The organism is Streptomyces sp. NPDC002870, assembly GCF_042888505.1.
Taxonomy (GTDB): domain Bacteria; phylum Actinomycetota; class Actinomycetes; order Streptomycetales; family Streptomycetaceae; genus Streptomyces.
Genome location: NZ_JBIAPW010000020.1, coordinates 1 through 56,004, shown reverse-complemented (window position 1 = coordinate 56,004; position 56,004 = coordinate 1). Strand labels below are relative to the sequence as shown.

Annotated in this window: 53 protein-coding genes and 3 pseudogenes (1 of these 56 only partly in view); 32 read left to right on the top strand and 24 right to left on the bottom strand. The window is 70.0% G+C overall.

The window, feature by feature from the left end; genetic code table 11:
- The 3 genes from ACFYWY_RS23505 to ACFYWY_RS23495 all read left to right on the top strand — a co-directional run.
- Positions 1-1,080: the 3' portion of an ABC-F family ATP-binding cassette domain-containing protein gene (locus tag ACFYWY_RS23505; protein ID WP_389189940.1), read on the top strand. It extends 564 nt beyond the left edge of the window; the window shows 1,080 of its 1,644 coding nt (coding positions 565-1,644); its start codon lies beyond the left edge, outside the window; the stop codon is at positions 1,078-1,080.
- 106 nt (positions 1,081-1,186) lie between these two features.
- Positions 1,187-1,963 (top strand): dimethylargininase, encoded by a 777-nt coding sequence (gene ddaH / locus ACFYWY_RS23500; protein WP_389189938.1) that lies wholly within the window; start codon positions 1,187-1,189, stop codon positions 1,961-1,963.
- Positions 1,964-2,081: 118 nt separating this feature from the next.
- A complete protein-coding gene (locus ACFYWY_RS23495; protein ID WP_389189936.1) occupies positions 2,082-3,056 on the top strand; it encodes an acyl-ACP desaturase in 975 nt (324 codons plus the stop codon).
- 53 nt (positions 3,057-3,109) lie between these two features.
- Here ACFYWY_RS23495 and ACFYWY_RS23490 read toward each other — a convergent pair whose 3' ends face one another.
- From ACFYWY_RS23490 to ACFYWY_RS23475, 4 genes are all read right to left on the bottom strand, one after another.
- The gene (locus tag ACFYWY_RS23490) at positions 3,110-3,277 is read right to left on the bottom strand and encodes a hypothetical protein (RefSeq protein WP_389189934.1); all 168 of its coding nucleotides are present in this window, start codon (positions 3,275-3,277) and stop codon (positions 3,110-3,112) included.
- Between the two features lie 143 nt (positions 3,278-3,420).
- The gene (locus tag ACFYWY_RS23485) at positions 3,421-3,666 is read right to left on the bottom strand and encodes a WhiB family transcriptional regulator (protein ID WP_389189932.1); all 246 of its coding nucleotides are present in this window, start codon (positions 3,664-3,666) and stop codon (positions 3,421-3,423) included.
- 88 nt (positions 3,667-3,754) lie between these two features.
- Entirely contained in the window at positions 3,755-4,549 is a 795-nt protein-coding gene (locus ACFYWY_RS23480; RefSeq protein ID WP_389189930.1) for a VOC family protein, read from the bottom strand.
- A 132-nt stretch (positions 4,550-4,681) separates the two neighbouring features.
- A complete protein-coding gene (locus tag ACFYWY_RS23475) occupies positions 4,682-5,677 on the bottom strand; it encodes a multicopper oxidase domain-containing protein (protein WP_389189928.1) in 996 nt (331 codons plus the stop codon).
- Positions 5,678-5,874: 197 nt separating this feature from the next.
- Here ACFYWY_RS23475 and ACFYWY_RS23470 point away from each other — a divergent pair, with 197 nt between their 5' ends.
- Both ACFYWY_RS23470 and ACFYWY_RS23465 read left to right on the top strand, forming a co-directional pair.
- Entirely contained in the window at positions 5,875-8,358 is a 2,484-nt protein-coding gene (locus tag ACFYWY_RS23470; RefSeq protein ID WP_389189926.1) for a ThuA domain-containing protein, read from the top strand.
- A gap of 56 nt (positions 8,359-8,414) precedes the next feature.
- Positions 8,415-10,559, top strand: coding sequence for an OmpL47-type beta-barrel domain-containing protein (locus ACFYWY_RS23465; RefSeq protein ID WP_389190030.1), 2,145 nt, complete (start codon positions 8,415-8,417; stop codon positions 10,557-10,559).
- 47 nt (positions 10,560-10,606) lie between these two features.
- Here ACFYWY_RS23465 and ligD read toward each other — a convergent pair whose 3' ends face one another.
- The gene (gene ligD / locus ACFYWY_RS23460) at positions 10,607-11,620 is read right to left on the bottom strand and encodes a non-homologous end-joining DNA ligase (protein WP_389189924.1); all 1,014 of its coding nucleotides are present in this window, start codon (positions 11,618-11,620) and stop codon (positions 10,607-10,609) included.
- A 55-nt stretch (positions 11,621-11,675) separates the two neighbouring features.
- Between ligD and ACFYWY_RS23455 the strand changes: the two genes are divergently transcribed.
- Positions 11,676-12,737, top strand: coding sequence for an ATP-dependent DNA ligase (locus ACFYWY_RS23455; RefSeq protein WP_389189922.1), 1,062 nt, complete (start codon positions 11,676-11,678; stop codon positions 12,735-12,737).
- Between the two features lie 469 nt (positions 12,738-13,206).
- Complete coding sequence (locus tag ACFYWY_RS23450) at positions 13,207-13,464, top strand: hypothetical protein (RefSeq protein WP_389189920.1); 258 nt, start codon at positions 13,207-13,209, stop codon at positions 13,462-13,464.
- A gap of 52 nt (positions 13,465-13,516) precedes the next feature.
- Here the strand turns inward: ACFYWY_RS23450 and ACFYWY_RS23445 are convergent, their stop codons facing one another.
- The gene (locus tag ACFYWY_RS23445) at positions 13,517-13,951 is read right to left on the bottom strand and encodes a YchJ family protein (RefSeq protein ID WP_389189918.1); all 435 of its coding nucleotides are present in this window, start codon (positions 13,949-13,951) and stop codon (positions 13,517-13,519) included.
- Between the two features lie 114 nt (positions 13,952-14,065).
- On the opposite strand from ACFYWY_RS23445, the gene ACFYWY_RS23440 reads away from it, so the two are divergent.
- Positions 14,066-15,865 (top strand): FAD-dependent oxidoreductase, encoded by a 1,800-nt coding sequence (locus tag ACFYWY_RS23440; RefSeq protein WP_389189916.1) that lies wholly within the window; start codon positions 14,066-14,068, stop codon positions 15,863-15,865.
- Between the two features lie 4 nt (positions 15,866-15,869).
- Here the strand turns inward: ACFYWY_RS23440 and ACFYWY_RS23435 are convergent, their stop codons facing one another.
- A complete protein-coding gene (locus tag ACFYWY_RS23435) occupies positions 15,870-19,187 on the bottom strand; it encodes an NACHT domain-containing protein (RefSeq protein ID WP_389189914.1) in 3,318 nt (1,105 codons plus the stop codon).
- A gap of 301 nt (positions 19,188-19,488) precedes the next feature.
- Here ACFYWY_RS23435 and ACFYWY_RS23430 point away from each other — a divergent pair, with 301 nt between their 5' ends.
- The 6 genes and pseudogenes from ACFYWY_RS23430 to ACFYWY_RS23405 form a co-directional block, all read left to right on the top strand.
- Positions 19,489-20,544, top strand: a complete 1,056-nt coding sequence (locus ACFYWY_RS23430) for an NAD-dependent epimerase/dehydratase family protein (protein WP_389189912.1) — start codon at positions 19,489-19,491, stop codon at positions 20,542-20,544.
- Entirely contained in the window at positions 20,541-21,230 is a 690-nt protein-coding gene (locus tag ACFYWY_RS23425) for a glycosyltransferase family 2 protein (protein WP_389189910.1), read from the top strand. The genes ACFYWY_RS23430 and ACFYWY_RS23425 overlap by 4 nt, the downstream gene beginning before the upstream one ends.
- Entirely contained in the window at positions 21,227-21,988 is a 762-nt protein-coding gene (locus ACFYWY_RS23420) for a DUF2064 domain-containing protein (protein WP_389189908.1), read from the top strand. The genes ACFYWY_RS23425 and ACFYWY_RS23420 overlap by 4 nt, the downstream gene beginning before the upstream one ends.
- Positions 21,985-22,632, top strand: coding sequence for a methyltransferase domain-containing protein (locus tag ACFYWY_RS23415; protein WP_389189906.1), 648 nt, complete (start codon positions 21,985-21,987; stop codon positions 22,630-22,632). Before ACFYWY_RS23420 ends, ACFYWY_RS23415 begins: the two co-directional genes overlap by 4 nt.
- Positions 22,633-23,264: 632 nt before the next feature.
- The gene (locus tag ACFYWY_RS23410) at positions 23,265-23,570 is read left to right on the top strand and encodes a hypothetical protein (RefSeq protein ID WP_389189904.1); all 306 of its coding nucleotides are present in this window, start codon (positions 23,265-23,267) and stop codon (positions 23,568-23,570) included.
- Positions 23,571-23,764: 194 nt separating this feature from the next.
- Positions 23,765-24,144, top strand: a pseudogene (locus ACFYWY_RS23405) (IS5/IS1182 family transposase); the annotation flags it as partial.
- A 28-nt stretch (positions 24,145-24,172) separates the two neighbouring features.
- On the opposite strand, the gene ACFYWY_RS23400 reads toward ACFYWY_RS23405, so the two are convergent.
- Complete coding sequence (locus tag ACFYWY_RS23400) at positions 24,173-24,946, bottom strand: class I SAM-dependent methyltransferase (protein WP_389189902.1); 774 nt, start codon at positions 24,944-24,946, stop codon at positions 24,173-24,175.
- A gap of 93 nt (positions 24,947-25,039) precedes the next feature.
- On the opposite strand from ACFYWY_RS23400, the pseudogene ACFYWY_RS23395 reads away from it, so the two are divergent.
- Positions 25,040-25,216, top strand: a pseudogene (locus ACFYWY_RS23395) (enoyl-[acyl-carrier-protein] reductase FabV); the annotation flags it as partial.
- 106 nt (positions 25,217-25,322) lie between these two features.
- Positions 25,323-25,511, top strand: a pseudogene (locus ACFYWY_RS23390) (GNAT family N-acetyltransferase); the annotation flags it as partial.
- Here the strand turns inward: ACFYWY_RS23390 and ACFYWY_RS23385 are convergent.
- The 3 genes from ACFYWY_RS23385 to ACFYWY_RS23375 all read right to left on the bottom strand — a co-directional run bounded on the left by ACFYWY_RS23385 (position 25,508) and on the right by ACFYWY_RS23375 (position 27,694).
- Positions 25,508-26,029: a hypothetical protein gene (locus tag ACFYWY_RS23385; RefSeq protein ID WP_389189900.1), complete on the bottom strand. Its 522-nt coding sequence runs from the start codon at positions 26,027-26,029 to the stop codon at positions 25,508-25,510. The pseudogene ACFYWY_RS23390 and the gene ACFYWY_RS23385 sit on opposite strands and share 4 nt — an antisense overlap.
- A gap of 112 nt (positions 26,030-26,141) precedes the next feature.
- Positions 26,142-26,531 carry a hypothetical protein gene (locus tag ACFYWY_RS23380; RefSeq protein WP_389189898.1) on the bottom strand — a complete coding sequence of 130 codons (390 nt, stop codon included), beginning with the start codon at positions 26,529-26,531 and terminating at the stop codon, positions 26,142-26,144.
- Positions 26,531-27,694: a molybdopterin-dependent oxidoreductase gene (locus ACFYWY_RS23375; RefSeq protein ID WP_389189896.1), complete on the bottom strand. Its 1,164-nt coding sequence runs from the start codon at positions 27,692-27,694 to the stop codon at positions 26,531-26,533. The genes ACFYWY_RS23380 and ACFYWY_RS23375 overlap by 1 nt, the downstream gene beginning before the upstream one ends.
- Before the next feature lie 162 nt (positions 27,695-27,856).
- Between ACFYWY_RS23375 and ACFYWY_RS23370 the strand changes: the two genes are divergently transcribed.
- Together ACFYWY_RS23370 and ACFYWY_RS23365 are read left to right on the top strand one after the other, a co-directional pair.
- Positions 27,857-29,278, top strand: a complete 1,422-nt coding sequence (locus tag ACFYWY_RS23370; protein ID WP_389189894.1) for a glycosyltransferase family 87 protein — start codon at positions 27,857-27,859, stop codon at positions 29,276-29,278.
- A 147-nt stretch (positions 29,279-29,425) separates the two neighbouring features.
- Complete coding sequence (locus tag ACFYWY_RS23365) at positions 29,426-31,339, top strand: M64 family metallopeptidase (protein ID WP_389189892.1); 1,914 nt, start codon at positions 29,426-29,428, stop codon at positions 31,337-31,339.
- A 62-nt stretch (positions 31,340-31,401) separates the two neighbouring features.
- Here the strand turns inward: ACFYWY_RS23365 and ACFYWY_RS23360 are convergent, their stop codons facing one another.
- Positions 31,402-32,394 (bottom strand): GlxA family transcriptional regulator, encoded by a 993-nt coding sequence (locus tag ACFYWY_RS23360; RefSeq protein ID WP_389189890.1) that lies wholly within the window; start codon positions 32,392-32,394, stop codon positions 31,402-31,404.
- Positions 32,395-32,447: 53 nt separating this feature from the next.
- Here ACFYWY_RS23360 and ACFYWY_RS23355 point away from each other — a divergent pair, with 53 nt between their 5' ends.
- From ACFYWY_RS23355 to ACFYWY_RS23345, 3 genes are all read left to right on the top strand, one after another.
- Entirely contained in the window at positions 32,448-32,843 is a 396-nt protein-coding gene (locus ACFYWY_RS23355; RefSeq protein ID WP_389189888.1) for a cupin domain-containing protein, read from the top strand.
- 214 nt (positions 32,844-33,057) lie between these two features.
- On the top strand, positions 33,058-33,747 hold the full coding sequence (locus ACFYWY_RS23350; protein WP_389189886.1) for a class I SAM-dependent methyltransferase: 690 nt from the start codon (positions 33,058-33,060) through the stop codon (positions 33,745-33,747).
- Between the two features lie 599 nt (positions 33,748-34,346).
- Positions 34,347-35,375, top strand: a complete 1,029-nt coding sequence (locus tag ACFYWY_RS23345) for a polyprenyl synthetase family protein (RefSeq protein ID WP_389189884.1) — start codon at positions 34,347-34,349, stop codon at positions 35,373-35,375.
- 68 nt (positions 35,376-35,443) lie between these two features.
- On the opposite strand, the gene ACFYWY_RS23340 is transcribed toward ACFYWY_RS23345, so the two are convergent.
- The 3 genes from ACFYWY_RS23340 to ACFYWY_RS23330 form a co-directional block, all read right to left on the bottom strand.
- Positions 35,444-36,052 carry a hypothetical protein gene (locus ACFYWY_RS23340; protein WP_389189882.1) on the bottom strand — a complete coding sequence of 203 codons (609 nt, stop codon included), beginning with the start codon at positions 36,050-36,052 and terminating at the stop codon, positions 35,444-35,446.
- 158 nt (positions 36,053-36,210) lie between these two features.
- A complete protein-coding gene (locus ACFYWY_RS23335) occupies positions 36,211-36,447 on the bottom strand; it encodes a DUF397 domain-containing protein (RefSeq protein ID WP_389189880.1) in 237 nt (78 codons plus the stop codon).
- Complete coding sequence (locus ACFYWY_RS23330) at positions 36,448-37,308, bottom strand: helix-turn-helix domain-containing protein (RefSeq protein WP_389189878.1); 861 nt, start codon at positions 37,306-37,308, stop codon at positions 36,448-36,450.
- A 124-nt stretch (positions 37,309-37,432) separates the two neighbouring features.
- On the opposite strand from ACFYWY_RS23330, the gene ACFYWY_RS23325 reads away from it, so the two are divergent.
- From ACFYWY_RS23325 to ACFYWY_RS23315, 3 genes are all read left to right on the top strand, one after another.
- Positions 37,433-38,074 carry an ATP-binding protein gene (locus ACFYWY_RS23325; RefSeq protein ID WP_389189876.1) on the top strand — a complete coding sequence of 214 codons (642 nt, stop codon included), beginning with the start codon at positions 37,433-37,435 and terminating at the stop codon, positions 38,072-38,074.
- Positions 38,071-38,496, top strand: coding sequence for a hypothetical protein (locus ACFYWY_RS23320; protein WP_389190029.1), 426 nt, complete (start codon positions 38,071-38,073; stop codon positions 38,494-38,496). The genes ACFYWY_RS23325 and ACFYWY_RS23320 overlap by 4 nt, the downstream gene beginning before the upstream one ends.
- Before the next feature lie 76 nt (positions 38,497-38,572).
- Positions 38,573-38,866: a hypothetical protein gene (locus ACFYWY_RS23315; protein ID WP_389189874.1), complete on the top strand. Its 294-nt coding sequence runs from the start codon at positions 38,573-38,575 to the stop codon at positions 38,864-38,866.
- Positions 38,867-38,902: 36 nt separating this feature from the next.
- Here ACFYWY_RS23315 and ACFYWY_RS23310 read toward each other — a convergent pair whose 3' ends face one another.
- The 4 genes from ACFYWY_RS23310 to ACFYWY_RS23295 form a co-directional block, all read right to left on the bottom strand.
- Entirely contained in the window at positions 38,903-39,628 is a 726-nt protein-coding gene (locus ACFYWY_RS23310; RefSeq protein ID WP_389189872.1) for a uridine kinase, read from the bottom strand.
- Positions 39,629-39,768: 140 nt separating this feature from the next.
- A complete protein-coding gene (locus ACFYWY_RS23305; RefSeq protein WP_389189870.1) occupies positions 39,769-40,746 on the bottom strand; it encodes a substrate-binding domain-containing protein in 978 nt (325 codons plus the stop codon).
- A 254-nt stretch (positions 40,747-41,000) separates the two neighbouring features.
- Complete coding sequence (locus tag ACFYWY_RS23300) at positions 41,001-41,441, bottom strand: hypothetical protein (protein WP_389189868.1); 441 nt, start codon at positions 41,439-41,441, stop codon at positions 41,001-41,003.
- A 199-nt stretch (positions 41,442-41,640) separates the two neighbouring features.
- A complete protein-coding gene (locus tag ACFYWY_RS23295) occupies positions 41,641-42,597 on the bottom strand; it encodes a transcriptional regulator (protein WP_389189866.1) in 957 nt (318 codons plus the stop codon).
- Between the two features lie 371 nt (positions 42,598-42,968).
- Here ACFYWY_RS23295 and ACFYWY_RS23290 point away from each other — a divergent pair, with 371 nt between their 5' ends.
- The 5 genes from ACFYWY_RS23290 (at position 42,969) to ACFYWY_RS23270 (ending at position 48,105) form a co-directional block, all read left to right on the top strand.
- Positions 42,969-43,601: a helix-turn-helix domain-containing protein gene (locus ACFYWY_RS23290; RefSeq protein ID WP_389189864.1), complete on the top strand. Its 633-nt coding sequence runs from the start codon at positions 42,969-42,971 to the stop codon at positions 43,599-43,601.
- A 93-nt stretch (positions 43,602-43,694) separates the two neighbouring features.
- Positions 43,695-44,225: a toxin-antitoxin system, toxin component gene (locus tag ACFYWY_RS23285; protein WP_389190028.1), complete on the top strand. Its 531-nt coding sequence runs from the start codon at positions 43,695-43,697 to the stop codon at positions 44,223-44,225.
- Positions 44,226-44,228: 3 nt separating this feature from the next.
- Entirely contained in the window at positions 44,229-45,416 is a 1,188-nt protein-coding gene (locus ACFYWY_RS23280; RefSeq protein ID WP_389189862.1) for an MAB_1171c family putative transporter, read from the top strand.
- On the top strand, positions 45,413-46,858 hold the full coding sequence (locus ACFYWY_RS23275; protein WP_389189860.1) for an FAD-dependent monooxygenase: 1,446 nt from the start codon (positions 45,413-45,415) through the stop codon (positions 46,856-46,858). The genes ACFYWY_RS23280 and ACFYWY_RS23275 overlap by 4 nt, the downstream gene beginning before the upstream one ends.
- Complete coding sequence (locus ACFYWY_RS23270; RefSeq protein ID WP_389189858.1) at positions 46,855-48,105, top strand: ROK family protein; 1,251 nt, start codon at positions 46,855-46,857, stop codon at positions 48,103-48,105. The genes ACFYWY_RS23275 and ACFYWY_RS23270 overlap by 4 nt, the downstream gene beginning before the upstream one ends.
- Positions 48,106-48,236: 131 nt before the next feature.
- Here ACFYWY_RS23270 and xylA read toward each other — a convergent pair whose 3' ends face one another.
- The gene (gene xylA / locus ACFYWY_RS23265) at positions 48,237-49,406 is read right to left on the bottom strand and encodes a xylose isomerase (RefSeq protein WP_389190027.1); all 1,170 of its coding nucleotides are present in this window, start codon (positions 49,404-49,406) and stop codon (positions 48,237-48,239) included.
- Positions 49,407-49,568: 162 nt separating this feature from the next.
- On the opposite strand from xylA, the gene xylB reads away from it, so the two are divergent.
- On the top strand, positions 49,569-51,044 hold the full coding sequence (gene xylB, locus ACFYWY_RS23260; RefSeq protein WP_389189856.1) for a xylulokinase: 1,476 nt from the start codon (positions 49,569-49,571) through the stop codon (positions 51,042-51,044).
- Between the two features lie 57 nt (positions 51,045-51,101).
- On the opposite strand, the gene ACFYWY_RS23255 is transcribed toward xylB, so the two are convergent.
- From ACFYWY_RS23255 to ACFYWY_RS23240, 4 genes are all read right to left on the bottom strand, one after another.
- Positions 51,102-52,157 (bottom strand): YeiH family protein, encoded by a 1,056-nt coding sequence (locus ACFYWY_RS23255; protein WP_389189854.1) that lies wholly within the window; start codon positions 52,155-52,157, stop codon positions 51,102-51,104.
- On the bottom strand, positions 52,157-52,753 hold the full coding sequence (locus ACFYWY_RS23250) for a cysteine dioxygenase (RefSeq protein WP_389189852.1): 597 nt from the start codon (positions 52,751-52,753) through the stop codon (positions 52,157-52,159). Before ACFYWY_RS23250 ends, ACFYWY_RS23255 begins: the two co-directional genes overlap by 1 nt.
- A gap of 90 nt (positions 52,754-52,843) precedes the next feature.
- Positions 52,844-53,749 carry a LysR family transcriptional regulator gene (locus tag ACFYWY_RS23245; protein ID WP_389189850.1) on the bottom strand — a complete coding sequence of 302 codons (906 nt, stop codon included), beginning with the start codon at positions 53,747-53,749 and terminating at the stop codon, positions 52,844-52,846.
- 91 nt (positions 53,750-53,840) lie between these two features.
- Entirely contained in the window at positions 53,841-54,653 is an 813-nt protein-coding gene (locus ACFYWY_RS23240; RefSeq protein ID WP_389189848.1) for an SAM-dependent methyltransferase, read from the bottom strand.
- A gap of 442 nt (positions 54,654-55,095) precedes the next feature.
- Here ACFYWY_RS23240 and ACFYWY_RS23235 point away from each other — a divergent pair, with 442 nt between their 5' ends.
- Positions 55,096-55,428, top strand: coding sequence for a hypothetical protein (locus tag ACFYWY_RS23235; protein WP_389189846.1), 333 nt, complete (start codon positions 55,096-55,098; stop codon positions 55,426-55,428).
- A gap of 48 nt (positions 55,429-55,476) precedes the next feature.
- On the top strand, positions 55,477-55,791 hold the full coding sequence (locus tag ACFYWY_RS23230) for a pore-forming ESAT-6 family protein (protein ID WP_389189844.1): 315 nt from the start codon (positions 55,477-55,479) through the stop codon (positions 55,789-55,791).
- The last annotated feature ends 213 nt before the right edge of the window (positions 55,792-56,004 follow it).

Here is a 56,004-nt window from a genome sequence, read left to right as displayed (position 1 = left end):
GCCTGGTCCGGCGTGATGGTCGTGGTCAGCCATGACCGTGAACTGCTGGAGCTGGTCGACCAGATCGCCGATCTGCGCGACGGGGAGGTCACGTGGTACGGCGGCAGCTTCTCCGCGTACGAGGAGACGCTCGCCGTCGAACAGGAAGCCGCGGAGCGCATGGTGCGCGTCGCCGAGGCCGACGTACAGCGGCAGAAGCGTGAACTGACCGACGCCCACGTCAAGTTGGCCCGCCGTAAGCGGTACGGACAGAAGATGTGGGACTCCAAGCGTGAGCCGAAGATCGTCATGGGTGCGCGCAAACGCGCGGCCCAGGAGTCGGCGGGCAAGCACCGCATCATGCACACGGAGAAGCTCGCCGAGGCGAAGGAGCGGCTCGACGAGGCCGTGGACGCGGTCAGGGACGACGACGAGATCCGTATCGAGCTGCCGCACACCAAGGTCCATCCGGGCCGGGGCGTACTGCGGCTGCGGGAGCTGCGGCTGCGCTACGGAGCCGAGGTGAGGGGAGAGTTCGAGGTGCGCGGCCCCGAGCGGATCGCGCTGGTCGGCCGCAATGGAGCGGGCAAGACGACTCTGCTGCGCACGGTCACCGGCGAGCTGGCACCGGTGGCCGGCGAGGCGGTGGCCGAGGTCCCGCTGCGCTTTCTGCCGCAGCGGCTCGATGTGCTCGACGATGGGCTGAGCGTGGTGGAGAACGTGGCGCGGTTCGCGCCGGACGCCACCAACAACCGGATCAGGGCGCGGCTCGCGCGCTTCCTGTTCCGGGGCGCACGTGCCGACCAGCTCGTCGGGACACTGTCGGGCGGCGAGCGGTTCCGCGCGGCGCTCGCCGCACTGCTCCTCGCCGAGCCTGCGCCGCAGCTGCTGATGCTCGACGAGCCGACGAACAACCTGGACATGGCGAGTGTGCGGAGGCTGACGGCGGCACTGGAGTCGTACGAGGGGGCGCTGATCGTGGTGAGTCACGATGTGCCATTCCTGGAGTCGATCGGCATCACGCGCTGGCTGCTGCTGGACGGCGAACTCCGTGACATCACCGCGGACGAGGTACGGGAGGGTGAGCTGCCGATGCCGTGAACGTGCAGGTCCCGTTCCCACGCGCCTCGCGCCGTGGGATTCCTTCGCCCCAGGGCGGCGGGTCATGATGGGCGGACCGGACCGTGACACCCCCTGGAGAACCCCCGTGCCCAGCAGGAAAGCCCTGATCCGCCGTCCCAGCCCGCGCCTCGCCGAGGGCCTGGTCACCCATATCGAGCGCTCCCCGGTCGACGCCGGTCTGGCGCTCCAGCAATGGGAGACCTACGCCGAGACCTTGCGTGAGCACGGTTGGCAGACCGTCGAGACGGAGCCGGCCGACGACTGCCCGGACAGCGTCTTCATCGAGGACACGGTGGTGGTGTTCCGCAATGTCGCGCTGATCGCCCGCCCGGGCGCGGAGTCCCGCAGGCCGGAGACGACGGCCGTCGAGGAGACCCTCGCCCGTCTCGGCTGCTCGGTGAACTGGGTGTGGGAGCCGGGCACCCTCGACGGCGGCGACGTCCTGAAGATCGGCGACACGATCTACGTGGGCCGCGGCGGCCGGACGAACGCGGCGGGGGTGCAGCAGCTGCGCGCCGCCTTCGAGCCGCTCGGCGCCCGTGTCGTGGCCGTGCCCGTGAGCAAGGTGCTGCACCTGAAGTCGGCCGTGACCGCCCTGCCGGACTCCACCGTCATCGGCTACCCGCCGCTGATCGACACCCCGTCCGTCTTCCCCCGCCACCTCCCGGTGCCGGAGGAGTCGGGCGCGCATGTGGTGCTGCTCGGCGGCGGGAAGCTGCTGATGGCGGCGAGCGCGCCGAAGACCGCGGAGCTGTTCACGGATCTCGGCTACCAGCCCGTGACGGTGGACATCAGCGAGTTCGAGAAGCTCGAAGGCTGCGTGACCTGCCTCTCCGTACGCCTCCGTGACCTGTACGCATAACAGAATGTAACCGGACATCCGGGAAGCGGGCTTGGCCGACAGCTTACTGCGCCTTTAACCTACGGTTTCGTAACCTACGAATACGTAGGTAGCTCTCCCCCGTCCTCCAGGAGTACCAGTGACGATCACCTCTCCCCACCTCGGCAGCTCGGAAGCGTGGACAGACGCCCGGCTGCTGTATGCGCTGGAAGAGGTGGTGGAGAAGGAACTGAACCGCCATCTCAAGGTCGCCAAGGACTGGATGCCGCACGAGTACGTGCCCTTCAGCGACGGCCGCAACTTCCCCGGCTTGTTCGAGGACGGCCAGGCCTGGGAGCCCGAGCAGTCCAAGGTCACCGACATCGGCAAGATCGCGCTGGTCGTGAACCTGCTGACCGAGGACAACCTCCCCAGCTACCACCACGAGATCGCCAGCCTCTTCGGCCGCGACGGCGCCTGGGGCACCTGGGTGCACCGCTGGACGGCGGAGGAGGGCCGGCACGGCATCGTGATGCGCGACTACCTGCTCACCTCGCGCGCCGTCGACCCGGACAAGCTCGAGGAGTTCCGGATGGCGCACATGGCGGAGGGCTTCGAGTCCGACAACCGCCACTCGATGCTGCACTCGGTGGCGTACGTCGCCTTCCAGGAGCTCGCCACGCGCGTCTCGCACCGCAACACCGGCCATCAGTCGGGCGACCCGGTCTGCGACCGGATGCTGGCGCGGATCGCGACCGACGAGAACCTGCACATGGTCTTCTACCGGAATCTGCTGGGCGCTGCCTTCGAGATCGCCCCCGATCTGACGATGCAGGCCGTGCGTGACGTCGTGGTCAACTTCCGGATGCCGGGACACGGCATGCCGGGCTTCGAGCGGGCCGCCGCGCAGATGGCGATCGGCGAGATCTACAACATGCGGATCCACCACGACGACGTGCTCCAGCCGGTGCTGCGCTTCCTCAAGGTGCTGGACATCGACGGTCTCGGCCCGGAGGGCCTCAAGGCGCAGGAGGAGCTCGGCCTGTACATGGGCGGGCTGGACTCCGAGGCGAGCAAGTTCGACGAGAAGCTCGCGGCGCGCAAGGCGCGGATGGCGGCGCGAGCGGCCGGCTGACCGTCCCCGGCCGGTCCTCCGGCCGTTCCGGGTCATACGTGCGCCGTCACCCGTCATACGTACGCCGTCACCCGGCCCAGGGCCGCATCGCGCACGTCTGCGTCCGCATGGCGGCGCAGCTTTCGCGGCTGTGCCCGCCACGGCTCGGTCCAGTGGGTGTGTGAGCCGTCGGCCGTGACGGCGGGGAGAGCTGGGGAGAGCTTCCGTGTGGCCGTCGGCATCGGCGACCTGCCTGGCGGCGGCGAGCAGCGTCCCGGTGTCGCCGGTCCGCTGCCCGCCGTCGAGCAGATCGTAGGCGCGTGCTCAACGCGCCTACGACAGCGGGGAGTACGACGCTGCCCCACCTCCCCCACCTCCGCCGGGCTCAGTTCTGCGCCCGCTGGAGGCGGTACCGCTCCTTCTCCGAGAGCCCGCCCCACACCCCGAATCTCTCGTCATGAGTCAGCGCGTACTCCAGGCACGCCACTCGCCCCTCGCACGCCCCGCACAACTGCTTCGCCTCGCGTGTCGATGAGCCAGGGGCCGGGAAGAAGAATTCCGGGCCCGCCTGGGCGCACAGTGCGGTCTCCTGCCAGGAGAGTTCTTGGTCGGTGGTGGTGTTGATCGGCATGCGGGACACGTTCCCCTGTGCCGATAAACGCCGGGTCAATGAAGCATCAACGACCCCACGCCTTTCGCCCATCGCCCCCAGAACCGCGTCAGTCCTCCGACTGCACCCCTTGCATCACCGCGAAGCGCGCGCCCGCCGGATCCGCCAGCTTGGCGAAGCGGCCCACGCCCTCCATGTCGACCGGGACCATCCTGACCTTGCCGCCCATCCGGTGCGTTTTGGCCACCGCCGCGTCGCAGTCCTCGACCTCGAAGTACGGCAGCCAGTAGGGTCCGCCGGTCTCCACCGGGTCCGCGGCCAGTGCGACGATTCCGCCGAACATCGCCTCCGCGCCCGCGCCCGCCGGGTTGACCATCGTGTACGAACCCGTACCGTCCGGCAGCGGCATCGTCGATGTCTCCCAGCCGAAGACTCCGCTGTAGAAGTTGAGGCCCGCGGCCGGGTCGTCGGTGTACAGCTCCGCCCAGCAAAGCGTGTTGGGGTCGTTGACGACGTCCAGGCCCTTGATCCGCCCCGGCTGCCAGGTCGCGAAGCCCGCGCCCGCCGGGTCGGTGAAGACCGCCATGCGGCCCATGTCGAAGACGTCCATCGGCTGGAACAGCACCGCACCGCCGCCCTGCTCGACCATCTTGGCCGTGGCGTCGGCGTCGGGCGACTGGAAGTAGACGGTCCAGCCCGGACCGCCCTGCTCGGGGCTGACGGTCATGCCGCCCGCGACGGTCTTGCCGTCCAGCTGGTACATGCCGTAGCCGCCCGCTTCGGGGCCCGCCGACTGGAAGGTCCAGCCGAACAGGCCGCCGTAAAAGTCGTTCGCCGCCTCGATGTCGGGCGTGCCGAGATCGAGCCAGTTCGGAGTACCTGTGACAAAACGGGTGGTGAGCATGGTGCGCTCCTTCGTGGGAATCCCGCTGTCTGATGGCCCCGAGTCTGCTACCGATCCCGCACCCGCGCATCCAGTACACGCCCGCCTCCAGCGGCCGAATTCATCCACGTCCGACAGCCCCCGCGGCCGGACCTAGTGGTCGTGGGCGGCCGCCGGGTGATCCGGATGATGCGGCTCGTACCCGGGAATCGTCCCGTCCGGCTTCGCCACCAGAAACAGCCCCGCCATCCCCATGTCCGAGTGGCTCTGGACATGGCAGTGGTACATCCATGCCCCCGCCCCGACGTGCTCCCCGGCGATGATCTGGAAGCCGAACGAGTCCGCCGGGCCCGTGATCTTGTTGTCGATCACCCGGCTGACGTCGGCCGGGCCGTCCAGCAGGCCTGTCCTGTTGTCAGCCCAGCGGTGACCGTGCATATGGAACGTGTGGTAGTACTCGCCGTGCGTGATCATGATGATCTCGACGCGATCCCCCACCGTGGCCCGGAAGTCGGGACTCGCGTTCGCAGGCTTGTTGTTGATCGTCATGTCGTTGAAGACGATGGTGAACTGCTTGTCCGGGAGGATGTCACCCTTCCTGCGGACCACCACCGGGCCGTAGAGGCCCTTGCGGATGCCTCCCGTGCCGTGGTCCGTGCCCACCACATGGTCGTGGTAGTGCCAGTAGCCCGCGCTGCCCGCGCGCCAGGTGCCGTCCGCGCGTTTGCCCGGAATGTGGGTGCGCCAGGTGTACGTGCGGGTGGCGCCGGGTTCGACATGGCTCTTGCTGAGCCTGGTGCCGTCGTTGGCGATGTCGTAGTCCACACCGTGGGCGTGCAGGCTCACCGGCACGTCCATCGCGTTCTCGAACTCGATGTGCAGGGTGTCGCCTTCGACCAGTTCGATCAGCGGGCCGGGGATCGAAGCCTTGCCCTTCTCCAGGCCGTAGCCCATCTGACCGTCCGGCAACTTCTCCGCGTACAGCTTGAGATGGCGTATCCGGCCGCCGGCCGGGGCAGTCTTCGGTGCGCCCGCCGCCGACGTGGCGCCGGTCGCGCTCGGGGCCGAAGTCAGCGACAACGATGTCACACCCGTCGCCGCGACCGCGCTCCCCGCCAGCAGCCGCCGGTTGAAGCTCCGTCTGTCCATGCCGAACTCCCCAGTTCCGTACGGAGATTGACGGGGCGCAAGTGACCCCGGGGACGACCACACGGTAGCCGGGGGATCTTCGTTTATCCACACCCAGGACAAAGTTCGTGCCATTGCGGTCTTACCTATTGGCGAACCACGAAAAGGGGTCTAGTTTCCAAGGCTGTCGTTGTGACCAAAGAGGGGTACGTGACCACATGAAGCGCGCACCACATCACAGGTCGAGATCCCGAAGAAGCGGACTGGCGGCGGCCCTTGGGGTCGGCGCACTGACCGTGTCCCTGCTCGGCGGCGGCGATGTCGCCGCGGCCAGGCCCTATCCGGAGCCGCCTTCGACAACGTTGTCCCTGCCGTCGCCTCCCGGCGGCCAGAATGTGCGGGTCCTCGTCTTCCACGCCTCCGCCACCGAGGAGGTCCCGACCGTCAACGCCGGTATCGCGGCGATCGAGACCATCGGGCAGACCGGTCCTGCCGCGGGCCGGTTCAAGACCGAAGCCACCGACGACGCCTCCGTGTTCACCAATGCCACCAAGCTCGGCAGGTACAACGCGATCGTCTTCCTGACAGGCGGCGGCGATGTGCTCGACCCGGAGCAGGAGGCCGGGCTCGAGACGTATCTGGAGGCCGGCGGAGGTTTCCTGGGCATCCATGACGCGGCGCGTACCGAGCCGTACTCCGAATGGTTCACCGGGCTGATCGGCGCCCGGCCGACCGGCGCCCCGAGCGCGATCCAGCGCGCGACGGTCGAGGTCGGCGACCGTCAGCATCCGGCCACCAAGTCGCTTCCGCTCCAGTGGAAGCGGCCCGACAGGTGGTTCAACTGGGCGGCGAACCCGTCCGGAAGCGTGCACACCGTGGCCCGCGTCAAGGAGAACTCGTACAAGCCCGGCGCCGGCGCCAACGGCTGGGACCATCCCGTCTCCTGGTGCCGTGACTACGACGGCGGCCGCTCCTTCTACACCGGCATGGGCGGTACGGCCGACAGCTTCGCCGAGACCGACTTCCGCGACCATCTGCGCGGCGCCCTCGCCTGGACCACCCGCCTCTCGCGCGCCGACTGCAAGGCCACCATCAACGCCAACTACACCGCCGAGCGCGTCACCCAGCCCAACCAGCCGGGGCAGAACGACCAGATCGGCGAGCCGCACGGCCTGGTCACCGCCCCCGACGGCCGGGTCCTCTACATCGGACGCGGCGGCGCCGACTCCAGCAAGCCCGTCGTGACCGACTGGAACAACCCCGACATGGGCAAGGGCCAGGGCGAAGTCCATGTCTACGACCCGAAGACCAGGAAGGTGACCCTCGCCGGGTCCCTCACCGTCTTCGGCAACAAGGGCGGCGGCGATGAGCTGATCAAGGTCGAGGAGGGCCTGCTCGGCATCGAGCTGGATCCCGGCTTCATGACCAACGGCTGGGTGTATCTGCACTACACACCGCACTCCGGGATCAACAGGGACACGCATATGGCCGAACGCCGGGTCTCCCGCTTCACGCTCGACCCGGCCACCGGCAAGCTGGACCTGGCGAGCGAGAAGGTGCTGCTCAAGTGGCCGGTGCAGATCCACAGTTGCTGCCACGCGGGCGGCGGTATGGCCTGGGACTCGCAGCAGAATCTCTATATCGCCACCGGTGACAACAACTCCTCCGGTTTCAGCGGCGGTTACTCCGGCAACAACCCCCAGCCGAACTTCAAGGGCGTTTCCTTCGCCGACGCCCGCCGCACCGCGGGCAACACCAACAACCTCAACGGCAAGATCCTGCGGATCCACCCCGAGGACGACGGGACGTACACGCTCCCGGCAGGCAACCTCTTCACCGGCGCCGAACCGGACGAGGGCGGCGGCAAGACCCGCGGCGAGATCTATGTGATGGGCGTGCGCAACCCGGCGCGTATCTTCATCGACAAGTCGACGGACATCCTCTACGCGGGCTGGGTCGGCCCGGACGCCGGCGCACCGTCGACGACCTGGGGTCCGGCCAAGTACGACACGTTCTCCGCCATCACCAAGCCGGGCAACCACGGCTGGCCGTACTGCATGGGCAACAAGCAGCCCTACCGCGACCGCAATCTGCCCGATCCGAGCAAGCCGCTCGGCTGGTACAACTGCGACGCCCCGAAGAACGAGTCGCCCAACAACGACGGCCTGGTGAATCTGCCGCCGATCACCTCCAACACCATCTGGTACTCGCCGCAGGGCGGCGGCGTGGACTATCCGCGCGACGCCAACGGCATCCCGAGCTACAAGGCGGAGGAGCAGAAGCTGCTGCTGCCGTGGCTCAAGGGCGGCGGCCAGGCGACCATGAACGGTCCGGTCTACCGCTACGACGCGGCGAGCACCAGCAAGGACAAGTGGCCGTCGTACTGGGACGGCAAGTGGTTCGTCGGTGACTTCTACGACGGCGACCAGCCGCGGCACGCGGTGCTCACCGACCCGAAGACCGTGGGCAAGGGCGGCATCCCGGTGCACGCCGAATCCCTGAAGAAGATCATCCCGGTGGGGGCGAGCGGCATTCGCAACCTCATGGACTGGAAGTTCGCGCCGGACGGCTCGCTGTACGTCCTGGACTACGGGCGCGGATTCTTCACCTCCGACTCCAAGTCGGCGCTGTGGCACGTGACGTACAAGGGCGGCGAGCTCACACCGTCCGCCGACAAGCTGGCACGGAAGGCAGCACAGTGAGACACCTGAGACACAGAACGGCGAGTTTCTGGACGGCCCTGCTGGCCGCGGTGACGATGGTCCTGGGGCTGACGTCCGCGGTCGCGTACGGCCAGAGCGACGACCGGCTCGCCGACCAGGTCCTCACCTGGACGGCCGGCGATCCGATCGACCGCTATCTCTCCTTCCCCACCACCGCGGTGGCGGGGAAGACGACGATCGTGTTCGAGAACAGCAAGGCGACCGGCAACACCAGCGGTATGCCGCACACGCTGACCTTCGACGTCTCCGATCCCGAGTACAACCACGACGTACCGCTGAACATCCTCGCCAATCCCAATGACGACCAGGGCGGCAAGCACACCGCCGAGGTCACGCTGGCCCCCGGCCGGTACCGCTTCCACTGCACCATTCCCGGCCACGGCTCCATGCAGGGGATCCTGACCGTCACAGAAGGCGGCGGCGAGGACACCACCGCGCCCGACACGACCGCGAAGGTCGACGGCGACAAGAACGCTGAGGGCGCATACGTCGGCCAGGCCACCGTGACCGTGTCGGCGACCGACGCGGGATCGGGCGTGGACAGGATCGAGTACGCGGTCGGGGCGGACGGCCCCTGGCAGGCGTACACCGCGCCGGTCGTGGTGAACCAGGTCGGCACCCACAAGATCCGCTACCGGGCCGGCGACAAGGCGGGGAACGTCGCCGCGGAGAAGGCGGTCGACTTCACGGTCGTCGCGCCGCCGACCGACGACAGGACACCGCCGGAGACCTCGGCGACGGTCAGCGGCGAGAAGGACGAGCAGGGCCGGTATCTCCGGATGGCCACGGTCACCGTGACCGCGTCCGACACCGGCTCGGGCGTCAACACCATCGAGTACGCGATCGGTGCGGCCGGCGCCTGGCAGCCGTACACCGCCCCGGTGATGGTGCACGAGGCGGGCACGCACAAGGTCCGCTACAAGGCGACCGACAAGGCCGGGAACGCGGCCGCGGAGAAGGCCGTGGACTTCACGGTCGTCACGCCGCCCGCCGAGGACAAGACCCCGCCGGTGACCTCGGCCGGGGTGAGCGGTGAGAAGAACTCCGACGGCGCATACATCACCAGCGCCAAGGTGACACTCACCGCCACCGACGCGGACTCGGGGGTCGACAAGGTCGAGTACTCCCTCGACGGCGGCCCGTACCTCGCCTATGCCTCTCCCGTCATCGTCGACCGGGTGGGCTTCCACACCGTGCTGCACCGGGCGACCGACAAGGCGGGCAACACCTCCCAGGCGCAGCGGGTGTCGTTCACGATCGCGGAGGGCGGCGGGGTGCCGGCGCCCAACTGCCCAGAGTTCGACGAACGGTTGACGGTGATCGTCGGCACGGTCGACACGGGTGTGCCCAACCGCATCACACGCAGCCGCTGCACCATCAACGAGCTGATCGAGGACGAGAAGGACTGGTCCTCGCACGCGCTGTTCCTCAAGCACGTGGACAAGGTGCTCGACAAGCTCCTCGCTGACGGCGTCATCGACCAGCGCGAGCACAAGAAGATCTACCGGGCGGCCAAGCAGTCCGGCATCGGCAAGCCGGGCCAGAACACGGGCTACCGCCATCTGTTCGACGGCACGCAGGCGAGCTTCGCCAAGTGGCAGCATGTGGGCGGCGGTTCGTTCGGTCTGGGCGCCGACGGTTCGATGACCAGCGGCACCAGCAAGGGTGGCCTCGGCATGCTGTGGTTCCCGCAGCGGCAGTACGGGGACTTCTCGCTGAAGCTCCAGTGGCGGGACGACGCGCCCGGCTCCGGCAACGCCAACAGCGGTGTCTTCGTGCGCTTCCCGTACGTCCACGACAACCCCGAGGAACCGCGTCCGGAGTGGGTCGCCATCAAGTACGGCCACGAGGTGCAGGTTCTGGACCGGCCGGACGGCGACATGTACAAGACCGGCTCGGTCTACGGTTTCGACCGGGTGGGGCTGGGCGGTGCGGGTGTGACGCCGAAGGGCACCTGGAACGACTACGAGATCCGGGTGGTCGACCAGCACTACTCGATCTACCGCAACGGCGTCCTGATCAATGAGTTCGACAACACCGGCGGCCAGGAGTTCGTCCCGCCGCGTGGCGACGACCCGGGCACGGACGGCCGGCGGTACGCCTCCGGCTACATCGGGCTCCAGGTCCACGGCACCACGGATGTGATCTCGTACCGCGACATCCGGGTCAAGGAGCTCTAGCACCGGACCCTGCCGGACCCTTGACCGAAGAAGCCCTCTTCCCGCGCCTAGGAAGGGGGTTTCTTCGCGCGGCTCGGCTGCACACGCTTCGGCTCGCCCGGCATCTTGGGATAGTCCGGCGGGTACGGCAGGTCGCCGAGACCGTGGTCGCGCTCGTCCTTCGTGGCCAGTTCCAGCAGGCTGTCCAGGGAGAAGGCGTGGTCGTCCATGTCCGCGTGCACATCGCCCAGTTCGGCATAGCGCGCGGGCATGGTCGCGATGTCGAAGTCGAGCGGCGAGACATCGTCGATCTCGTCCCAGCGCAGTGGCGCCGAGACCGGCGCCTGCGGGCGGGGGCGCACGGAGTAGGCGGAGGCGATGGTGCGGTCGCGGGCGGTCTGGTTGTAGTCGACGAAGATCCGCGCGCCGCGCTCCTCCTTCCACCAGGCGGTGGTCACCCTGCCCTCCATACGCCGTTCCAGTTCACGCCCGACGGCGATGGCCGCGCGCCGTACCCGGGTGAAGTCCCAGCGCGGTTCGATCGGCACGAACACATGGAGACCACGACCGCCCGAAGTCTTGGGCCAGCCGCGCAGTCCGTGCTCGTCGAGAACGACGCGCAGCTCGTGCGCGGCCCTGACCGCGTCGGCGAAGTCGGTGCCGGGCTGCGGGTCCAGGTCGATGCGCAGCTCGTCGGGGTGGTCGACGCCGTCCCGCCGTACCGGCCAGGGGTGGAAGGTCAGACAGCCGAGGTTCGCCGCCCAGATGACGGCCGCGACCTCGGTGGGGCAGATCTCGTCCGCCGAGCGGCCGCTGGGGAAGGAGATGTGGGCCGTGGGAATCCAGTCGGGGAGGTTCTTGGGGGCGCGCTTCTGGAAGAAGGACTCGCCGCCGATGCCCTCGGGGTAGCGCTCAAGGGTGGTGGGGCGGTTGCGCAGGGCGCGGGTGATCCCCTCCCCCACGGCCAGGTAGTAGCGGGCCACGTCCAGCTTGGTGAAACCGCGCTCGGGAAAGTAGACCTTGTCCGGACTGGACAGCCGCACGGCACGCCCGCCGGCTTCCAGCTCCACCGCTGCACCCATGTGCGCCACGGTAGGCCGAGCGCGGATATGCCGCATATCGTGCAGAATCTGGAGCATGGATCTGCCCGTGATGCCACCCGTGAAGCCGATGCTGGCCAAGCCCGTGAAGAAGATCCCGCCGGGCATGCAGTACGAGGCCAAATGGGACGGCTTCCGGGCGATCGTCCACGTGGACGGCGACGAGGTGGTCATCGGCTCCAGGACCGGCAAGCCGCTCACCCGCTACTTCCCCGAGCTGGCCGCCGAACTGCCGGCCAACCTTCCCGACCGCTGTGTGATCGACGGCGAGATCGTCATCGCCCACGAGGGACGCCTCGACTTCGACCGGCTCACGGAGCGCATCCACCCGGCCGCGTCCCGGGTGAAGCTGCTCGCCGAGCAGACCCCCGCCAGCTTCGTGGCCTTCGATCTGCTCGCCCTGGGTGACGTGTCCCTGCTCGACACTCCGCTCGCCGAGCGCCGCGCCCTGCTCGCCGACGCGCTCGCCGGCGCGCGGGCGCCCGTGCATCTCGCGCCCGCCACCACCGACGCCGCGCTGGCGCAGGAGTGGTTCGAGCGGTACGAGGGCGCGGGACTCGACGGGATCATCGCCAAGCCGCTGGACCTGCCGTACCGGCCCGATGCCCGCCTGATGTTCAAGATCAAGCACGAACGCACGGCGGACGCGGTCGTCGCCGGCTACCGCTTCCACAAGAGCGGCCCCGTCGTCGGCTCGCTGCTCCTCGGCCTGTACGACGCCTCGGGCGCGCTCCAGCACGTCGGCGTCTGTGCCGCCTTCTCCATGAAGCGGCGCGAGGAGCTGATCGAGGAGCTGGAGCCGCTGCGGATGGATCCCCCCGCCGGCCACCCCTGGGCGGCGTGGACGGACGAGACCGCCCATGAGAGCGCCCGGCTGCCCGGCGCGCAGAGCCGCTGGACGGGCAAGAAGGACCTTTCATGGGTGGCGCTGCGGCCCGAGCGGGTGGTCGAGGTGGCCTACGACCACATGGAGGGCGACCGGTTCCGGCACACCGCCCAGTTCCGCCGCTGGCGTCCGGACCGCGAGCCCGCCGACTGCACCTATACGCAGCTGGAGGAGCCGGTGCGGTACGACCTCTCAGAGGTGCTGGCTCCCTGAGGCGAACAGGGCCCGGCCGCCGGTGGCCCTTGGCGATCAAGCCCTTTGCGACGGCGGTCAATTCGGCCGCGAATGCGGTGGCGGTGACGGTTGCGCCACTGTCCGTCACGGCCCTCGGCGCCTCGCAGCGGCCGATTCGGGGTCGTGGCCCGTGTTCGCGTAAGGTATGTCGGCGGTGCTGCCGGAGGCGGTCGGCGCTGTTGTCCCTGACGCTGTCGACCGGGATGCGACCGGCGAGATCGCTGCGCTGTTTCGCCCTCTTCAGATCCTTGCGTACGCGCATGGTCGGCTCCTGTCCGCGGCTCGCGGGCGGGGACTTGACGGGACCTCAGCACCTGCTCAACGGGTGATCCGAAACGGTTGCCGCACAGAGACATCCCCGCCGACGAACGCGGAAGCTCGTCCGGTACGTATGGAGGGGTGGCCGCCGACCGCCGGCGCCTGACACAGAAGCAGAGAAGGACTACATGTGACCGCGTCGCCCCTGATCCCCGTACCGATTCCCGATGGCGTCGCAGCGCTGATCGGGTCCTGCATGCCGATCCACGTGCTGCAGGCGGAGATCGACGCCGAGTGCGCCGCGCGTGAGGTGTACCGGTTCCGCGACCCGCTGTGCGCCGAGGACCGGGCGGACCGGGAGCACGCGCTGTCCGCGCTGGCCCTGGCCAACAAGGTGCTGGCCGCCTACAACCCGCTGCTGATCCTCAAGCCGGGCCGCGCCCGCTGACCGGCTCCATCGTGCGGCCGGGGTCCCCGGTCACTCCAGCCGGGTCCCCCGGTCACTCCAGGAAGACACCGTCGACGTACACCCAGGCGCCGCCGTGCCGTTCGAAGCTGCTGCGCTCGTGGAGTTCGCCACGCTTGCCGTGGTGCCGGTAGCGGACGCGGAAGGTGACTGTTCCGGAGGAGTGGAAGGGGCTGCCGTCGGTGGTCTCGAGGATCTCCAGCCCTTTCCAGTGCATGCCGGGGTCGATTTCGAGGTGCGGCGGCCGGGTCGCCGGGTGCCAGGTGCGCAGCAGATACGCAGCGTCCTGGGCGACGAAGGCGCTGTAGCGGGAGCGCATCAGCAGCTCGGCGGTGGGGGCTGCGTGCTCGCCCGAGTGGAAGCGGCCGCAGCACTCGCCGTAGGCGGCGGGCAGCCCACAGGGGCAGGGCGAGGCGTCGGTGAGGGCGGGCGCGTGGCCGCGCCCGAAGCGGGAGCTGCGTCGGGACATGGGTCCATTTTCCAGCCATTGAACGAATAGGCCCACGCGTGGCTTCCGGGCCATGGGGGGACCTCCGTAAGCTCCTGCGCCGGACGTGACAGTTACCGTCGGTAAGGGGTGGGGATGGACCGGATCGGCAGCACACGACGCACCTTCATGGCGGGGGCCGCAGCGGCCGGCGGCACGGCAGCCCTGGCCACAGCCGGCACTGCGGGCGCAGCCGCAGCCGCAGCTACCGAGAGACCGGCGGACGCCGGCTCCCGGGCCGCGCAGTCTGTCGCCGTACTCGGCGGCGGGGTCGCCGGACTCACCGCCGCGCACGAGCTGGCAGAGCGCGGCTTCAAGGTCACCGTCTACGAGCGCAGGGAGCTGGGCGGGAAGGCCCGCAGCATGGGCGTCCCGGGCAGCGCGAGAGGCGGCCGCCGGCCGCTGCCCGCCGAGCACGGCTTCCGCTTCATCCCGGGCATCTACCACAACCTGCCGGACACGATGCGGCGCATCCCGTTCCCGGGAAATGCCAACGGCGTCTGGGACAACCTGGCGGCACCTTCCGAGATGTCCTTCTCCCGCACCGGGCGCGAGGACTTACGGATCCCGCTGCCCTGGCCGGGGCACAAGCCCGCCGATCTCACCCTCGACGAGATCCGCCGCGCGCTGACCGCCGCGCTCGACACGGCCTTGAGCATTCCGGCCCATGAGACGGCGTACTTCGTGAACCGGGGGCTCGTATTCCTCACCAGCTGCGACGAGCGGCGCGACGGGACATGGGAGCGCACGCCCTGGTGGGAGTTCATCAGGGCCGAGCGGATGAGTTACGACTACCAGCGCATCCTCGCCATCGGCCTCACCCGGAACATCGTCGCGACCAAAGCCGAGGAGGCCAGCACCCGTACGGTCGCCACCCTGCTGGAAGCCTTCGTCTTCAACGCGCTCGGCCGGGGCGCGGACGGACCGCTCGACCGGATTCTCAACGCCCCTACCAACGAGGCGTGGATCGACCCCTGGGTCGAGCATCTGAAGAAACTGGGCGTCCAGTTCCAGATCGGCTGGACGGTACGGGAGGTGAAATACGGCACCGGCCGGGTCACCGCGGCGGTGATCGAGGACCCGCAGGGCGTACGCCGGTCGGTGACCGCCGACCACTACGTCTCAGCGATGCCGGTGGAGCATGCCCGGCGGACCTGGGGCGCCGAGCTGCGCGCGGCGGACCCGCAGCTGGGGCGGTGCGACAAGCTTCGGACTGACTGGATGACGGGCATTCAGTTCTATCTCACCGAGCGCGCGCCGCTGCTGCACGGGCACCTCAACTGCATCGATTCACCCTGGTCCCTGACGGCCATTCAGCAGGCCGAGCACTGGCCCGCCCGCGACTTCCCGACCGACTACGGCGACGGCGTCGCGGTGGACTGCCTGTCGGTCGACATCTCCGAGTGGGACAAGACCGGCATCCTGTACGGGAAGAGTGCCAAGCAGTGCACCCGTACAGAGGTCGCGCGGGAGGTGTGGGCCCAGCTCAAGGCTGCCGTCAACGACACCGGCCGCACAATCCTCAAGGACAGCGCGCTGCACTCCTGGTTCCTCGACCCGGGCGTGGACGGCCTCGGCACCCCGAATCCGACCAATGACGACGAGCTCCTCATCCACCCCGTCGGTACCTTCCACAACCGCCCCCAGGCTGCCACCCGGATCCCCAACTTCTTTCTGGCCGGGGACTATGTGGCCGTCGACATCGACCTGGCGACCATGGAGGGCGCCAATGCCTCAGCCCGCGCGGCCGTCAACGCCCTGCTGGACCGGACCGGTTCACCGGCGGCCCGCTGCACGGTGAAGCCGCTCTTCCGCGCCCCCGAGGTCGAGTTGATGAAGCGTCATGACCGCACCCGCTACCGGCTGGGGCTGCGCAACGCCTTCGACCTGGGGTGAGGGGTCAGGCGGGGCCCGGCTGCCCTGGCTCGAGGCCGTCGGCGAACCGGCGTGCCCGATCGAGGAGTTCGGCGGGGACGGCGCTCAGGTCGTCGGCCGGGGTGTCGGCCAGCAGCCGGGCGACAGCCCGGCCGAGCTGTGCCTGCGCCCGTCCGTAGCGCCGGCTCTCGGACCACAGGTCCAGTACCCGGGCGGGGTAGGCGATCGCCAGGGCGTCGAGGGTTTCCCGCGCGCACAGCTGGAGCCCGGCGGTGGCGTTGGCCGCCAGGGCTGTCAGGGCGGCCCGCGCCTTCAGCTCCAGACAGGTCGTGTCGAGCCGCCCCGGATCCGGCGCGGTCAGCACCTCGTGCACGACATCGGCCGGGAGCCGGGCGGCATCGGTGATCAGCTGCCCGAACACGAGCCGGATCACGCGGCGCAGGGTCTCATCGCCAAGACCGCTCCAAGGTTCGATGAACGTGGCGCAGTGTTCGTACAGGGCCGCGAGTTCGGCGTCGGGGACGCCGATGCCGCTAGCGAGCCACAGCGACGTCAGACCGTGGGCGACCGAGGTGGCGCTACCTTCCGGGGTGCCCACGAACGTCGTGACGGCGGGGGCCAGCCAGACGAAGACAGGGTCCACGGCGTGCAGGACGACGGCGTCGTTGGTGCCGCCCGACACCGCCATCTTATGGCGGATCTGGTCCGGGTAGGGCCGGGCCCAGCTGACCCTCCTGCCGCGGTCCTCGTTGCCGGGCGGGCGGCCGTACAGCCAGTAGGCGTCCACCGGTTCCGGGGAGTCGACGAGGTCGTGCATCGGTCGGATGTCGAGTTCCCGCCGGTCTCCGTCCCAGGTATGGCGGATGCTGAGGGCCAGCGCGAAGTCCGTCCACTCCGGTTCGGTGAAGGCCGCCCGCCACAGCAGTACCCGCCGGTGCCAGATCGCCGCCGGTTTGTCGTCGTCGGGGAACAGCGCGCTCGCCTTGACCCCGCCGGTGACCAGGAGCGTCAGCATCAGCAGGTTCGCGGAGTACAGGCCGTGACGCGACGACGTGGCCCGGACGGCCGGCCGGTAGTCGGCGAACCGGTGCTCGGTGCGGTTGCGATGGTCGGCCATGACGGTGATGAGCAGCTCGCCGAGCCGTTGCCGGTCCTCCGGGGCGATCCGCCGGATCCGGGCGCCGACGAAGCGGAGCATCTGACGTGACGAGAGCGGCGCGTAGGACAGCAGTACGTACAGCAGGTCGTCGTCGATGCTCGCCCGGCCCACGGAGAGTGCCGGGCGCTGGCCGAGCAGCCCTTCGAGGAGCTGTACGGCGAGGCGGGCAGCGAGGTACTCGCCGAAGGTGGCGTGCAGGAATTCGTAAGTCGCCATGCGTTGCTCGTCGCGGACCGCCTGAGCGCGCTGGACGAAGAAGAACCGGCCGAGCGCGATCTCTCCCTGGTCCAGGGGCGCCCGGAATCCGTCCCGTACGGGATCGGGTCGGCCGAGCAGCGCGGCCAGGTCCTGCTCCGCTTCGGTCGTGGTGATCCACTGGCGTCGCCGGTTGAGCATGCCGAAGGAGATCAGGGACAGCCGCTGCAGCTCCTGCTCGGCTCGCTGCGTCAGCTCTCGGTCCGTCCATGCCGTGGCCGACTTGCCCACCTCGCGGACGGCGAAGGACGCCAGCAGCTCCTCGTACAGCTCTGCCTCGCCGAGCGGTTCGTCACCCTCGGCTCCGCGCTGCAATGCGTTCGCGGCGGCGTCGTACAGGGCGAGCATCAGCAGCAGCAGCGGCTGAGAGGCGAGCACCTGGTGCCTGACGGCCACGTCGGCCGGCAGCGGTCGCAGGCCGCGCTCGGTGAGATAGGGCGCGTTGAGGCGGTTCCACAGGTCGAGCCAGCGCTCGATCTGCTGCTGCCGGAAGGGCTCGATCCGCAGCGCCACCGCGCCTTGGGGATAGCGCGCCCGGTCGGCGACGGCGGTACGGCTGGTCACCAGTGCGAAGACCGGCCGCCCCTGGTCCGCCTCGCGCTCCTGGAAACGGGCCACCCGCACCAGGAAGTCGGACTGGCTGACACCGGTGGCCTGGAGCAGTTCGTCGAAACCGTCGAAGAGCAGGACGGGCACGGCCCCGTCCGCCGCCCGAACCAGCTCCGGCCAGGACACGCGCTCGCCGGTCGCGGTCCGGACCGCGTGCTCGATCTGGTCCTGAATGTCGGCGTCTGCGGGCACCTCACGCAGCACGATCCGCACGGGCAGATAGCCGGCCGCGGGCAGCCGGGCCGCAAGGATCTTGGTCAGCACGGACTTTCCGGCGCCGGGCTGGCCGAGGACGACCAGCGGCGCGGTGGTCGACGCGACCGAGGTGAGGACACCCGCCAGATATTCGGTGAGGTCGGACCGTACGGGCTCGTGCTCCCACCAGACCTCCTCGGCCGGGCCATGAGCCCCGTCGAGTACCGCGCGGACGCGGAAATCGGGATCGACATATCCCTCGCGGAGGGTCGGCAGCCACATGCCGGAGGGAGCCTGCCCCTCGGAGAGGATCGGCCGGGCCAGGGCGGCTTCGTAGCCGGTCGCGAGGGCTGCGGCGGCGTGATTGAGCGGGCGCAAGGCAGTGAGTCCGGCGAGGGTGGTCTCGATGCCGGTGAGCGCCCGGCGGATGGAGACGCGAGTTGCCTGGTGCTCGATCTGGCCGGACCAGAAGCCGAACTCCGGCACTTCCTGGGCCAGTTGGGCGTACAGCTCTTCGTAGCGCCCGACGGCGAGCCGCAGCAGCGTCGAGCTGAGCTCGTTCTCGGCGGCCTGCTGCTGCGAGTCGTCCAGCCGGTCGTACACGGCCAGCCCGAAGATGAACCGGAGCAGTCGCCCGGTGACCGCGTGGTACCAGCTCCGGATCTCTCCCAGAAGGTGCTCGTACGGCATGTGCGGGGCAGGGTGCGGGGCCGCGACGCCGAGCATCCCGTGCAGAAAGCCCTGTCCGTCGTCGTCTCCCCCGGCGATGCCGATCTGCTCCCGCCGCGTGAGCTCCAAGTCACGTAGTTGGAAAGGAAGTTCCAGCTCTCCCATCGGCTCGAAATACGCCGTGACCACCAGCACCGCATGCGCCGCCGCGAGCCGCTCGGTACGCGTCGCGCGATCGGCCGAATCCAGACTCCCCCGGAGCCCCGATGTCAGATCACGTCCGAGCCGCAGGATCCGCCCCTGCGCGTCGAACACGCTCAGCACGGCGTCGCTGACCCCGCCCGTCGCCATCGACAGGGCTCCGCCGAGTGCCCGGTCGGCCGCCGCCAGAGCCTGGCTGTCGCCCGTGAGAATCGCCACCGCGTCGCTGTAGCTGAGCAGTTGTCGTCCCCGCACCGATCCTCCGGCCCCTCTTCCGCCTGTCCGCGTCCGGTCTACCACGTGGCTCGCCGCCCGGCGTCGGAAGTGGTCACATACGGGGCGGACCGGTGTGCCCCGGACCCACCCCCGGCAGAGTCCGAGGCCGGCCGGACCATGGCCGCGGAGCGGCCGACGCGTCCCCATACGCCTCCCCGTACGACGCCTCCCCGTACGGCTACTCCGTACGACGACTCCGTGCGGCTGAAGTCCTTACGTACCTGTGACGGCACGGCGCGCGACGACGATCAGCGGGCTTTGCGGCCGTAGCGTCGCCAGTATGCGTGTACTCGTCACAGGAGGAGCGGGCTTCATCGGCTCGCAGGTCGTCGCGGCCCTCGCCGCGGGTGGCCATGACCCGGTCGTACTCGACGCCCTGCTCCCGTCGGCCCATCCGGAACCGCCGCCGCTGCCCGACGCCGAGTTGATCCTGGCGGACGTACGGGACCGGGAGGTGACGGCGCGGGCGCTGCGCGGCGTGGACGCGGTCTGCCACCAGGCGGCGATGGTCGGGCTCGGCAAGGACTTCGCGGACGCACCCGAGTACGTCGGCTGCAATGATCTCGGTACGGCCGTGCTGCTTGCGGCGATGGCCGAGGCGGGGGTCGCAAACCTGGTGCTGGCCGGCTCGATGGTCGTCTACGGCGAGGGCCGCTACGACTGTCCGCGCCACGGCCGGGTGCGGCCGGGACCGCGCGCCGCAGCTGATCTCGCGGCCGGGCGCTTCGAGCCGCTGTGCCCCGAGTGCGGCGCGGAGCTGGCGCCGGGGCTGGTGGGCGAGGACGCGCCGACGGACCCGCGCAATGTGTACGCGACGACCAAGGTGGCGCAGGAGCATCTGGCCGCGGCCTGGGCAAGGGCGGTCGGCGGACGGGCCGTCGCCCTGCGCTACCACAATGTGTACGGGCCGGGGATGCCCCGGGACACCCCGTACGCGGGCGTGGCCTCGTTCTTCCGGTCCGCGCTCGGACGGGGCGAGGCGCCGCGGGTCTTCGAGGACGGGCGGCAGCGACGGGACTTCGTCCACGTACGGGACGTCGCGGACGCGAACGCCATCGCCCTGGAGGCGGTGCGCGACCGGGAGCCGGGCGTGCTCACCGCGTACAACACGGGCAGCGGCACGCCGCACACGGTCGGCGAGATGGCGGCCGCGCTGGCTTCGGCGCACGGCGGTCCCGCGCCGGTGGTCACCGGGGAGTTCCGGCTGGGCGATGTACGGCACATCACCGCGGACTCGCGGCGGCTGACGGCCGAGTTGGGCTGGAAGGCGCAGGTCGGTTTCGTGGAAGGGATGGCGGAGTTCGCCGCAAGCGAGCTGCGGGGGGCGGCGTCATGACGGCGGACGTGGACGTGATCCTTCCGTGTCTGGACGAGGCCGAAGCGCTGCCGTGGGTGCTGGAGCGGATCCCGCCCGGGTGGCGCGCGATCGTCGTGGACAACGGTTCGACGGACGGCTCGGACCGGATCGCCCGCGGGCTGGGCGCGACGGTGGTGCACGAGGGGCGGCGCGGCTTCGGCGCCGCGTGCCATGCGGGACTGCTGGCGGCCGAGGCGGAGTATGTGTGCTTCTGCGACTGCGACGCCTCGCTGGATCCGGGGCTGCTGACCGGTTTCGTACGCCAAGTCGCTGAAGGGGACAGCGACTTGGTGCTGGGCCGCCGACGGCCGCAGGGCCGGGGTGCGTGGCCGCCGCACGCCCGGGCCGGGAATCTGGCCCTGGCCCGGATACTGCGTCGGCGCACCGGCCTGCGGCTGCGCGACCTGGGCCCGATGCGGGCGGCACGCCGCGACGACTTGCTGGCCCTTGACCTGACCGACCGCCGCAGCGGCTACCCGCTCCAGATGGTGGTCCGCGCGGCGGACGCGGGCTGGCGGGTGACGGAGGTGGACGTCCCGTACCTGCCGAGGTCGGGAAAGTCGAAGGTGACGGGCACCTGGCGGGGCACCTGGCATGCGGTCCGGGACATGCGATCGGTGCTGTCGGAGCGGCGGCCGAGCGTGGTGGGGGGTGGTGCGCGATGACAGCGACGGGTGCGACGGGCCCGATGGGTGCGACGGATTTCACGAGGACGGCAAGCGCCACGGGTGCGACGAGTGCCACGAACGCCACTGGTCCGCGGCAGCGGCAGCGGGCAATCGCCGGGGCGGCGCAGAGCCGCGGGACGCTGCTCGTCATCGCCAAGGCGCCCGTGCCCGGGCGGGTCAAGACGCGGCTCTGTCCCGCCTACTCCCCCGAAGAGGCCGCTCGGCTCGCCGAGGCCGCGCTCCGCGACACCTTGGACGTCGCGCTGGCAACTCCGGTACGCCGCCGGGTCCTCGTGCTCGACGGCGACCCCGGCGACTGGCTGCCGGAGGGCTTCGAGGTCGTGCCGCAGTGTTCGGGCGGCCTCGATGCCCGGCTGGCTCATGCTTTCGGGCAGTGTGAGGGCCCGACTCTGCTGGTCGGCATGGACACACCTCAGGTCACGGTCGAACTCCTCCGTGCCGGGATGGAGTTGGGCGACGGCGAGGCCTCCTTCGGGCCGGCCGCCGACGGTGGGTTCTGGGCGCTCGGGATGGCCGAGCCGGATTCGGCGCTGCTGCGGGGCGTGCCGATGTCCGTACCGGAGACCGGAGCCGTGCAGCGGCAGCGGCTCGTCCGGGCCGGGCTGACGGTGCGTGAGCTGCCGGTGCTGCGGGACGTCGACACCGCGGCCGACGCGCGCCTTGTCGCGGCGGGGGCACCGGGCACCCGGTTCGCCGCGGCCCTTGCCGCGCTCGCCGGGACAAGGTCGCGATGACGGCGCCCGCCTGGCAGGCCGATCCGTACACCGACGCACTGCGCACCGGCCGCGGCCCGCTGTTCCTGCGCCGACCCGACGGCTGGCTGCTGCCGCTGGAGGTCGAACGGTGGTGCGCGGCGCCGGACGCCGCGGATCTGACGGTGCTGGAGCGCTGCCGCGGCACGGTGCTCGACATCGGCTGTGGCCCGGGACGCCTGGTCGCGGCGCTCGCCGCGCTCGGGCGGCCGACGCTCGGCATCGATGTGAGCCCCGAAGCCGTGGCCCGAACGGTGCGAACGGGCGGCAGCGCACTGCACCGTTCCGTCTTCGATCCGCTTCCCCGCGAGGGAAGTTGGGGCACCGCCCTGCTCATCGACGGCAACATCGGCATCGGCGGGGACCCGGGCGCGCTGCTTGGCCGCGTGGCACACCTGGTCGCCGACGACGGCGTGCTGCTGGCCGAGACTTCCCCGCTCGATGTGGACGAGCGCGTGCAGGTACGCGTCTTCGACGGCGGCAGCGCCCAGGGCTCGGCCTTCCCCTGGGCCCGCGTCGGCACCCCCGCGCTGCTGGACTATGCGCACTCCGCGGGTTGGGAGGCGGAGGAGGCGGACCACTGGAAGGTGGCGGGACGCACGTTCGTGGCGCTGCGCCGCGCGTAGCCCGCGGCAGCTAGTAGTGAGAGAGGACGGAGCCGAGGTGATGCAAGCGTCCTGCGTGGGGTCCGCCGAACAGGAATTCCTCATCGGTGCCCAGTAAGAGGCTCCGCGTAGAGCGCATCCGATGAAACGAGTTGTTGTTCGTGAGTACAGACTGGAACGCGGAGCCGCGGCCCCGGATCTCTCCGCCGATCGGCTCTTCACCACCGATCGCTGCCACTTCGCCTGCCTCGCCTGGCATTTGTCCCAGCCGGCTGGGACAAGACCCCGGACACGTTACGAACAAAGCGTTGACCAGCAGGGACAGCGGCGGACTTGTCCGGGACAGCCTGCGGCCATTGCAGGTTTTCAGCTGTTCGGATGTCATGGGATTGCCGTTCTCCACGGCTGGAATCGAAAGTCCCATCAGGCTCATTCCCTCCAGGTCGGCTCACCCCACCCTCGACGACTCGCGTCCTCAAATGCGGTGGCACGCCGCCTGTTGAACCCAAGGAGAGACAATGCGCATTGGAAGTACCAGTCGCGTTCTCGCGAGCGCTGTATTCGGAGCCGTACTCGCGGTAGGAGCCGCGACCTCATCGGCATCCGCAGCCGACGGCCGGCAGCGCGCCAACCTGACCTCAGACAGTCCCGGCATGGAAAGTGCCTGCATCGACTGGTTCCTCGGTGGGGAGGCGTGCTTCGAGCCGTACGGTGAATGGTTCTGGGTCCGGGACGTCCAGGCCGACAACGATCCCGTCGCCATCATCTGGAACTACCGATCCCCGATCGGAACCCAACGCAGTGGCGTGATCTATCACGACTACGGCAAGGCCGCGGGGTGGGCCAACCTGAACAAGAGCTTCGAGGAGAACGGCTGGATGACCTTCTCCGTGTGCAACATCAACCTTTCGAACGGCGACACGTGGGACTGCTCCGCTGACCAGTACTCGCAGACCTAATCCAGGCGTCCGCCGGACCGAACGCCCGGCGGGGGCTGACCCGATACGCGAGTGGGCGGGAAGCCGATGAGAGTGTCCGCGTCCGCCCAGAGACACGAGATCAGCAGCCCCATGCCACTGACAACGAGGGAGAGCATCGTGAACCTCAGCTCGAAAGTCGCGGTTGCTGTCGCGGCGAGCGTTCCGCGAGTGCCGGGGAAAGACGCACGCCCCGGCAGCACCGCCTCGACGAGGGACTCGGACGCTCCCGGAGCGGCATGACCTGCACGATCCATCTCGTCGGTGAGGGCGGGCGCCGCCCGCTGGCCCTGCTGGTCACCCCGGGCCAGTGGGGCGACGCCCCGCAACTCATCCCGGTCATGGAACGCATCCGCGTCGGCCGGCCGGGCGGCGGACACCCGCGCACCCGGCCCGACCACCGCGGCGGCGATAAGGCGTACTCGTCCCGCAAGTGGAGCGGACAATCAACGCCCTGAAGAACTTCCGGGCCGTGGCCACGAGGTTCGACAAACGCGCCTACATCTTCCACGGCACCGTCATCGTCGCCTCGATCCGACTCTGGCTCCGTTCGTGATCCGCGACTGGCTGGGGGGAGACACCCCCTAGTCGTCCGAGCCGGTAGCCGACGGCGGTACCTCGACGACGAAGAACAGGAAGGTGGTTTTGGTCGAAAGGTCATGGAAGTCGTCGGGGAACAGCTCACGGGCGGCCGGGTCGGGCTGCGGCTCGCTGATGACGGCAAGGCGGAAACCGGCGGTGGTGAAGGCATCGGTCATCGCGTGCAATGGCCTGCGCCAGAACCTCATCGGGACGGACTGCCCGTTGAACGTCCAGTCGAAGGTATAGCTGGTGGTCGCAGAGTAGTCGGGCCGAGGATCCTGGATCGTGTAGGCCACGAAAGGGTGGTCCACCGACGCGATCAGCCGGCCGCCGGGCCTCAGCACTCGCCGCAACTCGGCCAGCGTCGGCCCCCAGTCCTCCAGGTAGTGCAGCACCAGCGACGCGACCACGTCGTCGAACGCACCGTCGGCGAACGGCAGGCGGTCGCTCAGGTCGACCACGTGCAGGGCTACGTCGTCACCGAGCCGCCGCTTTGCCAACGCCAGCATCCCGGCGCTGGCGTCGATGCCGGTGACGACCGCACCGCGGTCGCGTAGTGCAGCGGACAGGGGGCCCGAGCCGCAACCGGCGTCCAGGATCCGACGGCCGGCCACGTCTCCGGCGAGGGCTAACATCGCGGGCCGCTCGTAGTACCCGTTCACGAGGTTGTTCTCGTTCTCCGCCGAGTACGCCTCGGCGAAACTGTCGTAGTCATTCACCTGGTCCCGATCTGCAGACTGGGCGAAGCTCTCGGGTACGTCGGTTACGCGTTCCATCGTCGCAGCCTAGTTGTCACATGATCCGTAGCCCGCGGGATGGGACTTGGGTGCCGCCGGCTGTCCCCGCTGGAGCTAGTGGGACCCGCCGCCGTGCAGAACGCCGTCGCAGAACGCTGGAGCACCGCCACCAGCGACACCATCACCGAACTCGCCGACCTCGACTGGTTCAGCGACGAAGTCAGCCGCCTCTACGGCTTCTCTGTCCCCGGCGTCGACTACACCGCCGCCGCCGAAAGCGACGTCCCTTGGCCCACTCTCACCATCTGACCCACGCCACGAACGCCCCCGATCGCGTCGTAAACGAGGTCGCGGCGCCAGCCCTAGTGACCTGGGCCGTTGATGCGGCGGAGGTGAGCTCGGCGAACCACCGCTCCTGAACCTGCACCGCATTTGGGGTGCCCGCTCGCCGCTCAACGCAGCGTCGGCAAGGACCATGACCGCGGCGGGCATGACGGAGGAGGGCGTCATTCGGGAGCACATCCAGAAGGCCGGGAAGTGGCGGGACTCCGTAGTGCACTCGGTACTCGATCACGAATGGTTGGGGGTACGGGAGCCCAGCTAGGCCAACGCGCCCTGCCGCGGCGTGGTGAACACGGGCGGCTGGCCGGTCTTGACCGGCTGCTGCTCCTGCTCGACGTGGCCCTGCCACAGCAGGACTCGGTGCTGCCGCTCCCAGCGAGCCGCCCGCTCGGCCCGTACCACCGGGTCCATCGCCCACGTGAGGTGGAAGACGGCCACGAGCGGTTCGAATATGGCGAGCGCTGTCGTCACCACGAACATGCAGCCGAACATCGTCCCGTAGAACTGCCCGAGCCACCGCCGGGCGTCTGACGGGGCTCTCAGCGCGGCAGCGGGGTCTGCGATCGGGACAGCCGCCTCGAACAGCGGGAGGTCACCACGGTTCATCAGCCTGGTCGTGGAGGCGAAACCCCACAGGACCCCCCAGCCGAGCACGGCGGCCGGCCACCAGCCCACCAGGTCCGCTCCGTCGTTCACCGCGACGCCCACTCCCCCGGCGGTCACCCCCGTGAGCGCGACCACCGCGGCGTACACCAACTGCTTGTGGACGAACCTGACCATGACCGCGTCCCCCGCGCTCGATCCCGTGGCCCGCCGTGGACGGGCCCCCGGAACAACTATTCCCACGCACGGTCAGGGATCGAACGGCCGGCTGGACGCGTTCGTCAGATGTTCAGCGCCGCGGCACCTTGCGGAGCAGCCACCGCACCGCCGGTACCAGCCCCGTAACCACCGCGACCGCAGCCAGCAGGAGCAGCCAGTTGCGCAGGTAGTCCAGCGGCAGCGCCGAAGGGTTGGTCGGCGCCCCCGGCCGCAACAGCGGCGGCAGCGCGATCATCGTCAGACAGCCGGCCACCACCAGCCCCCCGCGGACCGTGCCGCGGGCCGGGACCGCCGCCAGCAGCAGGCCGACGCCGAGCACCAGCGGGGCGATGATCCCGTCGTGCAGGACGATCGCGCCCGCCAGCCACAGCGCCACGTCCTTCAGCTGCCCGCCGGTCAGCAGCAGCGTCGCGCCGACGGCCATCAGGGCGAGGCCCAGTGCGCCTACCACGATCCGCATCACAGGACCTCCATCCTGGTGACCCACTTGGTCTGCAGAACACCGGGGCGGTTCGGAGCGATGATGCGCGCCGGGAAGCCGTGGTCCAGCGAGAGCACCTGGCCGTTGAGGCGCAGGGCGAGCAGGGTGAGCGGATCGCGGGTGTAGCCGCTGCCCATCTCCATCACCCGGTAGGTGCCGCGCCGCTCCAGCGACACCACCCGCACCGCGGCATCGGGGCGCGCTCCGGCCCGTTCCAGCAGGTCCTGTACGCGTACGCCGGTCCACTGGGCCGACTTGCTCCAACCCTCCACGCAGGCGATGGGCAGGGTGACGGTGTGCTGGGGCATGGCCGCGAGCTCGTCGAGGGTGAGTCGGTACGAGTCCCGGCCGACCACGGTCAGCCGCCAGTGGGCGGTGCTCACTGCCGCCAGTCCGGCCGCGGCGGCCGTGCGGTTGACCGGCAGGCCCTGCGGGCCGTGGTCCGGGTGGCGCGGCGCGAGCAGGTCGAAGCGTTTCAGCGGGGTGAGGGACTGGCCCACGGTGGTGAGGGTGACCGCGCCGACCGCGGCTGCGATGCCGGTCAGCAAGGAGCGCCGGTCGGGTCCGTCCGCCGCCGGGAGTTCCAGTGTGCCGGGCGAGCGTCTGCTCCAATGCGCCCTGATCTCCGGGTACTTGACCGCCACATGCAGGACCAGAGCGCCGAGCAGCAGCCAGGCGACGGCGAAGTGCACGGGTACGAAGGAGAACGGCCACGGGTACCACTGCACGATGTTGAGCAGCCCGGTGAAGAGCTGGAAGACGGCTGCCGCGACGAGCACCGCCACCGAGAGCCGCTCCAGCGCGTGCCGCACCGACCGCAGCGCGGGCCACACGAACAGCCGTGGGTAGACCGTCCACAGCTTGGCGAACAGCAGCGGGATCGCGGCGATGCCGCTCGCCACATGCAGGCCCTGGGTCAGCCGGTAGCCCCAGGTCGGCCGGCTCGGCAGTACGTTCGCGAGCCAGTCCGGCGGGTGCTGAAGATAGTGGCTGGTCACCCCGGTCACGAAGCAGACGGCGATCGCCCCGCCCAGCCAACGGCCGATGGATGTGGCCGTACGGGGGTCGTGCAGCTTCCCCTTGAACGTCGGCAGAATCGGTGCCGGCAGCCGGGGCATCCTGCGCGGTCGCGGCAGGGTCATCCTGGGCATCCGGGGCGGTCGCGGCAGCCGGGGCGGTCGGAGCTTCATGCCTTCCATAAGACCTCCCCGGCGGCCCGCGTGGAGGGGTGCGACACCTTACGGAATGCGGACGTCAGGGGGCGGCGCACGGCCCGCGCCGCATCCGGCTGCGACGCTGAGCCTGTGATCAACCCGCGTACTCTCACCGCCGGCGCCCTGCTGGCGGCCCTGACGGCCGTGCTCGCAGTGACGATCCGCAAGGACGGCTACTTCACCGATCCCGACGGGCTCTCCTGGTGGTACGCCGCCTGCTGGGCGCTGTTCGCCGCCGCGGTCGTCGCCGTGCGCAAGGCCCCGGTTCGGCACGCTGTGGCTCTCGTCGTCGCGGGCGGTGTCGCGGTGGCGGCGACCGGGCTCCTAGGTCCGCCGCGTACCAGCACCGACTCGTACCGCTACGCCTGGGACGGCAGGGTGCAGGCGGCCGGGATCTCGCCTTACGACCACGCACCCGCCGATCCCGCGCTCGCCGGGCTGCGCGACGACTGGCTGTTCCCCACCGGGGCGCAGTGCGTGGGCCCCGGCCTGGCCCGGATCCCCGGCCCGGAGGGCGAGGTGCACTGCACGCGGATCAACCGGCCGCAGGTGCACACCATCTATCCGCCGGTGGCGGAGGGGTATTTCCTGCTCGTCCACGCGCTGTCGCCGGACGGGGCACGGCACAAGGCCCTTCAGACGGGCGGCGCGCTGCTGGCGCTGGGCACCACCGCCGCGCTGCTGCTGGTGCTGCGACGGCGCGGCGATCCGCGCCGTGCGGCGTACTGGGCCTGGTGCCCGATCGTGCCGGTCGAGGCGGTGAACAACGCGCATGCCGATGTGCTCGGGGCGCTCCTCGCGGTCGTGGGCCTCGGTGTGCTGGTACGGCGGCGCATCATGGGCGGGGCGCTGCTCGGCGCCGCGGTCGCGACCAAGCTGCTGCCCGCCGTGGTGCTGCCCGGCGCGCTCTCGGGTGTGCGGCGGGTGCGGGACGCGGCGGCCGTACTGCTGCCGGCCGCGGCTGTCGTCGCGCTCGGCTATCTCCCCTACGTCCTCATCTCCGACAGCTCGGTCTTCGGCTTTCTCGGCGGCTATACGCAGGAGGAGGGGTACGACGACCCCTCGGCCAGTAACCGCTATGCGCTGCTCCGGCTGGTGCTGCCGGACGACTGGGTGCTGCCCGCCGTGATCGCCGGGATGCTGGCGGTCACCGTCCACGTCCTGCGGCGTGGCGATCCCGAGCGCCCATGGAGCGGCGCCCTGCTGGTCACCGGCACGGCGTTCCTGCTGCTGACCCCGGGCTACTCCTGGTATGCCCTGCTGCTGGTCGCGCTGGTGGCCCTGGACGGGCGGTGGGAGTGGCTCGCGGTCGCGGTCGCGGGCGCGGCCAAGTACGTCACCGTCATGATGGACGCCGACCCGCAGACCGTGGGGACCGTGGTGTACGCGGTCGCAGCCGGCGCGGTGCTCACCGGCTGCCTGCTGCGTCGTCGTGCGCGGCGGCGTCGTGCGCGGCGTCGCCGTTGCGAAGAGCAGGCGCTCCCTGCCTGGTCCGTCGGTACTGGGCCGTGATCTCGCGGCGTGCAGCGGCCGTGCTGGGAGCTCGCGGCTGCCGGGGCGAGTGTCAGGGGCAGCAGGGCGACGGCCGGTAGTTGCCGCCCCAGAGGCCAACTCTGCTGTCTTTACGTCACGTTGGGCCGGGTCGTACGCTCCCGCCCCATGACCTCACCCGGCAAACGAACCCGAAGAATGCCGCTGCTCGCCACCGCGGGCGCGCTACTGGCCGGCTGCCTGCTGGGCGGCGCCCCCTCCGCCACCGCCGAGGAGGGGGCGGCGCCGGTGACCGAAGCGGCCACCGTCGTGCCCGTGCAGACCACGGGCCCCGCCGACAAGCGGTTCAACATCATCGTCCTCGGCGACGGCTACACCGCCGAGGAAATGCCGGCCTTCCGCGCCGATGTCGACAAGCACCTCAATGTGCTCTGGTCCACCGAACCGTTCGCCTCGTACCGCAGTTACGTCAATGTGTGGGCGGTGGAGGTCCCTTCCGCCGAGTCAGGTGTGGACTGTGACCCGGGACTTGAGTCGCCGCGCCGCGACACCGCGCTGGGCATGGGCTTCTGGGGCGGCTGCAACGCGAACAGCGTGCAGCGCCTCCTCTCCGTCGACGCCGCGTCGGCGACCGCGCTCGCCGACCTCGTGCCAGGATCCGCGAGCGCCAACCGGCAGATCGTGGCGCTCGCCAACAGCGACACGTACGGCGGCGCGGGCGGGACCTACGCCACGGCGTCCGGCGGCAACGCGCTGTCCTCGCTGATCACCCCGCACGAGATCGGCCATTCACTGGGCAACCTGCAGGATGAGTACGACTACTACGGGCGGGGCGTCCCGGGCGGCACGTACGAGGACGGCGAGCCCGGCTCCGCCCACCACACCCTTCTGACCGAGGAGCAGATGAAGCGGCAGCGCGCCAAGTGGTGGCGCTGGCTCGGCGAGAAGAGCGAGTCCGGCGGGGTCATCGGCCGGTTCGAGGGCGGGATGTACAGCACCAAGGGCGTCTGGCGGCCCAGCAAGCACTCGATCATGAAGACCCTCGGCTACGCCTTCGACCAGGTCGGACGCGAGGTGATGGTGCAGAAGATCTCCGCCAAGGTGAGTCTCGTTCAAGGCCACACCCAAAACGCCGCCCCGATCGGCGACGACCGGACGGTGTGGGTGGACACGCTGCATCCGGTGGGCGGTGAGCTCGATGTCGTATGGCGTCTCGACGGGCGTCCGCTGCGGTTCGCGGGTGATGCCCGCACACTGGATCTGCGCCGGCTCCAACTCGCCCGCGGTACACACGAGCTGACGGCCACGGTCACCGATCCGACGCCTTTCGTACGCGACCCCGCGATCCGCGCGTCCGCAGCGCTGACCCGTACCGTCGCCTGGACCGTGGACACGGCTGTCAGCACCCGGCCGGAGCCGGTCGCGGCCGCTTTCACCGGCCACACCGACACCGAGACCCGGGTGGGCTCCGCGACGGTCGTGCACGCCGACACCACGCACCCCGCCGACCGGACCCTGGCCGTCCGCTGGACGCTCGACGGCCGCCCGGTGGCCAACCCGGGCAACGACCGCGATCTCGATCTCGGCGCGCTGCGGCTGCGCCCCGGCGCGCATACTCTGAGCGCCCGGATCGCCGGCACGCAGACCACGCTGACCTGGACGGTGGACGCGGCTCCGGCGACGGCGTCGTACGCGCTCTCCAAGCCGCTGCGCACAGTGCACCGGCCGGGGAAGCCGGTGGAATACGTCTACGACGGGCCGTTCACGATGAAGCTGACGGCCCGCGACGACCGGGCGGCCGGGCATGTGGTGTCGCAGTTCCGGGTCGACGGCGACGGCTGGCAGACGTACTACGGCTGGCCGACCGACGCCGACGCGCCGTACCGCTTCACCCCGGGCGGCACGGTCATCGACGATCTCGTCTACGGCAAGCTCGGCAAGACCCGTGCGGTGCCGTGGGACGACGCCACCCCCGACTACGGCACCCACACGATCGAGTACCGGACGATCGACTCGGCGGGGAATGTCTCGGCCCCGCGGAAGTTCCTGGCGACGCTGGTTGAGCCGGGGGCCGCACCGTAGCGAACGAACCGGCCGATTCCGCGTCGAAGGTGCGGCCGCATTCACGTCGGATGCGGCCCACCTCAGTCCGCCCCGGGCCCGAACCGGCTGCGGTACGCCGACGGGGTGAGCCCGGTCTCGCGGCGCATCAGAGCGCGCAGATTGGCGGTGGTGCCCAGGCCGCTGCGCCGTGCGACCACGTCGAGGGGGGACACGCCCCGCTCGATCAGCCGGCAGGCGAGGGTGAGGCGTTCCCCAGTGAGCCACGCGAGTGGCGTGGTGCCCAACTGGGCCTGGAAGCGGCGGTGCAGGGTTGCCGGACTCAGTGCCGCGCGCGCCGCGAGGTCGGGCACGGCAAGGGGTGAGTCCAGCCGTGCCTGTGCCCAGGCCAGGACCGGGGCCAGGGACTCGTCGGGCACGTCGGGCACCGGCCGCTCCACGAACTGCCGCTGGCCGCCGTCCCGGTGGGCGGCGAAGACGAGGCGTCGGCTCACCGAGTTGGCGATCTCGGCTCCGTGGTCGCGGCGGACCAGGTGCAGCCCGAGGTCGAGCGCGGCCGCGCTGCCCGCGGCGGTCAGGATGTCGCCGTCGTCGACGAACAGCACGTCCGGTTCGAGCTGGACGGTGGGGAAGCGTGCCCGGAAGGAGTCGGCCCACTGCCAGTGCGCGGTGGCCCGGCGCCCGTCGAGGACCCCGGCCTCGGCCAGGGTGAAGGCGCCGCTGCAGAAGCCGACCAGTCTCGCTCCTCGGGCGTGCGCCCGGCGGACCGCGTCGAGGACGGCCGGGCGGCGGGGCACCTCGGTGTCGGGCCGGTTGGGCACGATCAAGGTGTCCGCCGAGTCGGCCGCCTCCAGCTCGGCGACTCCCGTGAGCGTGAAGAATCCGTCCCGCATGACCGTGCGGGGCTCGGGCGAGCAGAGTGTGAAGTCGTAGAGGTCACGGCCGATCTCGGGCCTGCGCAGGCCGAACACCTCGGTCGCGCAGCCGAGTTCGAAGGGGTTCGAGTTCTCATCGACGATCACGACGACCCGGTGCGGACCCCCCTCACGGCCTGGATGCGAGGATCCTTGCGGCATAAGCTATTTCTACCACTCACACGGACACTGCCGAACATCGGATGGTTGAGCACATGAGCAACGAACCGATCGCCCTCAGCACGGCCCTGGCCTCCTTCGACGCCCTGTGGAGCCCCCGCATCGTCACCCGGGTCAACGACTACGACGTACGCGTCGCCAAGGTCGAGGGCGAACACCTCTGGCACGCACACGACGACACCGACGAGTTCTTCCTGGTGCTCGAAGGCGAACTGCACATCTCCCTGCGCGAGCCCGCCGGGGAGCGCACGGTCTGTCTCCCCAAGGGCTCGGTCTTCACGGTCCCGCGCGGCACGGAGCACAAGCCGTCCGCTCCGTCCGGAGCCGCGATCCTCCTCTTCGAGCCCACCGGGACACCGACGGTCGGTGACCGCCACGACGAGATCCCGGACCACGTCGACGCGACGACGGGGCACACACTCGGCTTCTGAGCCCCCACGGACCGAGCGGCAGCCACCGGACCGACGCTGTGCCTAGCGGGCGACGCCCGCGTACCCGGGGATCGGATCGTCGTTCTCGGCAGCTGCCTTCTCCGAACTACTAGGGCTGTCCCGTGATCAGGTGACGGGACGGACGGTCAGTCCCTGGGGGGCGGTATGGAGCCGGAGAACGGCTGCGAGCGGCGCGGGTGTTAGCTTCCTTCCCGTGGTGGAACACCAGGACGAGACCAGGGCGGCCTACGACGGGGTCGTCGAGCTGTATGCGTCGATGTTCGCTAATCGGTTGGAGACGCAGCCGTTCGCGCGGAACATGATCGGCACCTTCGCCGAGCTGGTGCGTGGAACGGGGAACCTGCGGGCAGCCGACGTCGGGTGCGGGCCCGGACATCTGACGGCCATGCTGCACGGCTTGGGGCTGGATGCCTTCGGGCTCGACCTCTCCCCGGCCATGGTCGACCACGCCCGGCGGGCCCATCCGGCGCTGCGGTTCGAGGAAGCGCGAATGGAGGCCCTGCCGGTCGAGGACGGCGCGCTCGGCGGAGTGCTGGCCCACTACTCGGTGATCCATACCCCGCCTGGGGAATTGCCAGCGCTACTCGCCGCGCTGGTGCGTGTCCTGGCCCCAGGGGGCCTGCTCCTGGTCTCGTTCTTCGCGACCGAGGGACCGGAGCCGGTCCTCTTCGATCACAAGGTGACGCCCGCCTATAGCTGGCCGGTGGACCGGTTCGCCGAGTTGCTGGCCGGGGCCGGGCTCGTCACGGTCGCTCGGCTGCTCCACGACCCGGCCTCCGAGCGGGGCTTCCTCGACGCCCACTTGCTGGCCCGCCTGCCCACGGGCGGCGGGCTGTTGCACTCCGGGCGCTCGCCCGAGAAGGACTCCAGAGTGGCGCCCTGATCCTGGTCACCGATGCCATGCACAAACAGGACGCTGACATCGGCAACGGAACCGTCTGCCCGGACCCCCGTGACCGCCACCTGGCCTCCCCGTCACACCTGGCGTTGATGCTCCCGAGCCCATAGCGAACTGTCAACTGCGCGACTTCGCCGGGCGGTTGAGGCCCATGACGGCTGAGGGGGCAAGGCCGTCGACGGTGATTCAACCGCAGGAACTCGCCTCGGTCTCAAGCCGATCGAGCACCGGCTATCGCAGCGGTCTGACGAGGAACACCAAGGCTGACGGCAGGAGTCTCTCGTCATCAGCCAGCCGCCCCGCGCTCTGGAAGGGGCGAGACCACGCGGTTGTCGGGGGGTTCCAGATGACCCCCATCGAGCAGGTCGCGACACTCGCGACGTTCGGCGCGGTGTATCAGGCTTCGATACGAGGCCAGGTGTCGCTGGCGCGAAGCCACACGACGCTATTCCGCACAGTCGGGTACGGCGTCAGCCGCCGGCTTCGAGCCGAGTCCCGGGGGGCCTTCGCGCGGCGCCGGCCGACGGTCCCGCGGCCGAAAAGCGCTCTGGTTCGCTTCTCGGCCAGATGATCAAATCGAGCCCATGCCTTCGCTTTCGTACCTGGACCTGCACCGTGACGTCTCATCGGATGTCGACGCCGAGATCGAAGCCGCTCTCGAACACCTCGGCCCGCCGTCGAGCACTCTCAGGAAAGCGGTCGCGGAACTCGTACGGAGCCGGAAATTCAAGCACCCCCTGTCCGTGCTACCGCTGCTCGTGCACGCCGTCGAGACGGGGACGACGGCACCGGCCGTTCCGCTGTCCGCCGTGCACGTGCTGTGGTGGACGTCGGCGTGCTACCTGGACGACCTCGCCGACGGGGACGGTGCGGCCGCTGTGGCCGGTGACCTCAATGAGCACGAGGCGCTGCTCGCGGCCGTCGTCGGTGGCCATACGCTTCCCCTGCACGTCCTTCGGTCGCCGGGGATTCCCGCACCGGTGCAAGATGCCCTGGTGACCGAGGTCGCGACCTGCTGGACGGGCGCCGTGGAAGGGCAACTCCGGGACATGCGCGCGGACGTGGACACCGCCTCGCGGGAGTCGGTCGTCGAGACCTACCGCGGCAAGTCGGGTGCGCCCTTCGGCATGATCACGGCCATGGCGGCGAAGTTGGCGGGGGTCGAACGCCGGCAGAGCGAGCTGTGGCGCGAATTCGGCCACGTCTACGGAGTCCTGTGGCAGATCTTCAACGACCAGGACGACATACTGACCGAGCGTCATGAAGACCTGCGGAACGGCACGGTGACCTATCTGCTCGCGTGCGCCCTTGAGGAATTGCCCCGGTCGAGGGAGCGCGTCCTTGGACTGCACGCCGCATCGAGGACCTCCGCCCGGGCGAGAAGAGACCTCACGAAGCTCCTTCTGGCACCTGTCGTACTTCACCGCTACCACAAGGACATCACCGCCTTCCGCGACGAGGCGTACCGCATTCTGGGCGCACTTGGCGGTGACGCTGTCTCTTCGACGGTGCTGCGGCAGCTCGTGGATCTGTCGGCCCAGATGCTCCTGCGGGAGGATCGGGCGCAGGAAGTCGGCAGTGCCAGACCCCCGGCGACCACCTCGCCGGCCTAGGGACCCCGACCGTGGCCTCAGCGGCCCGGCAGCTGCTCCTCGCCGTCCTGTCATGTTCGCACTTGCGTTCAGTCCTGGCGAGGTCGGCCGGCCGCAGCCGCTTCTTTCCTGACCCGGGCTCGGTCAAAGGACCACGCGGTCAGGCCCACCAGTGCGGCCGCCCCGGCCGCGTAGACCGGCAGCCACTGGGTCGTAGTGGCTGAAAGGCAGTCGGAAACGGCGGTTTCGCTCTGTATTTCCTGCGCGCGAGCCATGGCGGCACCGTCGCGACCAGCCAGGTTGGCCAGTGCGGCCTCCGCGTGGATGCCCTCGTACTTGCCCAGCTCAGGACACGCGCCGCGGGTGCCTGGCATCGGGAACAGCCACGCCCAGCGCTGCAGCGCCGGGGCCAATGTGATCGCTACGCACAGGCCGACGACCAGCGAGTACGCAGTCAGATTCCGCATGTACGCAGATAGGGCGCCAGGCATCCATGTCGGCAGTCGGTAAAAGGTGAAGATCAGCGCAAGAAGCGTCACCCCGACGTATGTGGCGAACCATTGCCAGGAACCCTGTGCGAGCGCGGCTGTGAGCACGGCGGCGAGCGCAATGCCGATGACCCCCGGCTGACTGGCAGTGTCATGGCCTGCGCCGGTGGTTGCCGATTTCCCGGCTCCTTGAAGGCTGGGGTCGTCCACGGTCTCTCCCGCATGGCTCGGAGGCTGCCAGCATCCGGTCACCTCTTGCCGTCGGCCCGGCACCATGCCGGACCGGCTCGGAAATCCCGCTCGGTTGGTCGCTCCAGATGTCTCGGTGGTGAGGGGCAGCTGGGCAGTCAGGTGCGGGCAGGTCCGACTCAGGTGAGCAGGAAGTCCGCCTGGCCGGACTTGGCTCCCTCGATGAACGCGGCGAACTCGCCGGAGGTGTAGATCAGTGCGGGGCCGTCCGGGTCCGCGGACTGGCGCACCGCGACCCGGCCGTCGGCCAGCTTCATGGTCTCGAAGCAGTTGCCCCCGTTGCCGCCGCTCCACGGCTTGTGCCAGCCCTCGCTGCCCAGTTCGGTGGCCGGCATGCCGTTGTATATGTGGTTCATTCACAGCTCCTCGCGAAGATCCTTGAGGATCTCCTTCGTGCGTTGCGCAGTCGCGGCCTGAGCCGCCATGCGGTCCAGAACCTCCAGATGCGAGGCGACCTCGGGGCGCGCGTCGAGGTAGACGGCGCCGGTGAGGTACTCGCTGTAGACCATGTCCGGGAGCTCGGGGACAGCGAACCGGAAGAGGACGAACGGCCCGTAGGTGCCGGGGTGGTGTCCGGTCGCGAACTCCGCGATCTGCAGGGTGACATGGGGCAGCTGGGCGCCTTCGAGCAGTCGGTCGATCTGCGCTCTCATGACGCCGGGGCCGCCTACGGGCCGGCGGAACACCGTCTCGTCCATGATCACCCACAGCTTGGGTGCGTCGGGGCGGGTGAGCAGCGCCTGGCGTTCCATCCGCAGCGCCACATGGCGCTCGATATCGGCCGGATCGGTCTGGCCGACGGCTCCGCCGCGCATGATCGCGCGGGCGTAGTCCTCCGTCTGCAGCAGACCGGGCACGAAATGCGGCTCGTAGGCGCGGATCAGGGCAGCCGCGCCCTCCAGGCTGACGTACATGCTGAACCAGCCCGGCAGAACGTCGTGAAAGCGCTGCCACCAGCCGGGCTTATTGGCCTCCTCGGCGAGCTCGATGAAACCGCGTGCCTCGTCGTCGGTGATCCCGTACGCGTTCAGCAGCAGCTGAACATAAGGGATCTTCAGTGCGACCTCGGCGGTTTCCATCCGGCGGATGGTGCCCGCGGCAACACGAAGGACCTTTGCGGCCTCCTCGCGCCTGAGCCCGGCTCGCTCTCGCAGATCCTGCAAGCGCTTGCCGAGAACGACCTGCCCCACGGTGGGAGCCGACCGCGGTTCACTCACTTCGAGACCTCCGCACGTGCTGTTGCGAGCAGTGTGCCACGGCCCCGCAGCGATGAATATGTCCACTCTGAATTTTTCAGAGTGGGCCTTGCCAAGGTGTCCACTCCGGCGGGAGAGTGTTCGGGTGAACCGTGACGCGCTCACTGCCCAGCGACTGGACCCGTGCTCGGGGGCCGACCCCCACCGCTACGGCTTCGAGCTGCCCGCGCGTGCGGAATTCGTAGGCAGGGCGAGAACGCTCACCCGCGAGCGGCTCCGCTGCTGGGGCATAGGCGGGGATGTTCACGACACGGCGATGCTCGTCGTCTCCGAGCTGGTCACCAACGCAGTCGTGCACACCGACGGCCATCTGGTCGCCTGCGAACTCCTCAACGGCGCGCAGCGGCTGCGCATCACCGTGCAGGACCAGGGGTCCACGCCCACCGGCCCGCACGTCTGTCACACCGTCGATGAGGAACGCGGGCGCGGGCTGCTGCTGGTCGAGGCCGTGAGCAGCGCCTGGGGCGCGTACGAGTCGAAGCACGGCCCTGGCCGCATCGTCTGGGCCGAGCTGGCGCGGGCCGAGCCGGCGCAGGCTGAACTGCCGCACACGGACCTTCCGTTCGGAGTGGATCGTCCGTTCGGAGTGAACCGTCCGTTCGGGGCGGACCGTCCACTCGAGGCGGACCTGCCCTTCGGGACGGACTTTCCGCTCGGGACAGACCTTCCGTTCGGGGACTTTCCGGGGGCGGAGGGCTTTGGGCCGGGACCGGAGAGGCTGTGCTGAAGGGCCTGGCGACGCTCCTCCGCCGGAACGGCCGCCACCACAGCGAGACCGGCGAGGTCCGGATGACCCGGCTTGCGATCCCGCCCGCGCTCGTGGCCAATCTGGGCTGCGACGCCGTGGGCGTTCCCGCGCGCTATGGCTTCCGGCTGCTCGGGCGGCTGCCGCGGAACGGCTGCGTCTTCGCCGACAACGACTGGTGGTGGTGGATCGTGCCGGCCGGGTCGGACCTGGAGCTGAACTGGCCAATGCCGTCGCACTACGCCCGCGGGGCGTACATACCGGGGACCAACCCCCGCCTCATCCGCTGGCCCGACGGCACCAGCCCCTACACCCCGCCGATCCCGCTCTACCTGATGGCCTGCCAGATCACCGGCACCGCTCCGCTGTGGACTGCTGGCGTGGGCAGCGCCCACGGCGCCTGAGCGCAGGCGGCAACGCGTCGCACGTCGTCCGGGCCCGGGAAGTCCGCACCGCGACGGGACGGATAGTCTTCCGACCATGTCAGAAGCCAATTCGAGCCCGGAACGGCAGGGGCTCACACCACGTCAGGCACGCGGCGTACGGATAGCTCTCTCCGCGGTCATCATGATCGCCGTGGGCGTCACCCTCGTGCTGCGGCTCGGCAGCACGCACTCGGTGCTGACCATGGGCTTCTACGGCATCGCGATGATCCTCTGCGGCAGCGCGCTGGTCCTCAGCCGACAAGGGCGTACGCGGGTGGCCACCGCGGTTCTGGGGGTCGGCGTCGCGGTGGCCATCATCGCCGAGTGGGCCGTCGCATCCATGCGCTGAATGGGTCAGGGCCCCCGCCCGGGGGATAGGCGGGGGTCAGGACTTCATGACATGTGGGTTGGCGAACGTGGAGTTGTCGATGACGACGTCCATCTTCGGTAGCGGGTCGACTTCCTCGAGGTAGATGCGCTCCGCCACCAGGTACCTGTTGCGGTGGATGGATTCCGCTTCGGACCCGGCCCAGTCCTGATCCCGGTCGGCGCCTCGCCGAACCGAAAGTTCCGCATCCACGTGCAGCCAGATGCGGAAATCCCAGTACGCGTTGATTTCGGGCCGGAAGGCGAAGACTCCATCCACGATGAGCACCGCGTCAGAAGCCAGCGGTGTCGCGTCCGAGGAATGATCCTGCTGTGTCAGCGGGTCGATACTGCAGAGCACGGCGGACGATGCCGCTGGCGACCGGCACGGATCGAGCAGCAGCCGCTTGGCCGCGTCGTAGTCGTAGGCGTTGCGGTAGTAGCCTTCGCCCGACTCCCGGTCGTACAGGTGCCGGTCCTTCCACGGGTTCTTGAAGTCGTCGAGGGTCGCCCGGAGTACGGGGCGCCCCACGGCAGTGATCAGCTCAGCCAGTTCGTGCCCAAGGCTCGTCTTGCCTGCTGCGGTGAAGCCGTCGATGCCTACGAGCAAGCGGCTCTGGCCACAGGCCAGGATGCGTCTTGCGACCGCCTCGACGACTGCACTGCGCTCGGCAGAGGCCACCGGGGGGGTGGGCTGCCGCCATGTCGACGCCGAATGATGCACACTCGCCCGCTGTAGGTCCATTCCAGGAACCTATCGCGCCGACCACCAGCTGGAGAGAGCACCCCGTAGCGCGCGGCCGGTGCCGGATCGCGTCGCCGGGCAGCACCTGGTCCTCGATGAGATGCGGCTCGAGCGCGGTGAACGCCGCGGCCCGCTGCGGCTCAGGAACGGGCGCAGATGTGCTCCGCCACGGTGGTGCAGGGGAAGTAACCGTGCTCGTCGAGAGCGACCTCGCCGTCCGGGGACGCGAGGAACGCGAGGAAGGAGGCCGCAACGCTGTCGGCTGGCGGCTCGCCTTTGGTGTAGGCGTACTCCACTGTCCAGAAGGGGTAGTCACCGCTCTCGATCGACTCGATGTCAGGATCCGCGCCGTTGATCCTGACAGGTACGACATTCTTGTACGCGCCTGATTCCGTGGCCTCGAGCGGTGCGTAACCGATGGCTCCGGGAACGCGGTTGACCCCATCCAGTACCTCGGACGTGGTGGCCATCTCGCAGCGGACGACCAGTGCGCCAGGGTCTTTTGGGGTCTTCATGCAGTTGTCGGACGAAGCAGCTGGTTCTGACCGACCGAGGACCTTCTCCTCGAATACGGCGCGCGTGACGGAATTCGCGTCTCGGCTGATGATCCGTACCCCTAGATTCGGTCCGCCGGCAGGACGCCAGTTGTCCGTCTCCCCGGAGTAGATGTCGCGCAGCTGCTGGATCGTGAGGCCACTGATGTCGATGGTGCGGTTGACCACGACGTTGAAGGGGATGACCGCGATGGGGTGTGCCTTGAGCGTTCTCTCGTAGCTCTCGTTGCGTCCCTCGGAGAGGACCAACCGGACGTCGGGATCGTCTTCTTCCTGCAGCGAGCGCAGGCCTGCCATGGAGCCCTTCACATCGAAGCGGATCTCCGCATCGCCGCAGACCCGTTCGTAGTCGGCGGCCGCGGCTTCGAGTGCCGGTTGGAAGATCGTCGAGCCGACAACGGTAAGACGGCCCTTGGCACAAGACTGCGGAGAGAAGTGCTCGGCTGGCGATGACCCAACGAGTGTCGCGGACGAGAACAGCCCGCCTACCAGGAGAGTGGCCAGGGCGCCGGCGACCCATACGAGCCACGAACGGCCTTCCTTCGCCGGCGCCCATGGCGCCACCGTCGATCCCGCACCAAGGGGAGCGACATCCGCGATCCCTGTGCGGTGGTGGGGGTGCTGCCCGGCAAGGTCCGGACGTTGGCTCGCGGAAGCCGGGCGCGGCCGCTCGGGGAGTTGGACGCCAAGGATGGCCGCGAGGATGCGACTTCCCAGAGGGTAGGCGGGCCGTCGGGCGGGACGCCGGATTCCGGCTGGGGAGCGATTCAGGCCGAGGGCTGCGGTGACGGTTCGGCGGAGGGCGGAGGGCGGCGCCGTCACGGGGCCAGCTCCCGGGCCTGGGGCGGGTCGACTGGCTGTGCCTGCGGCTGTGTCTGCGGCGGCGGCTGTGTCTGCTGCTGCGGGCCGGCTACCGCCTCGCTGATCGTGGGTACTTGGCCCACCTGGGTCAGCAGCGCCGGGGCCGAGATACCCACAGCGATCGCGGCGTACTCGCCGTCGATCTGCCCGGAAAGGCCGAACATGAAGGCTGCGCCGGCGCCCAGCGCCATGTGGAAGAGTACGGCGACGAGTTCGGGCACAGGGTCGAAGAACTCGTTGAGCTTCGGTGGCGCGGTGGGGCCCTCCTGGCCGGTGGCCGTCGATCTGCGGTGCTCGCGGCGGGCCGAACGCCAGGCCATGGTCTGGCTGTAGGCATCGATGAACCCGCGAAGCGATCCGCCTGCGGCCCCCAGTAACACCACTACAGCCGTATCCACGAACTCACCCCCGTCCCGCCCGTGCCAGTGCTGACGAGACTACAGGCGGTAGCTCATCGGATACGGAAGTTCACAGCTGTGAGAACAAAGGCGGCGTCTGCTGCGACATGAGGAATCGTCATGGACGCGCCACCCCGTGCCAAGGGACGGCCCCCTCAGCAGCCCGCCGATTCGTTGGCCGCCGCCGCCCGGTTCCGGTTCAGCCGCTGGAGACCGCCCTCAGATGCGATTTACCGCGCCGCACATCGGGCGGCGCGGCCGCCCGGGTCTCCCGCAGCACCAGCGTCATCCGCGTGAAACCCGTGTCCTGAAGGGTCGCGGGGGTCTCGTCGACGATCCGGCACTCGGTGCGCCCCCACCGCGGATCCGGGTGGTTCAGCGGTCGTACGGCTCCGTCGTGGTGCACCGCTGCCGCTCCCATGGCCCGCATCCAGTACGGCAGCCCGCACCGGTAGGCGACGTCCATGATCGGGTCGTCGGCGATGTCGTCACGAATGGCCTGAAGGACTCGGTCCTCGGGGTACCACTCCAGGGCCGCGTCCAGCTGCGCCAGCAGAGGCAGGCACCAGCTCGTCTCGCGGTCGCCGAGCACGATTCCCGCGTCCGGATGGAACAGTACGAACCTGAGGAAGTTCTGGGCCGGCATTGCCGTGGGGTGCGGTCCGACTCCGTGGAACAGCGCCTCGAAGGCGTGGTTGGCGTGTGCCACGTCCCATCGCCGGTCGAAGAGCACGGAGGGCAGCGGCACGGCGTCCATCATCGCGGCGTAGTCGCGCAGGTAGGCGCGCGTCTCGGGATCCGAGTGGTCCGGGACGGCGGGCTCCGACGGATCGGCGGGCTCCACCGGCACGGCGGGCGGCGCGGGCGCGGTGACGGGCGCGAACGGGCGCGCGGGGCCGGACGGGAAGGCCGGACCCGACGGACGCGCGGGACCGAGCGGAGGCGCGGGCAGGGACGCCCCGCCAGGCCTGTTCCAGGCCGACGGCGGGTCACGGTCGACGGCGAGGCGGAAGAGCCAGCCGCCCTGCTGGTCACTCATCTCCAGGGCCTTGACCAGGGCGCAGAGCTTCTCGTCGGTCCAGTCCTGGGCGGGCGTGCGCTCCCAGCTGCCGTACGCGACGGTGCTGATGTCGAGCCGCGCGGCCACGTCCTCCACGCTCAGGCCGAGCTCCTCCCGGCGCCTTCTGAGGACATCGGTGAGCCGCCTCGCTCGGAGCGCGCCACGGGGCGTCCCCGCGCGCCCTCGACGCCCGTGGACACCAGGCCGCTCTACGCCTGCCTCATGTGTCATCGAGAACGCCACCCTTCTCGAAGTCCCGCTGCGGCAGCGCCCTTTGGATCTTCCAACCGCGTGGCGATCCTGCTACCGCAAACGCGGCCGTGTCAACTATCGTGGCATTCCACGCCGCTGAGCGCTCAGATCGCGCCACAGCTGTGGCAAGACCTGGCTGTACTCCACCGAAACGGTTAATCTCCCCGCAGCCCACTGTGTGCGGAGTGACCTCGCGTGATCTAGGAGACCTACTGGTGACAGACGGCTTCTTGGTTCCGGGCCCGACGGCCACAGGCCCCCTGGCGGCGTCCGTCGCCCGCGTCGCCGAACTCGCCGGCAAGCTCGGACTGAGTTACGGCGAGATCTTCGACGTACACCAGCTCTCCGAGGCGTCCGGCGTCCCGGCCGATGTGGTCACCGCCCTGCTGGACGGGCGGCCCGCCGGTGAACCCGACCTCCAGACGCGCTTTCTGCAACGCTTCGACCTGCTGCGCAGGACCCGGCTGAAGCCCAACGGCCGCCGGTACACACAGCAGGAGATCGCCGACGGCGCCGGCATGTCACGGCAGCAGGCCGGGGCTCTCATCAACGGCGACCGCCGGCCGACCATGGAGCACTGCGATGCCATTCAGAGGTTCTTCAAGGTGCACGCCGGATTCCTCACCGCCGAGGACGCCGACGCGCTCAACGGCGCACTCCAGCGGACCGAGCAGCGACTGCTCCACGACTACGCGGGCGAGGGCGACCCGCTGGAGCGGCTGCTGCAGGACCATGGCGTACGGGGCATCGCCTGGCGGGCAGCTCAACTGCCCACGGACAAACACCGGGACAAGGTCACCGAGTGGCTGGACATGCTCCTGGAGAGCGTCAAGCCGACAGAACTCTGACGTACGGAACCCTGATTTCAGGACAGGGTTGGATTCACGCGTGTGCGCGCGGCTGCTGACGGGGAGAGGAGAACGGTGAGCATAGGCAAGGAGATGCGTCGGCTGTGCAGCGAGCTGGTAGCCGGAATCGATCTTCCCGCCCCGGCTGAGCCCGCCGATCTCTATGCCGCCCTGTGCAGCGGAATGAGCAAGCGCCGCGGCCGCCCCGTCCGGTACCGCATGGCGACGTTCCCGCCCGGCACGGCCAGTGGGCTCTGGCTCGACATGACGGACCAGGATCTGATCGTCATCGAGGAGCGCACCGCACCCGATCATCAACTGGTCATCCTGGGCCATGAGTTGTGGCACATGAAGGCCGGGCACTGCACCCACCATGTCGACGGCGCGGCCGTCGCGGCCCGGCTGCTGTCGGACGAGGCGGACCTGCAGGCGACCGTGCTGAAGGTGGCGGCCAGGACCCGTTTCGACCAGGCAGAGGAGAACGAAGCCGAGAGCTTCGGTCTGCTGCTCGGCAGCAAGTGCCGCTCCTGGCTGGCCGGTTCGACAGGCCGCGGGCACCAGCGGCGGGACGGACTCGCGGGCCGGATCGAGGCGTCCTTGGGATACCGCGGGCCACAGGGCTGATGCGTGGACGGTCAGGACTACTACATCCCAGCCGCCGCGCTGGGCTTCGCACTCGTGTTCAAGCTCCCCGGGATGCTGCGCGACTGGCGTGATCCACTGCTGCGTTCCGTCTGCGCACTGCTCGTGCTGGCGGCCTGCACCTTCTTCTTCGCCGCGCCGCCGACGATCGCCGAGGTCAACCGGCTCACCGGCGTCTCCAACTTCTCCGCGCCGCTGGTCTACTGCATCCTGACCGCCTTCAGCGCCTCCTGTCTGGTGCTGCTCGTCAACTGGCGCGGCGGGCCACCGGAGGAGACCCGGCAGATCTCCCGCCGCTGGGTGATCGGCTACGGCCTGGTGGTCGTCGCGCTGGTGGTGCTGTTCGTACTCGGCGACGCCCCGGTGGAGCGGCTGCGCGATCTGGACACGTACTACGCCACGACGCCGTACATCCGCGAAATGATCGTGCTGTACCTGGTGGCGCACAGCGTCGCCGCCATCGGGATGACCGCCCTGTGCTGGCGCTGGTCGCTGCAGGTGCACGGCTGGCTGCGGACCGGCCTGGTGACCATCGTGGCCGGCTCGCTGTTCAATCTGGGCTACGGCGTCAGCAAGTTCGCCGCCGTGTTCGCCCGCTGGGCCGGCCGGGACTGGGACGGTCTGAGCACATCGGCCGCGCCGCCCCTGGCGTCGATGGGCGCACTGCTGAGCGCCGTCGGCTTCATCCTGCCGCTGATCGCCCAACGCCTGTCGGACAACTGGCACACCTGGACCACATACCGGCAGCTGGGCACGCTCTGGCGCGAACTGCGCACGGTCGTGCCCGACGGCACCCCTTCCGTACGCATCTCCTGGTGGTCGTCGGCGGATCTGCGCGTCACCCAGCGCGAGTCCGACATCCACGACGGGATGCTCCAGCTGGATCCCTATTTCGACCACGCGCTACGCGCCGACGCCCATGACGCGGCGATCGAGGCCGGCGCCGATCCGCGGCAGGCCCAGGCCATCGCCGACGCTGCGATGGTCGCGGCGGCGCTTCGGGCCCGGACTGCCGACCCGGACGGCAAGATCATAAGCTCGGCCCAGGCTTACACCCCCAAGGCAGCCGAAGGACCGCGCGATCTGGTGCGCATGTCCCTCGCGCTGCGCCATTCACCCGTCGTTGAAGCAGCCCGCCGGCGCGCGGCCAGGTCAGAGAGCGGCTCCCTATGAGCGATCCTGTGAGAACCCGCCGGAGCACAGCTGTGCGCCGGGCCGTCGTGATCGGCGGGGGGCTGGCCGGCATGCTGGCGGCCGCCGTCCTCACCGAGTACGCCGACGAGGTCACCGTCGTCGACCGCGACACGCTGCCCTCCGGACCCGAAGCGCGCAAGAGCCTCCCGCAGGCGCACCACGCGCATCTGCTCTGGTCGGGCGGGGCGCGCGCGATGGAGGCCCTGCTGCCCGGTGTCACGGACCGCTGGCTGGCGGCGGGCGCGCGCCGGATCCCGCTGCCGACGGGCCTGGTATCCATGTCCGCGCAGGGCTGGTTCCGCCGCTGGCCCGAGATGCAGTTCCTGATCGCCTGTAGCCGCGATCTGCTCGACTGGGTGGTACGAGAAGAGGTCGTCGGCCACCTCGGGGTCACCGTCCTGCAGGGCACCGAACTGCTCGGCCTCGAAGGCCACGCCGGACGGGTGACGGGTGTGCGGGTGCGCTCCGAGGACGGGAGCGAACTCGTCCTGGCCGCCGATCTGGTGGTCGACGCCAGTGGCCGCGGCTCGCGGGCGCCCGACTGGCTGCGTTCCCTGGGCGTCGCCGCCGTGCACGAGGAGAAGGTCGACTCGGGCCTCGCGTACGCCAGCAGGATCTTCCGGGCGCCGGACGGCACCGAGAAGTATCCCGTCGTCAATGTGCAGGCCGACGCGGGCGAACCGCGGCCCGGCCAGACGGCGACCATCGTGCCCATCGAGGGAAGCCGCTGGCTGGTGACGCTGTCCGGCACCCGTGGCGGTCAGCCCACCAACTCCGCCGCCGAGTTCGAGGACTTCGCCCGCGGCGTCCGGCATCCGATCGTGGCCGAGCTGATCGGCAACGCCGAGCCGCTCACCGATGTCGTCGTTTCCCGCAGCACCGTCAACCGGCGGCGCTTCTACGAGAAGATCGCGGACTGGCCGGAGGGCTTCGTGGCCATCGGTGACGCCGTGGCCACGTACAACCCGGTCTACGGGCACGGCATGTCGGTCGCGGCGCAGGGCGTCCTCGCGCTGCGCAAGGATCTGCAACGACATGGCCTCACCGCCCCCGGCCTCGCCCGGCGGGTGCAGCGCGCGGTGGCCGGACCGGTCGGCACGGCCTGGGACCTGGCCACCGGGCAGGACATCCTCTACCCCGGAGCCGTAGGCAAGAAGCCGGGCGCGTCCGCCACGGTGCTGCGCCACTATGTGGACCGGCTGATGCTGACCGCCACCGGCCGCCCCCTGGTCACCCGCGCGCTGTTCGACGTGATGACCCTGTCGGCGCCGACCACGTCGCTGCTCAAGCCCGAGATCGTGCTGGCCGTGCTGCGCGGGCCCAAACTGCCGCAGCTGCCGGGCCCGCCGCTGACCGACGAGGAGCTGCGGGTCGCGAAGGAGCCGCGCAGCGCACTCGAGACCGATCCGGCGGACGCGTGAGTCTGCCCAGTACGGGCGGCCAGATCCCGCTGGAGCCCAAGGCCGACCGGGAAACGGTGCGACGGCACAACCTCAGCCTGGTGCTGCGGGCGGTCCGCGACGAGGGCGAGGTGACCCGCGCCGGGGTCTCGGCGCGGGTGGGACTGACCCGGGCGGCCGTCTCCTCGCTGGTGGAGCAGTTGCTGGAGAGCGGGTTCCTCTCGGAGTCGGGCAAGACGTTCAGCGGATTGGCGGGCCGGCCAGGCACGGTGCTGAAGGTGGCCCGTACAGGCGTCGCCGGCATCGGGGTCGAGATCAACGTCGACTATGTCTCGGTGTGCGTGGTGGATCTTGCGGGCACCGACCGGGTGCGGCTCGTCGAGCACCTGGACAACCGCGGTGCACCGCCCGATCGGGTGCTCGGCCGTGCGGCCGGGATCGCCGCCCGGGCGCTGGAATCGGCTGCTGAGCAGGAACTACGGCCGGTCGGCGCGGAGTTGGCGCTGCCCGGGCTGATCTCGGCGGGCACGGTCCGGCACGCGCCCAACCTCGGCTGGACCCGGGTCGCGGCCGAGGGCCCGTTCGCCGAGGCGCTCGCGGCGCTGCGGCCCGGCCTGCCGCCGCTGCCGGTGCGTTCGGAGAACGAGGCGAATGTGGCGGCCCTGGCCGAGCTGTGGTTCGGCGGCCTCCGCGACGTACGCAGCTTTCTGTATCTGACCGGCGAGATCGGGGTCGGCGGTGCGCTGGTCCTGGACGGTGAACTGCTGCGCGGCGCACACGGGTTCGCCGGGGAGATCGGCCATGTCCTGGTGGACCCGGAAGGCCCCGAGTGCCGCTGCGGCTCGCGCGGCTGCCTGGAGCAGTACGCGGGCCAGTCGGCGCTGCTGCGGGCAGCGGGCATCGACGAGCGGACCGGCCCGGCGGGCGTCGCCGAGCTGGAGCGCCGCGCCCGGGCGGGCGAGGACCGCGCGATCGCGGCGCTCGGGCAGGCCGGGCTGATGCTGGGCCGGGTGCTGTCCGGGGCGGTGAACCTCTTCGACCCGGACGCGGTGGTGCTCGGTGGGATCTACCGGCCGCTGCTGCCCTGGCTTTCGCCGCCGGCCGGCGGCGAGCTGTCCGGCCGGGTCGTGTCGGGGCTGTGGCCGCCGGCCGGCGGTCGGCTGCGCGCCTCGTCCCCGGCGGCGGACGCGGTACGCGGCGCGGCGGCGCTGGTGGTCCAGGACGTACTGGCGGACCCGGTGGCATACGCGCCCCGCGCGGCGGGCTGAGTTTTCGGCCCGCCCGGCGTCTGAGGACCGCCTTTTGGCCCGCCCGACGCTTGAGGACGCCTTTCCAGCCCGTCCGGCGTTTGAGGACCGGGGGTCCGGGGGCAGCGCCCCCAGCCGACGGCCCGCGCCGTTCAGCGCACCCCAAGCAGGTGATCCATCGCCAACTGGTCGAGCGCCTCGAACCCCATCCCCCTCTCCCCCGCCCCCTCCATGTCGAACTCCTCGAACGCCCCGCGGTCCGCAAGCAGCCCCGACAGCCCGTCCGCAGCGGTGGGCAGCATGAGTTGGTCGAGACGGGCCGCCCGCAGCGCCTCCCGCACCCGCGGATCGGCGCGGAAGCCCGCCGCCCGCTCCTTGAGGATCAGATAGTTGCGCATGCAGCCCGCAGCGGAGGCCCACACCCCGTCGAAGTCCTCGGTCCGCGGGGGCTTGAAGTCGAAGTGCCGCGGCCCTTCGTAGCCCGCGGTCTCCAGCAGGTCGACCAGCCAGAAGGCGGACCGCAGATCCCCCGCGCCGAAGCGCAGATCCTGGTCGTACTTGATGCCGCTTTGCCCGTTGAGGTCGATGTGGAAGAGCTTGTCCGCCCACAGCGCCTGGGCGATGGAGTGGGTGACGTTCAGCCCGGCCATCTGCTCATGGCCGACCTCCGGGTTGACGCCGTACAGCTCGGGCCGCTCAAGTCGCTCGATGAAGGCGAGCGCGTGGCCGACCGTGGGCAGCAGGATGTCGCCGCGCGGCTCGTTGGGCTTGGGCTCGATGGCGAACCGAAGGTCGTACACCTGCTCGGTGACGTACTCCCCCAGCAGATCGAAGGCCTCCTTCATCCGGTCGAGGGCGATGCGCACGTCCTTGGCCGCACCCGATTCCGCGCCCTCGCGGCCGCCCCAGGCGACATACGTACGGGCCCCCAGCTCGGCGGCCAGGTCGATGTTGCGGATCGTCTTGCGCAGGGCGTACCGGCGTACGTCCCGGTCGTTCGCGGTGAAGCCGCCGTCCTTGAACACGGGGTGGGTGAAGAGATTGGTGGTGGCCATGGGCACGACGAGCCCGGTCGTGTCCAGCGCCTGCCGGAAGTGCTTGATGTGCGATTCACGCTCGGACTCGGATGCGCCGAAGGGGATCAGGTCGTCGTCGTGGAAGGTGACGCCGTACGCACCGAGGGCGGCGAGCCGATGCACGGACTCGACGGGGTCGAGCGGCGACCGGGTCGCGTCCCCGAAGGGGTCCCTGCCCTGCCAGCCGACCGTCCAGAGGCCGAAGCTGAACTTGTCCTCGGGGGTGGGGGTGAAGCGTTCCGCCATCGCCATGACCGCCTTCCAACCACAGTTTGTTTGCTGCCCTTACTAATAATGCATGCGTCCGCGTCATCGCAGAAGACCACGCCAACACCTGGTCGCGCCGGGCAGCTTGACGTAATTTGTTTCGCGGACGGCCGAATGGGCCGGGAGGAAGAGGTGGGGGCAATGCCCGTGCAGCCGGTCGTGATCGGCGTGGACAGCTCGACCCAGTCCGCGAAGGCGGCGTTCATCGACGCGGCCACCGGCCGTACGCTCGCGGTCGGCCGGGCCCCGCACCACGTCGGCGGCGAGGGCGGGGCGCGCGAGAGCGATCCGGAAGTGTGGTGGCACGCGCTGCGCGAGGCCGTAGCCGCGGGGCTCAAGGAATCGGGCCTGCATCCGTCCGCCGTCGTCGGCGTCGCGGTCGCCGGGCAGCAGCACGGCCTCGTCGTCCTCGACCGCGCCGGGCTTCCGGTGCGGCCCGCGCTGCTGTGGAACGACACCCGCTCGGCCCCGCAGGCCGCCGCACTCACCGAGGCGCTCGGCGGCCCGGACGCGTGGACGGCCCGTACGGGATCGGTGCCGGTCGCGTCGATGACGGCCGCGAAGTGGCAGTGGCTGCGCGAGAACGAGCCCCGGGCGGCCTCGGCCGCGGCCGCCGTACGCCTCCCCCACGACTTCCTCACCGAACGTCTCGCGGGCACCGCGGCCACCGACCCGGGCGACGCGTCGGGCACCTGCTGGTACTCCACCGCCACCGGCGCGTACGACTCCGAACTCCTCCGGCTCATCGGCCTGGACGCCGATCTGCTGCCCCCGGTGGCCGCCACCGGCGCCACCCGCGTCGGCTCGCTGACCGCCACGGCCGCGGACGACCTGGGGCTGCCCGCCGGCATCGCGGTCGCCGCGGGCACCGGCGACAACATGGCCGCCGCGGTGGGCCTCGGCCTCGGCGGCGCGGGCCTGCTCGACCACCCGGCCCTCAGCCTCGGCACCTCGGGCACCGTCTTCGCGGCCAGCCGCACCCGCCCCGCCTCCGCGTCCCTCGCCGGATTCGCCGCCGCGGACGGTACGTACTTGCCGCTGGCCTGCACCCTGAACTGCACACTCGCCGTCGACAAGATCGCCACCCTGCTGGGTCTGGGCCGCGACGCCGCGGAGGCGGGCGGGGAGGTGGTACTCCTGCCGTACCTCGACGGCGAGCGCACCCCCGATCTGCCCGCCGCCTCGGGTCTGCTCACGGGCCTGCGGCACACCACCACCCGGCAGCAACTCCTGGGTGCCGCCTACGAAGGCGCGGTCGTCACGGTCCTGCGCGCCCTCGACGAGGTCCTGCGCGCCTGCGGCCTGGACCCGTCGGACGAGGCTGTGGCCGCCCGGCCCCTGCGACTTGTGGGCGGAGGGGCCCGGGGACGCCACTGGGTGGAGACGGTACGCCGCCTCTCCGGCCGCCCGCTGCTGATCCCAGAAAGCACCGAACTGGTCGCCCTGGGCGCGGCTGCCCTCGCGGCGAGCGCGGCGACGGGCGAGGACCCGGTGGCGCTGGCGGCTGGCTGGCAGGGTGGCCAGGCGGTGGAACTGCCGCCAGTGGAGCGGGACTTGGAGACATGGGAGCGGGTCTCGGGGGTGCTTGAGCGGGCGGCGCCCACACTGCTCAGCTGACAGGTGCAGGCGGCACCACACTGCTCAGCTGACGGGTACAGGCGGCGTCCACACTGCTCAGCTGACGGGGCCCATCACCAGCAGCACCCCCACGTACGACACCCCCGCCACCACCGCCCACGCGCAGAGCCCCAGCGCCGCGACCCGGCCGCCCGTGCGGGTCAGGGTCGGCAGGTCGACCGCGCTGCCGAGGCCGAACAGCGCGGCGGCGAGCAGGAGTTCCTGGGCGTGCTGGGCCACGTCGATCGCGGTGGACGGAAGCAGGCCAGTGCTACGCAGAGCCACCATTGCCAGGAAGCCGACCACGAACAGCGGGACGATCGGCAACCGCTTGCGGACCGTCGTCCCGGCCCGCCGCCTGCGGCGGGCCGACAGGGCCACAGCCGCCACGAGAGGAGCAAGCAGCGCCACCCGCATCAGCTTGACCAGGACCGCTTCCCCGAGCGCGCCGGATCCGGCGGTCTGCGCGGTGGCCACGACCTGGCCGACGTCGTGGACACTCGCGCCGACCCACCGGCCGAACGCCGCGTCGCTCAGCCCCAACGGCTGCTGCAGCAGCGGCAGTACGGCGATCGCCAGCGTCCCGCACAGGGTCACCAGCGCCACCGAGGCAGCCGCGTCGCGCTCGTCGCTGTCCGTCGCCTCGCTCACCGCACCGATCGCGGACGCCCCGCAGATGGCGTACCCGGCGGCGATGAGCAGCGGCTGGTCGCCGGGCAGCCGCAACCGGCGGCCGAGCCACCAGGTGCCGAGGAAGGTCGCCGCGACGACGCCGAGCACCATGGTGACCGTCGCCCAGCCGAGGCCGAGCACATCGTCCAGGCTCAGTTTCAGCCCGAGCAGGACGATGCCGATGCGCATGAGCCGTTTTCCGGCGTACGAGAGGCCGGGGCGGGCGGCACCCCGTACGACCGCACGCGCTCCGGGCAGATGGGCCGCCACGATGCCGAGCACCACGGACGCGGTCAACATCGGTATGTCCGGCAGTAGTTGATGCACCGACCAGGCGACGGCCACGCCGACGACAGCCAGCGCGAGACCGGGCCGGATGCCTGGCGCGGCCGGTCCGGACGACGTGGAGGCCGACGCCGCCCGTTCCCGGAGCAGCGCCATCAGCGGTCGGCCGGGAGTTCGTAGACGCGGCGGACACTCGTGCCGAGACGGGAGATGTCCGCGCCGTAGACATGGAGAGAGATCGCCCGGCCGGCGCCCGCGTTCCAGACCCGGTGGATGTCGCCGGGCGGCGCGAAACCGCACACAGCGCCCTGGGCGTTCACGACATCGCCGGTGGCGACGAGGCGCGCGGCCCTGCCCGCCGCCGGGGACGGGAGCAGGCGGTAGCGCCGCTCGTACTCCTCGCCCTCGTGCACGCCCGTCGTGCACCACGACACATGGTCGTGCACAGAGGTTCCCTGGCCGGGCAGCCAGACCAGCGCGACGACCGAGAAGCTCCCGTCGTGTTCGGCGTGGAGCAGGTGCTGGCGGTAGTGCGCGGGATCGCTCACGCACTGCTCCTCGGTGAGCAGATCGGCCGCGCCGAGGTGCGGCGCGAGGCGCTCGCCGACCAGATACGCCGTCAGATCGGGCGGCAGTCCGCGCCCGACGGCGTCGCGCACCTCGGCGACCAGAGCGTCGAGTCGGGCGGTCGTACACGCGGCCCTGAAGGCGGTCGTTCCAGCCGTTCCAGCCGTTCCGGTCGATGTGGTCATACGGGCAGCGTGGAGCCGCCCGACCCATACGTCCAACGACGGATTCTTCGCTACTTCCCAAGCTCCGCTTATGGATTGAGCGGCTGTGTCTCAGCACCCGACCTTGTTCGCCGCGACCGATTTCAGCTCGTCGAGCACCCGCGCCGTCGCCGGGATCCGCAGATGTTCCCGCAGCACGTACGCCGAGATCTGCCGCCGCGACGCAGGCTGAAGTGGCCGCCCCGTCACCTTCCGGTGGCAGAGGAAGTTCAATACGAGCGCAGGGATCATCGCGACGCCGAGCCCCTCCGCGACCAGGCTCTGCACCACTAGGTTGTCGTCCGTCGTGAAGGCGATGTCCGGCGCGAAGCCCTGCTCCGCGCATTCGTGCAGCAGATTGGCGCGGCAGCGCAGGCACCCCGCTATCCAGCGTTCCTCCGCCAGATCCGCCAGCAGCACCGCACGCCGCCGCGCGAGGGGATGCCCGGTCGGCAGCAGCACCGTCAACTGGTCCTCGAGCAGCGGGATTTCCACCAGCTCCTCCGGCACCTCCTCGTGCAGGCCGGGGTAGGTGAAGGCGAGCGTGATGTCGCACTCCCCGCGCACCAGCCGCTGGAGCGAGACGGGCGGCTCGCTCTCCAGCAGGTCGACCCGGACGCCGGGGTGGGCCGCGGCCAGCCGGGCCATCGCCTCGGGGATGAGCGTGGCGTTGGCGCTGGGGAAGGCACACACGCGGACCCGTCCAGCGCGCAGCCGGGTGAGGGCGCTCATCTGCTGCTGGGCCGCGGACATGCTGTCGAGGATGACGGCGGCGTGCCGCGACAGCGCCTCCCCGGCCTCTGTGAGGCGCATGCCGCGGCCGACGCGGATGAACAGGGGTGTGCCTACGTCCCGTTCAAGGGCCTTCATCTGCTGGGTGATCGCGGGCTGCGTATAGCCGAGCGCGCGGGCGGCCGCGGAGTACGAACCGGCCCTGACCACTTCATGGAACGTCTTGATGTGCCGGGAGTCGAACACCCGTGCATCATAAGCAGAATTTGGGTACCGAGGGGCTCCGGTCGAGCATCTCCGGACGCCCACCAGACACCCGCCGGGCATCGGCCGACGGCTACGCCTTGCGCCCCACGCCGGCGTACAGCGACGCCGCCTCGTCCCCTTCCGCGACCTCGCCGACGCCGAGCTCCGGGTGCCACTGCGTCAGCCGCACGATGCCGGGCTCCTCCACCTCGAGCCCCTCGAAGAAGCGACCGACCTCCGCGTACGAGCGCGGCGCCAGTGTGACTCCCCCGGCCGCGTACATGTCGACACCGCGCTGCACAGCCAGCGGGTCGAAGTCGGCGGTGAGCTGCGTCAGTACGAGATAACTCCCTGACGGCAGCGCGTCCACGAGTTGGTGCACCAGGTCGTACGGCTGGTGCTCGTCGCCCACGAAGTGCAGCAGTGCCACCAGCGAGAGGGCGATCGGCTGCTTGAAGTCCAGGATCTTCCTGGCCTGTTCGAGGATCCGGTCGGGTTCGCGCACATCAGCCTGGATGTAGTCGGTGACGCCTTCAGGGGTGCTGCGCAGCAGCGCCTCCGCATGCGTCAGCACGATCGGGTCGTTGTCGGTGTAGACGACCCGGCACTCGGGGGCGACGCCCTGCGCTATCTGGTGCAGATTGGGCTCGGTGGGGATCCCGGTGCCGATGTCGAGGTACTGGCGCACGCCCGCCTGCCCCGCCATCCACCGCGTCGCTCGGTGCATGAACCACCGGTTGGTCTGGGCGACATGCTTGGCGCGATTGTCGATGCTCATGATGTGCCGGCCCAGCGCCTCGTCGACCGGGTAGTTGTCCTTGCCGCCCAGGAACCAGTCGTACACGCGGGCCGGATGCGGCTTGCTGGTGTCGATCCTGGGGACGGCGGGCTCGCTCCCGGTCATATGAAGCTCCCTAGATGCTCTGGAATTCTCGGTACATCGATCATGTGATCTTCGCAGGAGGGACGGCCTCCGGCAAGCAACTCGGCTCCCAGGAGAGGGAGTTCACGGCAGGTCGGACCGCCGTGCCCGTCAAGCCACAGGGATGCGCTTCGGTCATGGGAGCCAGTCACCGGAGGCCGCGGGCAGTCACAGCGCCGACGCTGTGGGCGTGGATGGTGCGCGGCCCGGTCCGCCAGAACGCCCACAGGCTCGCCCCGTCCCGGCTGGACGAGCGTCCCCCGCGCCCGCCCGCTCCTGGCCCACGGCGACTCACTACCTCACGGCTCGTGTGAGATTGTCGTGAGTTGGTCACGGTGGAGAGATTGCTGATTGCACTTGTGACCTGGGAGTTGATAGGGATGTCAGTGCATACGGTCGTCATCCAGCCCGCGGGGGGAGTCTGATGAAGTTCGACATGGGGGCGCAGGTTCTGTCGACCCTGCAGTCGCAGTCGCAGGGTTCGAGTACGGATCTGGGGGTGCTGATCCGTCAGCTCGTGCAGGCGGCGCAGCCGCTGGAGGGAAAGTTCAACGGTGCGGGCAAGGCCGCTTTCGATCTGTTCAAGTCGCGTGCGGATGAGATCGCGGCGGATCTGAACGCTTCGCTGTCGGGGATTCTCGGTGGTCAGTCGGGGATGGACGCGGCGTTCGGCTCGGGTGATCAGGAGCAGGACGAGAACGCGAGGACGCAGATGGCGTCGGCGAACTTCGACGCGGCGCGTTTCTCCGGCCGCTGACCTGGTTGTGCGGCGGAAGTGTTCGGTTTTTGACGGGGAGTGATTGGGATGGCTGGTGCTGGTAGTGACCGTCGTTCGTACGACACGGGTGCGTCGACGGAGGTGCAGGGCAGTATCCAGGCGCTGATCGGGCGTTTGGAGCAGGTGATCCACGCGCGTGACACCCAGGTGAAGAACGCGATGAAGGACTTCGCGGCCGATGGCGTGGCCGAGGAGTACCACGGCAAGGAACTGCGCTGGAACAGCACGTCGCAGGAGGTCCGGAACATCATCCAGCTGTTGAGGACGACGCTGGAGAAGAACGATGCGACGGCGCAGCAGACGCTCGCGCGGGCGAAGGCCGCGGTCGACAACATCGGCTGACCCGTGTGTGTCGTGCACGTCCCGGAGAGGAACGATCCTCCGGGATGTGCTCCGGGCGGCTGCCGGCGGTCGGGCGGGTGCCGCGCGTGGGGTGTGGTGGCGGTGGAGCAGATCAGTATGCAGGGGGGCGTTCGTGTCGTCGTGGGACATCAAGCCGCAGGGTGTGCAGGGCCAGTTGAAGGTCACCGGTACGCATGCCGGGGATCTGGAGAA

Coding starts and splice junctions, on each gene's coding strand:
- ACFYWY_RS23490 (WP_389189934.1), bottom strand. CDS start 3,277: ATGCCGACGGCCACACGGAAGCTCTCCCCAGCTCTCCCCGCCGTCACG.
- ACFYWY_RS23485 (WP_389189932.1), bottom strand. CDS start 3,666: ATGCCGATCAACACCACCACCGACCAAGAACTCTCCTGGCAGGAGACC.
- ACFYWY_RS23480 (WP_389189930.1), bottom strand. CDS start 4,549: ATGCTCACCACCCGTTTTGTCACAGGTACTCCGAACTGGCTCGATCTC.
- ACFYWY_RS23475 (WP_389189928.1), bottom strand. CDS start 5,677: ATGGACAGACGGAGCTTCAACCGGCGGCTGCTGGCGGGGAGCGCGGTC.
- ACFYWY_RS23470 (WP_389189926.1), top strand. CDS start 5,875: ATGAAGCGCGCACCACATCACAGGTCGAGATCCCGAAGAAGCGGACTG.
- ACFYWY_RS23465 (WP_389190030.1), top strand. CDS start 8,415: ATGGTCCTGGGGCTGACGTCCGCGGTCGCGTACGGCCAGAGCGACGAC.
- ligD (WP_389189924.1), bottom strand. CDS start 11,620: ATGGGTGCAGCGGTGGAGCTGGAAGCCGGCGGGCGTGCCGTGCGGCTG.
- ACFYWY_RS23455 (WP_389189922.1), top strand. CDS start 11,676: ATGGATCTGCCCGTGATGCCACCCGTGAAGCCGATGCTGGCCAAGCCC.
- ACFYWY_RS23445 (WP_389189918.1), bottom strand. CDS start 13,951: ATGTCCCGACGCAGCTCCCGCTTCGGGCGCGGCCACGCGCCCGCCCTC.
- ACFYWY_RS23440 (WP_389189916.1), top strand. CDS start 14,066: ATGGACCGGATCGGCAGCACACGACGCACCTTCATGGCGGGGGCCGCA.
- ACFYWY_RS23430 (WP_389189912.1), top strand. CDS start 19,489: ATGCGTGTACTCGTCACAGGAGGAGCGGGCTTCATCGGCTCGCAGGTC.
- ACFYWY_RS23425 (WP_389189910.1), top strand. CDS start 20,541: ATGACGGCGGACGTGGACGTGATCCTTCCGTGTCTGGACGAGGCCGAA.
- ACFYWY_RS23420 (WP_389189908.1), top strand. CDS start 21,227: ATGACAGCGACGGGTGCGACGGGCCCGATGGGTGCGACGGATTTCACG.
- ACFYWY_RS23415 (WP_389189906.1), top strand. CDS start 21,985: ATGACGGCGCCCGCCTGGCAGGCCGATCCGTACACCGACGCACTGCGC.
- ACFYWY_RS23410 (WP_389189904.1), top strand. CDS start 23,265: ATGGAAAGTGCCTGCATCGACTGGTTCCTCGGTGGGGAGGCGTGCTTC.
- ACFYWY_RS23400 (WP_389189902.1), bottom strand. CDS start 24,946: ATGGAACGCGTAACCGACGTACCCGAGAGCTTCGCCCAGTCTGCAGAT.
- ACFYWY_RS23385 (WP_389189900.1), bottom strand. CDS start 26,029: ATGGTCAGGTTCGTCCACAAGCAGTTGGTGTACGCCGCGGTGGTCGCG.
- ACFYWY_RS23380 (WP_389189898.1), bottom strand. CDS start 26,531: ATGCGGATCGTGGTAGGCGCACTGGGCCTCGCCCTGATGGCCGTCGGC.
- ACFYWY_RS23375 (WP_389189896.1), bottom strand. CDS start 27,694: ATGACCCTGCCGCGACCGCGCAGGATGCCCCGGCTGCCGGCACCGATT.
- ACFYWY_RS23365 (WP_389189892.1), top strand. CDS start 29,426: ATGACCTCACCCGGCAAACGAACCCGAAGAATGCCGCTGCTCGCCACC.
- ACFYWY_RS23360 (WP_389189890.1), bottom strand. CDS start 32,394: ATGCCGCAAGGATCCTCGCATCCAGGCCGTGAGGGGGGTCCGCACCGG.
- ACFYWY_RS23355 (WP_389189888.1), top strand. CDS start 32,448: ATGAGCAACGAACCGATCGCCCTCAGCACGGCCCTGGCCTCCTTCGAC.
- ACFYWY_RS23345 (WP_389189884.1), top strand. CDS start 34,347: ATGCCTTCGCTTTCGTACCTGGACCTGCACCGTGACGTCTCATCGGAT.
- ACFYWY_RS23335 (WP_389189880.1), bottom strand. CDS start 36,447: ATGAACCACATATACAACGGCATGCCGGCCACCGAACTGGGCAGCGAG.
- ACFYWY_RS23315 (WP_389189874.1), top strand. CDS start 38,573: ATGTCAGAAGCCAATTCGAGCCCGGAACGGCAGGGGCTCACACCACGT.
- ACFYWY_RS23310 (WP_389189872.1), bottom strand. CDS start 39,628: ATGGACCTACAGCGGGCGAGTGTGCATCATTCGGCGTCGACATGGCGG.
- ACFYWY_RS23285 (WP_389190028.1), top strand. CDS start 43,695: ATGCGTCGGCTGTGCAGCGAGCTGGTAGCCGGAATCGATCTTCCCGCC.
- ACFYWY_RS23275 (WP_389189860.1), top strand. CDS start 45,413: ATGAGCGATCCTGTGAGAACCCGCCGGAGCACAGCTGTGCGCCGGGCC.
- xylA (WP_389190027.1), bottom strand. CDS start 49,406: ATGGCGGAACGCTTCACCCCCACCCCCGAGGACAAGTTCAGCTTCGGC.
- xylB (WP_389189856.1), top strand. CDS start 49,569: ATGCCCGTGCAGCCGGTCGTGATCGGCGTGGACAGCTCGACCCAGTCC.
- ACFYWY_RS23255 (WP_389189854.1), bottom strand. CDS start 52,157: ATGGCGCTGCTCCGGGAACGGGCGGCGTCGGCCTCCACGTCGTCCGGA.
- ACFYWY_RS23250 (WP_389189852.1), bottom strand. CDS start 52,753: ATGACCACATCGACCGGAACGGCTGGAACGGCTGGAACGACCGCCTTC.
- ACFYWY_RS23240 (WP_389189848.1), bottom strand. CDS start 54,653: ATGACCGGGAGCGAGCCCGCCGTCCCCAGGATCGACACCAGCAAGCCG.
- ACFYWY_RS23235 (WP_389189846.1), top strand. CDS start 55,096: ATGAAGTTCGACATGGGGGCGCAGGTTCTGTCGACCCTGCAGTCGCAG.
- ACFYWY_RS23230 (WP_389189844.1), top strand. CDS start 55,477: ATGGCTGGTGCTGGTAGTGACCGTCGTTCGTACGACACGGGTGCGTCG.